This is a genomic window from Halomonas salipaludis, assembly GCF_002286975.1.
In the GTDB taxonomy this organism is placed as follows: Bacteria; Pseudomonadota; Gammaproteobacteria; order Pseudomonadales; family Halomonadaceae; genus Franzmannia; species Franzmannia salipaludis.
The window spans coordinates 111,100-167,358 of the sequence record NZ_NSKB01000003.1 but is presented as its reverse complement, the minus strand read 5'-3'; the positions used below and the strand labels follow the sequence as shown (position 1 = coordinate 167,358).

The following is a 56,259-nucleotide window of genomic DNA, read 5'->3' as shown; positions in this document are numbered from 1 at the left end:
CTCGAAGCCCAGGCCGTACATGATGGCCTTGGGTATCTTGCGGCAGTAGAGGCCGACCCCGGAGAAGCCGTCCTGTTCGGCGTCGAGGAAGTAGCCCTCGTAGCCTTCGGGGTAGAGAATACTGTCGTCGAGTTCGAAGCTCTTGGCCTTGAGGTTCTGTACGCAGACGACATCGGCATCCTGGTTGGCCAGCCAGTCGAGAAAGCCTCGACCGACCGCTTCGCGGATGCCATTGACATTGATGCTGGCGATTTTCATTACGTGGTCCCTTTTCCGTCGCGCGTGTATGATACCCGACGTTTCGACGTTTAGGTAAATGGCCTTAGTTGATAAACATGATAGGGGGTCCTGTGGCGCAGCAAGGCAATGCTGGCGAAATGCAGCCGTACCAGCGCGAATTCATCGAATTCGCCATCGATCAGGGCGTGCTGCGCTTCGGTGAGTTCACCCTCAAGTCGGGGCGCGTCAGTCCCTACTTCTTCAATGCCGGGCTGTTCAAGAGCGGCGCCGCTCTGGCGCGGCTGGGCCGCTGCTACGCCCAGGCCATCGAGGCCAGCGGCATCGACGCCGACGTGTTGTTCGGGCCCGCCTACAAGGGCATTCCGCTGGCCGCGACCACCGCCGTGGCGCTGGCCGAGCATCACGGACGCGACCTGCCGTTCGCCTTCAACCGCAAGGAAGCCAAGGACCACGGCGAGGGCGGCAATATCGTCGGCGCCGAGCTTGCCGGGCGTATCCTGATCATCGACGACGTGATCACCGCCGGCACCGCGATTCGCGAAGTGATGGCGCTGATCGATGCTGCCGGTGCCGAGGCGGCGGGCGTGGTGATCGCCCTCGACCGCCAGGAGCGCGGTGCCGGCGAGCTGAGTGCCATCCAGGAAGTCGAGCAGCGCTATGCCATGCCGGTGGTCAGCATCGTCACCCTGGATATGGTGCTCGAGTACCTCGAGCAGCATGCCGGCGAGTCGATGCGGCCTCACGCCGAGGCGATTCGCGCCTATCGCGCCCGCTACGGCGTGGGTCATTGACCCGCGTTTTTCCATCAGTCCTGTACGTGAGAGACATGCCATGCAACGTACCTTCCTCGTCCTGGCCGGCAGCACGCTGCTGCTGGCTGCCAGCGCCGCCTCTGCGGCCAGCAGCCTCGACCTCAACCTGAGCGGCGATGCCGTGCAGTTCGACGCCGCCGGCGAAATCGCGCCGGGCATCGCCCTGGGGGGCGGCATCCTGCACAGCGACTACCGCGACGATGCCACCCAGGGGCATATCCAGCTGCTCGGCGTGGATCGCAACAGCGACCTGGACATCGGCATCGGCGCGCGCTGGAGTCAGTATGACACCGACTACGGTAACGGCGGCGGGCTCGGCCTGGGCGGCTACGGCTACGCCTATCTGCCCCAGGCACCGGCGGTGTCGCTGGGCGGCTATGCCTTCTACACCCCCAGCGTGGTGACCACCAGCGACCTCGACGACAGCCTCGAAGTCGGCGTGCGGGCGCGCTACGCCTTCACCCGCAACGTCGACGGCTATGTCGGCTATCGCCGCCTGCGCGCCGATTTCGACACCTCGCCGGGCAACCAGACACTGGACAGCGGCGCCCATGCCGGGGTGCGACTGACCTTCTGATCCACCGCCCGCGTGCTATATCGGGCCCCTCGGCCTTGCCGAGCCGGGCCCGAGTGCGTTGGGGCCCGACACGCGGATAGCGCATGCTCGACGTGGTGCTGTACCAACCCGAGATCCCGCCCAATACCGGCAACCTGATCCGGCTGTGCGCCAATACCGGTTTTCGGCTGCATCTCATCGAGCCGCTCGGCTTCGTGCTCGACGACAAGCGCCTGCGGCGTGCCGGGCTCGACTACCACGAGTGGGCGGCCGTCCGTGTGCACCGCAACTGGCCAGCCTTTGTCGAGGCGGTGGCACCCGAGCGGGTATTCGCCGTATCGACCCGCGGCCGCAGCGGCTACCATGAGCCGAGCTATCGCCGCGGCGATGCGCTGGTGTTCGGCCCCGAGACCCGCGGCCTGCCCCAGGCGCTGCTCGATGCCCTGCCACCCGAGCAGCGCCTGCGTATTCCCATGCTAGCCGATAGCCGCAGCCTGAACCTCTCCAATGCCTGCGCCATCATCGTCTACGAGGCCTGGCGGCAGCTGGGGTTCGCCGGTGCCAGCGAGCCCACCAAGGAGTAAGCGATGTCGATCCAGCAGCGCCTGGCCAAGCTCAATCCCCGCCAGCAGGACGCCGTGCGCTATATCGACGGGCCTTGCCTGGTATTGGCCGGGGCCGGCTCGGGCAAGACCAGCGTGATCACCACCAAAATCGCCTACCTGGTGCAGGAGTGCGGCATGAGCGCCCGGCGCATCGCCGCGGTGACCTTCACCAACAAGGCCGCCCGCGAGATGAAGGAGCGCGTCGGGCAGATGCTCAAGGGCAAGGAGGGCCACGGCCTGACCGTCTCGACCTTCCACACCCTGGGGCTCAACATCATCCGCGGCGAGCTCAAGGCGCTGGGCTACAAGCCGGGCTTCTCACTGTTCGACCCCGAAGACGCCAAGGCGCTGCTGCGCGACCTGATGAACAAGGACGCCCAGGTCGACGCCGAGCAGATCAACGCCGTGCAGGGGCAGATCTCACAGTGGAAGAACGACCTGGTGCTGCCCGGCGAGGCGCTGTCCCACGCCGCCGACGACGACCAGCACTTCGCGGCACGGGTCTACGAGGCCTACGGCCGCCACCTAAAGGCTTACAACGCGGTGGACTTCGACGACCTGATCTTGCTGCCGGTGGTGCTGCTGCGCGACGACCCCGAGGCGCTGGCGCGCTGGCGGCGCAAGATCCACTACATGCTGGTCGACGAGTACCAGGACACCAACGTCTCGCAGTACCTGCTGGTCAAGCTGCTGATGGACGAGCGTAAAACCTTCACCGTGGTTGGCGACGACGACCAGTCGATCTACGCCTGGCGCGGCGCGCGGCCGGAGAATCTGGTGACCCTGGGCGAGGACTTTCCGCGCCTCAAGGTGATCAAGCTGGAGCAGAACTACCGCTCCACCGGCACCATCCTGCGCGCCGCCAATACCCTGATCGCCAACAACCCCCACGTCTATGACAAGACGCTGTGGTCGGACATGGGCGACGGCGAGGCAATCCGCGTGGTGGTCAACCGCCACGAGGAGGCCGAGGCCGAGCGGGTGGCCAGCGAGATCCTCACCCGGCGCATCAAGGAGCGTGCCGAGTGGCGCGACTTCGCGGTGCTCTACCGCGGCAACTTCCAGGCCCGCCTGCTGGAGCTCAAGCTGCAGCACTACCAGATTCCCTACAAGCTCTCCGGCGGCACCTCGTTCTTCTCGCGCAACGAGATCAAGGACGCCATGGCCTACCTGCGGCTGCTGATCAATCCCGCCGACGACAACGCCTTCCTGCGCATCGTCAACGTGCCACGCCGCGAGATCGGCCCCGGGACCCTGGAGAAGCTCGCCAACTACGCCACCGAGCGCGGCAGCTCGCTGTTCGCCGCCTGCCACGAACTGGGCCTCGAGCAGCTATTGCCGACCCGCGCCGTGGAGCGCCTGGGGCGCTTCACCCACTTCATCGACGGCGTGCGACGGCGCATGGACGGCGGCGACGCGATCCATGCCATCCGTGACATGCTGCGCGAGATGGACTACGAAGCCTGGCTCTACCAGAACGCCAGCGCGCCGACCATCGCCGAGCGGCGCATGGCCAACGTGTGGATCCTGATCGACCAGCTCGAGAAGTCGATGCAGCGTGCGCCTGATGAGACGGGAGACGAGAGCATCGCCAGCGAAGACACCGAAACCGACAGCGTCGAGGCCGCCATCTCGCGGCTGGTGCTGCGCGACATCCTCGAGCAGCAGGCCGAGGAGGACGACTCCGACCGCGTCCAGCTGTTGACCATGCACGCCTCCAAGGGCCTCGAGTTTCCCCACGTCTACCTGATGGGCTGGGAGGAGGAACTGCTGCCGCACCGCAACGCCATCGAGGCGGGCACGGTGGAGGAGGAGCGCCGCCTGGCCTACGTCGGCATTACCCGCGCGCGACGCACCCTGACCCTGACCCTGGCCCGCCAGCGCAAGAGCTACGGTGAGCTGATGGACTGCACCCAGAGCCGTTTCCTCGACGAACTGCCCGAGGCGGACCTGGCCTGGGAGGGGCGCGCCGACAAGGAAGACCCGGATAAGAAGCAGGCGCGGGGCAAGGATGCGCTAGCGGGTATCCGCTCGCTACTCAACTAGCAAAGTCTTCACCCGCCGGCAGGAACCGCCCAGACACAGGAAGGGCGCCGAATGGCGCCCTTCCAAGCAATGACCGTCAACCACTCAGGCCTCTTATTCGGACTCGGCGACCATAAAGTCGACGATGGCTCCGACCTCTTCATCGGAGAGGCTGGTGTTGCCACCCTTGGGCGGCATCGCGCCGATGCCGTTGATGGCGTGGTCGTAGAGGGTCTCCATGTCCTGGTCGAGACGCTCGCCCCAGTCCTCACCCAGGATCGGCGCGCCGGCGGCACCGCTGGCGTGGCAGGCCGCACAGCCGCCGCTGGCGTAGAGCGCCTCGCCGTCCAGGCCATTCTCTTCTTCGGTAGCGGCCACGTCTTCTTCGACGACGGCCTCTTCCTCGCCATTGGCAGCGTCGGCCATTTCGGCCTCGTCATCGCCGCCAATCTCAGGCAGGTCGCCGTCGTAGACGGATTCGACCAGGTAGTTGGTAGACGCCATCACCTCTTCATCGGAGAGGTTGGGGTTACCGCCCTTGGGTGGCATGGCACCGATGCCGTTGATGGCGTGGTCGTAGAGGGTCTCGATGCCCTGGTCGATGCGATCGGCCCAGGCGTCGGCGTCGCCCATCATCGGCGCGCCGGCAGCACCGCTGTCGTGGCAGGCGGCGCAAACACGACCGTAGATGGTTTCACCGTCGATCCCGTTACCGCTCTCCGCGGCAGCGTCGCCGCTTTCTGCGGCTGCAGCAGTGCCGCAGTCCTGGCCCTGCAGGCACACCTGGCCCACCGGCCGGAGGCGCTCGGCAATGGCATCACGATCGGCCTCGGCGTGTGCTTGGGAGGCGGCCGCCACGGCCAGGCCCAGGGTGGTCAGGCACCCGATGATCAACTTGCTGGAATTCACTCTCACCACCTCTTCCGGTCCGGTATCGAGAACTGCTCGATGCATTATTGTGTGGGGCGCCGCCATGCCACCAAGTAGCCGCGCCAGGCACGAAGAATGGCCACAGTATACCGGCAAGAGGTTTGCCAGGAAAATGCCCCATTGCAGGCCATTTGGCGAAGGCCCTCGCGCTGTGGCCTCGGTGACGCTGGACACTCGCCAGGCAGGCGGTTAGCATTGTGCCCGCTTCAACGCACTGCAGCCCGCTGCAGCCGCGCGCCCATAGCTCAGCTGGATAGAGTACTGCCCTCCGAAGGCAGGGGTCGAAGGTTCGAATCCTTCTGGGCGCGCCAATAACATCAGCAAAAACGGCCACTTAGCGAATCATCGCGGTGGCCGTTTTTCGTTTCTCGGTTCCAAAATAGCGCACCTGGGACTCGGCAGCCCCGGTCTGACCAAGCCTCATACGCTGCCCGCGCTATGACGCGGGCGGCTTGGCTGTATAACTCATGGTGCGCTTGATATTTCGAGTGTTGTCAGGATATTGCGGCTGACCTTGAGGCCAGTAGCTACAGACAATATGTGATCTATTATAGTAGATCAAAATTTCTCCATGATATATCATAGCAGATCAATGGTTCTTGAGCTTCACGCATAAGGTGATCTGGTTTAATAGATCAAAGCTGCCATGTGATATAGAAAAGCAGATCAAATGAGCTATGGAACGGAACAAATGGCCGCACGACTCAAGGCCGCACGACAAGCCAAAGGGCTCAGCCAGCGGGAACTGAGCGCGCTTGCTGGTGTGCCGCAGTCGCACATCTCGAAGATAGAAAATGATGCCGTTGACTTGCGCGTCTCAAGCCTTTCTAGCATCGCCCACGCGCTGGACCTGGAGTTGATGCTCGTTCCCCGCAAGGCGCTTCCGGCTGTCCAGTCAATCACCCGCAGCGTCGCCAGCGCGCCGGTCGTCAACGCGGCAACACAGCGGGAACTCGACCGCATTCGCGAGACGGTCGATGCACTCGCATCCCATGCCTCTGGCGCGAGCTTCGACAACCTCCAGCGCCGCATCCGCGAGATCACCCAAATCCAGAGCCAGATTGACCCCGACATTCTGCAAAAGGTCAGGCGTACCCTCGAGTCTATCGAGTCGTCGGGCAGCAATGAGGCCATCAATCGGGCTGTCGAAAACATCCGTTCCTTGCGCAACCAGCTTGCTTATCGCGCCGCGTCCCAAGAGACGCCGCGTGCCCCAAGGCCAGCCTATCGGCTGGAGGAGGATCAAGATGGCTGATGTCTCTGTCCTTGATGTCCTGTTCTATGGAGAGTCTATCGGCACTCTTACCAATGTCGGCGGGGACCGGACGATTTTCGCCTTCAACGAAGCCTATATCGACAACCCTAACAGGCCGACCCTGGGGCTGGCCTTCAAGGACGAATTCGGCACGCTGCTTACGGACTTCCACGCCTACCAGAAGCGCGTGATGCCGTTTTTCTCGAATCTTCTGCCTGAAGGACATCTGCGCAAATACCTTGCGGAGAATGCGGGCGTAAATCCCGAGCGCGAATTTCATCTACTTTGGGCGCTTGGTCACGACCTGCCCGGCGCGGTTACGATCAAACCCGCCGATGGCGAGGCATGGCCGCCGATTGGCGGTCAGGGCTCCGATGCCGGTTACACTGAAGATGATCGTCGCGAGAACGCCTTGCGGTTTTCGCTCGCCGGGGTGCAACTCAAATTCTCGGCGGTTCTCGCACCGACTGGGGGCCTGACGATTCCCGCATCCGGCGTTGGCGGCTCATGGATCGTGAAACTCCCATCGCGCGAGTTCGAAGGCGTTCCCGAAAACGAGTTTTCGATGATGACGCTCGCGCGCCTCATCGGAATAGATGTCCCGCCGATTGATCTTGTCGATGTCGGCAGCATCAAGAGTCTGCCCGAAGGAATCGACAAGATCGGCCAACGCGCCTTCATTATCGAACGATTCGACAGGCTGTCTGATGGCAGCGCCGTCCATATCGAGGATTTCGCGCAGATCTTCGATGTCTATGCCGAGCATAAATACAAAACGGCAACCTTGCGCAATATCGCGCAGGTACTTGCCGCCGAGACCAATGATACTGATATTGCCGAGTTCATCCGGCGGCTGGTGTTCTGCATTCTGACCGGAAACGGCGATATGCACATGAAGAACTGGTCGCTCATTTATCCCGATCGGCGAAACGCCGCGCTCGCTCCGGCCTACGATCTTGTTTCGACCATCCCCTATATCCCCAACGATGATATGGGGCTCAAGATCAGCCGGACTCGCGTCTTCGCCGAACTGACCAACGACGAGCTTGAGCATTTGGCAGCCAAAGCCGCCATTCCCGAAAAGCTAGTGCTGGATACGGCTCACGAGGCTGTTGCACGCTTCCACCAGCACTGGCAGGCCGAGAAGTACAATCTCCCGATGACAAAGCAAGTCCGCGAGGCTATCGAGGCGCATATCAAGCGCCTCCCGATAGCGCAATAAGAGGTTACCACGATCAAGCGCAAAGCCCCTTCTTCGAGGCGCGCCACTATTCCGAGGGTCTACGGTTCCGCCGTAGGCCCTTTTTCATGGGTTTCTCACCAAGAAAGGGCTTGTTGCAGAGCTGCTGCGTGGTTCTGTGTGTGACTAGGGACTGAAGGCATTAAGGCGCTCGGCGCTTTGCTTGACATGTACGACGACAGGGCCGTCATGGGTTAATGCTGCTTCTATGACGTGATCGGCATCTGCATCTTCTGAAATCGAGTAGCCTTTTACTCCGAACGATTCTGCCCAGGCCACAAAGTCTGGGTTGGTTAGTGAGGTGGCAACAGGACGACCGGGAAATAGTTTCTCCTGAAAACCTTTTATCGTCCCATAGACGGCATTGTCGGCAATAATCAGTTTGATGTTGGCGCCATGATGAACGGCGGTGGCGATTTCGTTGCCATTCATGAGCGCACCGCCATCTCCCATAAAGGCGATAACCGTATGCTCGGGATGCCGCATTGCTGCAGAAACGGCAAATGGCACCCCACTGCCCATTGCGCCTGATGCGCTGCCCAGTAGGTGTTGCCCCTTGTGGACGGTCAGGTAACGATGTACCCAGGTGGCAAAATTACCCGAATCAAGACAGAATAAGGTATTCGGTGGTGCATATTCATCGACCGCGATAACGACACAACCCAAATCGACACCTAGGTCGCTAGGTTTTGGCGAAAAGCGCGTTAGTTCGCGGTGGCGCTGTGTCAGCTTGCCGACCCATGCGCTACGTGAAAATTCTGTCGGCGGCACTGGATGACGAGCGAATTCGCTAAGAAAGCTACCACTATCAGCAACAATTCCCATCCATGGTGCTATATTTCTGCCAAGCTTTTCAGCGTCTGGATAGACGTGGATAACGTCCTGCTCAGGCAGGGGAGAGGCCGGGAAGGTAAAGCCTTGCGTGGTAATGTCGCCGAGTCTGGTGCCGACCGCTAGTATCAAGTCGGTCTCTTTTAGCGCATCGGCCATGACCGGGTTCATCACAAAACCCACCTGGCCTATCCAATGTGGGTGATCATTGGCCATTACGTCTTGCTGCTTGAATGCACCGAGTACAGGCAAGCCCCACTGCTCTGCGATTTGGCATAGCGCAGCTTTAGCATCGGCGCTACCGATCTGGCTACCGGCGATTAGGAGAGGGCGCTGTGCCTTGCTTAGCCGCTGGGCCACTGCTTCAAGATCGGCTGTCGTTGGCCCTGAACATAAGGCTCTGGGTGGGCCCGCAGAGGCGCTAGCGTCGATATGGTCTTCTAGCATATCCTCGGGCAGGACAATGACGACCGGTCCAGGGGTACCACTGATCGCGAATTGCCAAGCTTGGGCGATAAGGTCGTACATCCTTGATCCATCGTGTATTTCGATCACTTTCTTGGCAATATCACCGAAAGTCGTGCCGTAGTCCACCTCTTGGAACGCGCCTCGCCCCAACTCCTTGCGGGTCACGTGACCAATAAAAGCCAAGAGCGGAATGCCATCTTGTTGAGCCGCATGGAGTGAAATAGCAGCGTTCATGGCGCCCGGACCGCGGCTAGTAAAGAGCACCCCAGGACGGTTGGTTAGCTTTGCGTCTGCAAGGGCCATGAAACCAGCGCCACCCTCGTGTCGGCATGCAACGACCTCAATATACTTATGATCATACAGTGCATCCAATGCAGCCAAATAGCTTTCACCGGGTACGCAGAAAATACGATCGACCTCATACGATGCCAGCTGATTTACGAGTGCCTCTGCAGCAGATAGTCTCATGGGTAAAGCCTGTAAAAATATTATTAATGTAGAAACTCAGGCCGAGAGGTCCTCGGCCTGAGTGAAGGCTAGGCATTAGAACTCGATATTTTCAGCCGCTTGGGTAAGTGTGGCTTCATTCTCGGTCAGAAAATCGCGGTATGCCTGTCCTTCCAGGAACAGAGGGACTGAGCCGAGATCATTGATTAAGCGCTGCTGAAGCTCTTCGTTTTCTAATGCATTTTCAAATGCGCTAGCAAGAATGTCTATATGCTCCTGCGGCGTACCTTTGGGAGCAAAAATACCGCGGCTGGTAGCCGACTCCATCTCAATACCTAGTTCATGGAAAGTTGGAATTTCCCCAAGGCTATCAAGCCTTTCACTATGGGCTATACCCAGTGCCCGCATTGTTCCGTCTTCATAAAATGCGGAGCAGCAAGCTGGATTAGTGATAGTGAAATCGATCTCTTTCGCTGCCAAGGCAGCCATCTGCTCTGAGGTATCGGCATAGCCAATCATGCGGACATCGTTCATGTCGATATCCATGGCCTCAAACATCTGCACCCAGAAAAAATGATCGGTTGACGTTGGTATCATGCTGAACCGAACTTCTCCCGGATTGTCCGCGATATATTGTGCTATCTCACTCGCATCTTGGACAGGGTGATCGGGATAGGTGGTGGGCATATTGAAGGTCTGGGTAAGACGCGCTACTGGGTCGAAGGCATCGTAAGAGTAATCGACCATGCCCGCTATCTTGGATAAAGCAATATTGTCGTGTCCCCCCAAGATGGTATACCCGTCGGGTGTCGCCTGCATTACATGCCTGGACCCTATCGTAGCACCGGCTCCTGTCATATTAACTGGAACGACAGATACACCGAGCTCCTTCTCCGCCTCACGGGCAATCTGACGGAATATGATGTCTGTAGGTCCACCTGCACCATAGGGGATGACCATTCGGATATCCTTACTTGGATAGTCGCTTGCTGAGGCAGCTGATGTCATCGTGGCAGCTACGATAGAACAAATAAATACAGCTTTTTTCATGTTGTTAGATTGCATTTTTCACCCGTCTTATAGAATCGTATGCGTTATGGTTATCGATTAATTAATAGGCTATTTCGAGCACGCTTCTATAGAGGCTGATGCTTCTCACTGAGGGTATTGATATTGCAGAGCTGGATCATGAAGATCCATCTCGCTGCTTTGGATAGCCCCTCGTGGTCCAACAAAGCCCTAAGATATTGATATTTCGCCTCTGTATCGCTACTTTATAAAAATATCGATATTGCTCGCTTTTCTAATGTAGCGGGGGTGCTAGACGCCGTCAAGCGCTGAACTCTGCTCTGCACCATCGCCGCCACGCCGAGGCTGTGCCAGGCTGCGGGAGGGGGGACGGTGGGCGCGGGTAGGCACGTCGGTGGCCGAGGAGTAGGCCAGCGCTTTCTCCATGTTTTGTCGAAAGATGTATATATTAGGGAGATGCGCTGATATAAACGAAGCGAGCCGGCTATCAACTAGCCGGCTCGCTTCGTAGTAGACCGGTGTCAGCGGCTATTGAAAGTGATGCGCTAAACGCCTAAATCGTTGACGACACTAGGTAATCTCACAACCGCTGAATATCGATCACGTAGCCGACGATGGGATAGCCGGCCTTGCGGGCGGCCTTCTCGGCGTCCATCTGCGCTTCCAGCTTGGAGATGCTGGTGGAGTGGTATTCGAAGGCGGTATCCATCTCGAGCTGCTTGGTGCGTACCGCCAGCTTGACGATATGCCCGGTCTTCATCGACTTGGCGTCTTGCCTGTCGAGCTTGACGGGACGCGCGGCGGGCTTGCTCGGGGTGGTCGTCGGTTTGGTGTCAGGCTTGAGGAAGTCCTCGATCTCCTGCTGCATGCGCTGTTCGAAATCGGTCAACTCTGAGCTCATGGGCAACCTGTGGGTGACTATTGGGTGCCTGCATGATAGCTGAGTAAGGCAAAGCCCGGCTATTGCCGGGCGGTAGGAATTACCTATTCAGCAGACCCCCTGTTCGATCATGGCGTCGGCGACCCTGCGGAAGCCTGCGATGTTGGCGCCCAGCACCAGGTTGCTGGGCTCGCCGAACTCCTCGGCGGTGTCGGCGCACTGGCGGTGGACGCTGGCCATAATCGCCTTGAGCTTGGCGTCGACCTTCTCCAGCGGCCACTGCTGCATGCTGCTGTTCTGGGCCATCTCCAGTTGGCTGGTGGCCACGCCGCCGGCGTTGGCCGCCTTGCCGGGGCCGTAGGCGACCCCGGCGCCCAGGAACAGATCGACGGCATCCGCCGTGGCGGGCATGTTGGCGCCCTCGCTGATGCAGTCGACGCCATGGCCGAGCAGCGTCTCGGCATCGGCCTTGGTCAGCTCGTTCTGGGTGGCGCAGGGGAAGGCGGCATTGGCCGGGATGCGCCACACCGCATGGCCGTCGGCCGGGTAGTCTGCCACCGGCACGTAGTGGGCCTCGGGGTGCGTGGCCAGGTAGGCCTCCAGCGAGACGCGTTTGACCTCCTTGAGCTCCTTGAGCAGCGCCAGGTCGATGCCGCGCGGGTCGTGGAGCATGCCGCGGGAGTCGGAGCAGGTGATTGGCGTGGCGCCCAGTTCGTAGAGCTTCTCGATGGTGTAGATGGCCACGTTGCCGGCCCCGGAGACCAGGCAGGTCTTGCCCTCGATGCCCTCGCCGCGGGCCTCGAGCATGCTCTGGGCGAAGTAGACCGCGCCGTAGCCGGTGGCTTCCTTGCGGCCGAGCGAGCCGCCCCAGCTCAGGCCCTTGCCGGTCAGCACGCCCTCGTAGCAGCCGGTCAGGCGTTTGTACTGGCCGAACAGATAGCCGATCTCGCGGGCGCCCACGCCGATATCGCCGGCCGGCACGTCGGTAGCCGGGCCGATATGGCGATAGAGCTCGCTCATGAACGACTGACAGAAGCGCATGATCTCGGTGTCGGACTTGCCCTTGGGATCGAAGTCCGAGCCGCCTTTGCCGCCGCCGATCGGCAACCCGGTCAGGGCATTTTTGAAGATCTGCTCGAAGCCCAGGAACTTGATGGTGCCCGCGGTGACGCTGGGGTGGAAACGTAGGCCGCCCTTGTAAGGGCCCAGCGCCGAGTTGAACTGCACCCGGTAGCCTTTGTTGACCTGCACCTTGCCGGCGTCATCGGTCCAGCAGACGCGGAACATGATCTGGCGCTCGGGTTCGACGATGCGCTCGATGATGCTGTGGTCGTGGTAGTAGGGGCTGCGCTCGAAGAGTGGGCGCAGGCACTCGAGGACCTCTTCGGCGGCCTGGTAGAACTCGGTCTGGGCCGGACTGCTGTGGCGCAGGCGTGAAATGGTGTCGTGGACATAGGGCATTGGACGTTTCCCCAACAGTAACGATGGTTGACGGTACGGCGACGCAATGCACCATTATGCAGCGTCTGCATGACCCATGTCGGAAATGGTCTTCATCGCGGGGCGAAATTCAGCAAAAAAGCCCCATCTTGAGCACCAAGGTGGTGCATGGTGAATGTAAGACAAATGCTGGTTAAACGTACCGGCGGGCGTATTGGCCCGCCAGTGAATGCCGATAGGGGCCGCGCCGGGGTCAGGGTGCGACGCTGGCGCCCTGGATGCCGTGACGCGCTAGGGCCTGCTCAACGAAGCCGCTGGCCTTCATCTCCTCGACGAACGCACGCAGGCAGTCGGCGGCGGCCTCACCGCGACCCTTGGGCAGGCCCATGGCCTGCTGGATCACCATGAAACGCCCCGGCAGCAGGCGCAGCCCGTCGTGCTGCTGGCTATCCTGCTCCAGCTGCTGCTTGACCCCGGCGGCAACCTCGAGCCGCTGCTCGACGAACTGCGCCACCACCGCGGTGGAGGTCGGCGCGCGGACGATCTCGGCCTGCTCGAGTTGGCGGCTCAGGTAGAGGTCGTAGGCGCTGCCCTTGCCCACCACCACCCGATTGCCGGCGTGATCGACCTGCTCGTTATCGGTCAGCGGCGAGTCGTCGTGTACCAGGTAGCAGCCCTCGATCAGCACATAGGGGGCGGTGAAGTGGATGCCTTCGCCGCGCAGCGGGTCAATGGCGAAGAAACCGATATCGGCGCGCTCGGCGGTAACCGTCTCGACCGACTGGCCGGCGGAGTCGAAGGCCAGCAGCTCGATCTCGACGCCCAGCCGCTCGGCGAAGGCCCGCGCGAGGTCGACGGAGACGCCGCAGGGCGCGCCGCTGTCGGGCTCGCGGCCGGCCAGGATGGGATTGCCGAGATTGATGGAGGCGCGCAGCACGCCAGTGGGGGCCAGGGTGTCGCGCAGGGCGGAAGAGATCTGCATGGAAGCCTCGTGGGTCGCTCGTGGTCGATGCGTCCCACGGTAAGCAATCCGCGTCGCCGGGGGAAGCCAGACATTGTGTGCGTCCCAGCGCGGCGCGTTTTTGCTCTACACTAGCCAGCTTTGGCTGAGAGCAGGCAGGTGCCGGACAGTGCCTGATAAGGAGTGAGACCTTGGATCTCGTTTGGTGGTTGGCCTATATGGCGCTGGGCGGTTTCGTCGGCCTGATGGCCGGGCTGCTGGGAATCGGCGGCGGCGGCATCATGGTGCCGGTGCTGACCTCGCTGTTCGTGCTGCAGGGCGTGCCCCACGAGCACCTCGCCCACCTGGCGCTGGGCACCTCGATGGCCGCCATCGTGCCGTCGTCGCTGTCGAGCCTGCGCTCGCACCACCGCCACGGCGCGGTGCGCTGGCAGGTGGTGCGCTATATCACCCCAGGCATCCTGGCCGGGACCTTCCTGGCGACCTTCGTCGCGGCGCTGATCCCCACCCGCGGGCTGGCGATCTTCTTCGCCTGCTTCATGCTGCTGATGGCGGCGCAGATGCTGGTCAACCTCAAGCCCAAGCCGACGCGGGGCCTGCCGGGCCCGCTCGGGGTCAGCGCGGCGGGTGCCGGCATCGGCGCTATCTCGGCGCTGGTGGCGATCGGCGGCGGGGCGCTGACCGTACCGTTTCTCACCTGGTGCAACATCAAGGTCCAGCACGCCATTGGCACCTCGGCGGCGGTGGGGCTACCCATCGCCCTGGCCGGGGCGATGGGCTACCTGATCAACGGCTGGGGGGTGGCGGGCCTGCCTAGCGCGGCGCTGGGCTACGTCTACCTGCCGGCGCTGCTGCTGATGGCGCCGCTGAGCATCCTCACCGCCCCCATGGGGGCACGGCTTGCCCACCGCCTGCCGGTGGCGACCCTCAAGCGGGTGTTCGCGGTGATGTTGGTGATCCTCGCCGCGCAGATGGTCTACACGGTCTCCACGGCGTGAGTGCAGCCCTTTTGTAGGCACCCTCCTAACGCAGGGGGTCGAGCAGTTCACTTAGTCCGTTATGGTCGATCTCGTGCATCAGCTGCAGTAGCCGACCGAGTTCGCCGGCGGGGAATCCCTCGCGGGCAAACCAGGCCAGGTAGGGGCCAGGCAAATCGGCGATTAGGCGCCCGGCGTACTTGCCGTAGGGCATTTTCATCCTGACCAGGGTCTGCAGGTCCTCGGGGTGCATCGGCGGCGGTCCTCGATGGTTGAATCGCCGCCACTCTACGATGCCTCACGCCACAAGGCCATCGCCGCCTAGACCGAGACACCGAGATAGCGCCCCAGCGTCGCCTCGTCGGACATCGACTCGCCGCCGGCGGTCTCATGCACGATCTGGCCCTCCGACATGAAGTAGGCGCGATCGGCCGCCATCACCGCGGCCTTGACGTTCTGCTCGATCAGCAGCACCGCCACCCCCTCGCGGCTCAGCTCCTTCAAGCTCAGCGCCACGTCCTCGACCACGGCCGGTGCCAGGCCCTCGGTCGGCTCGTCGAGGATCAGGCAGCCCGGGTTGGTGACCAGGGCCCGGCCGATGGCCAGCATCGAGCGCTCACCGCCGGAGATCTGGTCGCCATAGGCGCGGCGCCGTCGGCCCAGCGAGGGAAACAGCTCGAACACCCGGCTAGCTGACCACTGCTGCCCGGCGGGGCCCTTGCGGGCGTTCAGCTGTAGGTGCTCGTCGACGCTGAGCGAAGGAAACAGACGCCGCCCCTGGGGCACGTAGCCGACCCCCAGATGGGCGATACGCTGCGGCGGCCAGCCGAGCACCTGCTGGCCGAGCAGTTCCACCGAGCCGCGTGCCTGGGGCGGATCGAGCCCCATCAGCGCCCTCGCCAGGGTGGTCTTGCCCACCCCGTTGCGGCCCATGATCGCCACGCACTCCTTGCCGACGCGGAAGTTGAGGTCCTGCAGTGCCAGGCCCAGGCCGTAGTGGGCCTCGAGTCGTTCGACACTTATCACTGTTTCAGCCATCGGCACGCCCCAGGTAGATGTCGCGCACACCCTGGTGGGCGGCAATCTCGTCAGGCGTGCCCTCGGCGAACATTTCGCCCTGGTGCAGCACCGAAATGCGGTCGCTCAAGGCCAGCACCATCTCCATATCGTGTTCGATCATCAGCAGCGTCACCTCCTGGGGCAGGTTGCGCAGGATGCCCTGCAGCACCTGGCGCTCGGCATGGGAGAGCCCGGCGGCGGGCTCGTCGAGCAGCAGCAGTCGCGGCTGCTGGGCCATCACCATGGCCAGCTCCAGCTGGCGCAGGGTGCCGTAGGAGAGGTTGGCCACCGCCTCGTCGAGTACCGGCGTCAGCCCCAGCTGCTCGGCGGTGGCCATCAGGTCGTCGTCGAGGCGCGACTGCCAGGGCTGCCACAGCGACGGCAGCCAGCCATTGCCGCGGGCCAGCGCGAGGTTCTCTCGCACCGTGACCGATGGCACCAGGGTCGACACCTGATAGGTGCGGCCCAGCCCCTTGAGGGTGCGCTGGATGACCGTATCGCGGGTGATGTCGTCGCCGAAGAAACCGATCGAACCGTGGTCGGGCTTGAGCTCGCCGGCAATCATATTGAACAGCGTGGTCTTGCCGGCGCCGTTGACGCCGATCAGCCCGCGCCGCTCGCCGGCGTCCACCCGCAGGTGGACGTCGCTGGCCACCATCAGCGAGCCGAACGACTTGGCCAGGCCGGCGACCTCCAGCGCCGGCACAGGGCTCATCTCAGGTTGTGGATCAGTCATAGTAAGGGTCCGAGCAGTTGCCGGGCGGGAAGTCGCGGCTGTCGGGCTCGCCGGCGAGGTACTCCTCGGCCTCGAAGGGGCCGAACTGGCTGACGTTCTCGTAGGTCTCGATCGGCACATTGACCAGGCGGCCGTCGACTTCCTGCACCTCATTGATGTAGATGTTCTGCACCGGGTTGCCGTAGTCGTCGAGATGGAAGGGGCCGCGCGGCGCATCCGGCATCTCGGTCTCGCGCAGTGCGGCAATCACGGCGTCGCGGTCGCCGCCGTTGGCGCTCTCGAAGGCATTCACCGCCATCTTGAAGGCCACATAGCCGTGCTCGGCCGGTGCCAGCGGCATGACCTCGTCGCCGTGCATCGCCCAGAAGGCGTCGCGGAACGCCTGGAAGTTGTCGCTCTCCAGACCTTCGGCATACTGCAGCGCCGAGAGGCCGCCGATGGCCTGCTCGCCCATCTCCGGCAGGTCGCCCACGGCGAAGAAATTGGAGCCGCCGAGTAGCGGCATGCGCGCGTCGATGCCGAAGTCGTAGTACTGCTGGAAGAACGCCAGGCCGTCGCTGCCGGCGCCGTTGTAGAGCAGCGCATCGCCGTCCGGCAGGGTCGCCAGGATCGAGCTGTAGTCCGAGGTGCCGGTGGGGTGCCAGATGCGCTCCACCGACTCCCCGCCCGCGGCGCAGAAGCCCTTGAGGAAGCCGCCCAGCTGGTTGTAGGGGAAGGAGTAGTCCTGCCCGACCATGACGATACGCTGGTGGCTCAGCTCCTCGGCAACGTACTCGCCGAAGGCGAACATCGGCTGGGCACCGGTCCAGCCGGCGCGCACCACGTTCTCGGCGCGGTCGCGCATGGTGATGTCTTCGGGGGCCGAGTAGGAGATCACCGTCGGCATGCCGGAGCCCTTGGCCCACTCCAGTCCGGCCAGGCCGGTACCGCCGAGCACCGGCCCGATCACCAGGTCGACGTCGTCGCGGGACTGCATGGCCCGCAGCCGGTCGACGGTGGTCTCGGCGTCGCCCTGGGAGTCGTAGAACTCGACCTCGATATTGAGCGCCTCCAGTCGCTCGGCGAGCTCCTCCTGGGCCAGCTCAACGCCCATGCGCTGCTGCTCGCCGAAGAAGGAGAACACCCCGGTCGTGGGTCCGATCACGCCGATGCGTAGGGTGTCGTCGGCCTGCAGGTGGGCGGTGGCGCCTACCGCCAGGGCGGATATGCTGCTTACGATGAGCGTCTTGGCGTACTTCATGGCTCTTCTCCTCGGGTTGTTGTTGTCACACAAGCCTGGGGCTTCGACTTGCGCGTGAAACGCTGCTCGAATACCTCTGCCAGCCCACGCGGCATCAGCAGAATCGAGAGCAGCAGCACCACACCGATCACCATCATGTGGCGGTCGGTGTACTGAGCGACCAGGGTTTCCAGGGTAATCAGCACGGCCACCCCAAGCGCCGGGCCCAGCAGGCTGCGATAGCCGCCTAGCACCGCGGCGGTGAGCACCCATACGGCGTGCCCGAGCCCCAGCGGTGACGGCGACATGATGCCCATGTCATAGACCAGGAAGACCCCCGCCACGCCGGCAATGGCGCCCGCCAGCACGAAAGCGCTGAAGCGGGCCAGGGCGACGGGATGGCCGAGCGCGCGCATGCGCTGTTCGTTCTCCTGTATGCCCAGCAGCAGCAGTCCGAAGGGCGAGCGGTAGAGGCGCCACATGGCGAGGAAGATCGCCACCGTGACCGTGGTGACCAGCACATAGAAGACCCGGGTATCGTTGAGGTCGATACCGCCATAGACCGGCAGGCGCACCCCGGCGATGCCGTTGTAGCCACCGGTGACGTCGACCCACTGGAACGACAGCGCCCAGACCATCTGCCCCAGCGCCAGGGTCAGCATCAGGAAGCTGACCTTGCGTGAGCGCACCGTCAGCAGGCCGAAGATCACCGCGCTGAAGGTGGTCAACAGCAGCGCCAGCAGCACCACCAGCGGAAAGGGCAGGCCATAGCGCACGCCGAGAATGGCGACGCTATAGCCGCTGATGCCGGCAAAGGTGGTCTGACACAGCGAGAACCAGCCCAGCCGGCCGGCCAGCAGTGAGAAGCTCAGCGCCGCCAGGGCGTAGATCATCGCCCGGTTGGCCTGGGACACCGCGTAGTTGCCCATCAACAGCGGCCAGGCCACCAGTGCGGCGATAATCACCAGGATAAGCAGGTATTCGCGTTTCATGCAGCCCTCCCGAACAGGCCCTGGGGGCGAAAGACCAGGATCAGCGTCATCGGCAGGAACAGGAAGAACAGCGCGAACTGCGGCAGGTAGCCGGTGGCGAAGCTCGACACCATGCCGGTGATCAGCGCGCCGACCGCGGCCCCCTTGAGCGAGCCCATGCCGCCGATGATGATCACTACCAGCGAGAGCATCAGCACCCGCACGTCGAGCCCCTGGGTCAGCGACATATAGGAGGTGCCCACCACGCCGGCCACCCCGGCCAGGAAGCTGGCCACGGCAAACACGCCGCCGAACAGCAGCGGCACGTTGATGCCCTGTGACATGGCGGTTTCGCGATCATCGACGCCGGCGCGGATGGCGGCGCCGAGGCGGGTATAGGTCATCACCAGCCACAGTACGATGCCCAGCAGCACGGCAAAGATCATGATCAGCACCCGGAAGTAGGGGTACATCATCACGCCCAGGTCCACCGGTGCGCGCAGTTCGCGGGGCAACGGCAGGCTGACCGGCTGCCCGCCGTAGATCACCAGTAGGGCGTCGGCGATGATCAGCCCCACGGCGATGGTCAGCAGCGCCTCGGAGAGGTCCAGGCCGCGTACCCGCTGGAGCAGGAAACGCTCCATCAGCAGGCCGACCAGTAGGGCGATGGCACCGCCGGCCAGCAGACCCAGCGTCAGGCTACCGGTGTCGCGAATCACCTGGACACCGACATAGCCACCCAGCAGATAGAAGGCGCCGTGGGCCAGGTTGACCACGCGCATCAGCCCGAAGGCCAGGGTCAGGCCGCTGGCCATGATGAACAGCAGCGCCGCCATGGTCAGGCCGTTAAGGGTCAGGAAGTAGAAGGTGTTCACTGCCACACCTCCCAATGGTTGTTGAAGCACATGGAAAATCAGCCCCGGCGAACGTTCTTGAAGGCTCGTGTCTGCTCGGTCAGGGCACGCTCGGTGGGCAGGCGCTCCATGCTCGAGGCGCCGTAGAAGCCGTGACACCCGGGGCAGCGCGCGAGGACGTATTCGGCGTCCTCGGGGTCGGCAATCGGGCCGCCGTGGCAGAGCACGATAATGTCGTCACGCACGGCCCTGGCCGCCGCCGCCCAGTCGTTGATGGCGTCGACGCAGTCGTCCAGGCTCATGGCGGTCTCGGCGCCGATGCTGCCGCCGGTGGTCAGCCCCATATGGCAAACGATGATGTCGGCGCCGGCCTCGGTCATGGCATGGGCGTCCTCGGCGCTGAACACGTAGGGCGTGGTGAGTAGCCCGGCCTCGCGGGCCTGGCGAATCATCTCCACTTCCAGGGCGTAGCTCATGCCGGTCTCTTCCAGGTTGGCGCGGAAGGTGCCGTCGATCAGGCCCACGGTGGGGAAGTTCTGCACGCCGGCGAAGCCCATCGCCTTGAGCTCGGCCAGAAAGGGTTCCATGAACACGAAGGGGTCGGTGCCGCAGACGCCGGCCAGGACGGGGGTCTTCTGGGTCACCGGCAGCACCTCGCGGGCCATCTCCTTGACGATCTCGTTGGCATTGCCATAGGGCATGATCCCGGCCAGCGAGCCGCGCCCGGCCATGCGGTAGCGGCCGGAGTTATAGATCACGATCAAATCGATGCCACCGGCTTCCTCGCACTTGGCCGACAGGCCGGTGCCGGCGCCGCCGCTGACGATGGGCTCGCCGCGTGCCACCATGGCCTGGAAGTGCGTCATCAGCGCTTCTCGATTCCACTTCTTCAATGTGTGCTCCTTGAACGTGTTGCCATGACCTCGCGGAACTGCTCGACCAGCTGTGCAGCGAAGGCCGGGTCATTGATGTGATGGGGCGAGCGAATCAGCTGTCGCTCGGGGGTCTGCTCGACGGTCTGCTCCAGCGCCTCGAACAACGCGGCGTCGGCCGCTGGGTCGTGGAAGGGCTGGCCTGGAGCGTCCAGCGCCGAGACGCCGCCCTCGGGCAGCAGGAAGCGCACGGGTCCGCGGCTGCGGTTGAGCTTGTCGCCGATCCAGCGCCCCATGCGCGCGTTCTCCTCGGCGGTGGTGCGCATCAGCGTGATTTGCGGGTTGTGCTCGTAGAGCAGGCGCTGGCGATAGCGCTCGGGGACGGACTCGAGGCCGGCGAAGTTGACCATGTCCAGCGCGCCCACCGAGCCGACGTAAGGCAGCGCGGTTCGCGCGACGACATCGAGTCGCGAATCGCCGGCACTGAACACGCCACCCATGAACAGATCGCAGATCTCGGTGGTGGTGACATCCAGCAGGCCTTCGATCATGCCGCTATTGGCGAGTTTCTCCAGCGAGCGCCCGCCGGTGCCGGTGGCGTGGAACACCAGGCAGTCGTAGTCGGCCTCGAGGCTCTCGCAGAGCCGGTTCACGCAGTCGGTGGTGACGCCGAACATGCTCAGGCCGATGGCCGGCTTGTCGTCGGCAATCGCCGGAATGCGTTCGCGCAGCATGCCGGCCAGGGCGTGGGCAGCGTTGCCCAGCACCCGCCGCGAGATGCGGTTGAGGCCGGCCACGTCGGTGACCGAGTAGAGCATGGCGATGTCGCTGGGGCCGACGTAGGGCGCGACGTTGCCGGAGGCGATGGTCGAGACCAGCAGCTTGGGCACGCCGATATCCAGCTCGCGCAGCGCCTCGGCCATGGCCGCCACCGCGCGGCCGCGGTCGTTGACGAACACCGCGGCGGCCCCCTCGGGGTGGCAGGCGGCGACCTCGGCGGCGCTGATGTCGGCAACGCCCTGGTCGTCACCCTGGGTGCCGACGTCGACGATGCAGCTGTCCACGCCGGCGGCCTGCAACCGCTCGCGCAGGTAGCGCAGTTCGGTGGCCTTGGTGTCGCAGGTGCCGATCAGATAGGCGATGGGTTGCATAAGCGCCTCCTAGCGGCCGACTTCCGCCGCGCCTTCGAAGGCCAGCCGGAAGGTGTCGGTAACGCGCTGCACCACGTCATCATGGTCAGCGTCGTCGACCTCGAACTCCGCCCACCATTCGCCGAAGCAGTGGCCGCTGGTGGTGATCGGCTTGAGGCGCATCTCCGAGACATAGCCGCGCACCGGCAGCGCCGGGGCGTCGAGGATACGGTAGCAGCACAGGTGCTCGCGGTCGGAGAGCGACAGCAGCTCCTCGCGGATGGCATTGCCGTCGTGGTCGTGGAAGTGGCGCACGCAACCGAGCTGGTCGGCGGGCTTGCCGTCCTCGATATAGCTCTTGGCGAAGAACGGGTGGTAGTCGGGCAGCCCGTTGAAGTCGCGCAGCACGCGCCAGGCTTGCTCCAGGCTGATCGGCATGACGGCACTGACATAGACGCGGGTCATGGTGTGCTCCTTATTTTATGTTTATGGCGATATCTTCAGGGCGACTGCATGGTTGCACCGCTCGTGACTGATCTGCCGGCAGGCCGGACACTTCCTTTTCGACCTGCCGCCAGCGTCCCTCGCTAACAGCAGTGGCCTTAGCTTACTTATGCAATGGCCTTGAACTGACGGATCTGCTCGGTGAGCGCGATCTCGGTGGGCAGTCGTTCCATGCTCGAGGCGCCGTAGAAACCGTGGCACTGCTGGCTCTCGCGCATCACATAGGCGGCGTCCTCGGGGGTGGCGATGGGCCCGCCGTGGCACAGCACCAGCACGTCGTCGCGCACCGCGCGTGCCGCCGCTGCCCACTCATCGATCAGCCGTACCGACTCGTCGAGGGTCTTGGCCGAGGCGGCGCCGATGGTGCCGCCCACCGTGACCCCCATGTGCGCGACGATAATGTCGGCGCCGGCCTCGGTCATCGCCACCGCCTCCTCGGCGGAGAACACATAAGGCGTGGTCAGCATGTCCATCTCATGGGCCTGGCGGATCATCTCCACCTCGTCGGCGTAGGTAATCCCGGTCTCCTCCAGGCTGACGCGGAAGGTGCCGTCGATCAGGCCCACGGTGGGGAAGTTCTGCACCCCCGAGAAACCCAGATCCTTCAGCTCGCGCAGCAGCTTGGGCATGATCACGAAGGGATCGGTGCCGTTGACGCCGGCCAGCACCGGGGTGTGCTTGACCACCGGCAACACCTCCAGCGCCATCTCCTGGACGATCTGGTTGGCATTGCCGTAGGCCAGCAGGCCGGCAGATGACGCGCGGCCGGCCATGCGGTAGCGCCCGGAGTTGTAGATCACGATCAGGTCGATGCCGCCGGCCTCTTCGCACTTGGCCGAGATGCCGGTGCCGGCGCCGCCGCCGATGATTGGCTGGCCGCGGGCGGCCATGTCGCGAAAGCGCGCCATCAGGGTGGTTCTATCGAGTTGGGCCATGCTGGCCTCCTTGGTTGTGTGGTTCGAGTAAGGTTCAGTGATGGCTATCGGCACGGGCGCTGGCGTGAGGCGTCGTGTCAGGCGGCGCTGTGGGCGGTCGACGTGACGCCAGCAGCTTGCCTAGCTCGCCCACCACGCCCTGGCGGAACATCAGTACGCAGGTCATGAACACCACGCCGATGATCACCGTGACCCAGGCGCCGAACGGGTCCAGGTAGTGGTTGAGGGTGGAGACGATGGCCGCGCCCACGGCCGGGCCGAACACGGTGTTCATGCCGCCCAGCAGGGTCATCAGGATGACGTCGCCGGAGGTATGCCAGTGCACGTCATAGAGTGCTGCCAGCTGGAAGATGATCGCCTTGAGCGAGCCGGCGATGCCGGAGAGGCCCGCGGAGAGGGCGAACACCAGCACCTTGTAGCGCGCCACCGGATAGCCCAGCGAGATGGCCCGCGGCTCGTGCTCGCGGATTGCCCGCATTACCTGGCCGAAGGGTGAATTGACGGTGCGCCACACGACCCACAAGCCGGCGCCAACGATGCCCAGCACCACGTAGTAGAGGGCGGTATCGTTGTTGAGGTCGATCACGCCGAGGAAGGTGCCGCGGGGAATCCGCTGCAGCCCATCCTCGGCGCCGGTGAAAGGCGCCTGCAGAAAGAAGAAGAACACCAGCTGTGATATCGCCAGGGTGATCATCGCCAGATAGATGCCGCTGCGGCGAATCGCCAGGGCGCCGATCACTGCCCCTAGCAGCGCCGCGACCAGGCCGCCGGCAAGAATTCCCAGTTCGGTGGGCACGCCGTAGGCCTTGACCAACTGGCCGGTGACATAGGCGCCGCTACCGAAGAAGGCGGCATGGCCGAAGGAGAGGATGCCGGTGTGCCCCAGCAGCAGGTTGAAGGCGCAGGCGAACAGCACGAAGCACAGCGTCTTCATGATGAACACCGAGTACACCAGCTGCGGGAAGAAGGGCACCGCCAGCAGCGCCAACAGGCCGATGATCAGCAGTGGCCAGGTCAGAGAGCGCAGTTGCATGGTCAGCCCTCCTCTCGGCCGAACAGGCCGGCCGGTCGCAGCAGCAGCACCAGCACCATGACCAGAAATACGATGGTCGAGGAGAACTCCGAGTAGAACACCCGGGTGAAGCCTTCCACCACGCCCAGCCCCAGGCCGGTGACGATGGCGCCCATGATCGACCCCAACCCGCCGATGACCACTACCGCGAAGATGATGATCACCAGGCTTGAGCCCATCGACGGATTGACGTGAAAGATCGGTGCGGCGAGCACCCCGGCAAACGCCGCCAGGCCGACGCCGACGCCGTAGGTCAGAGTCACCAGCCGCGGCACGTTGATGCCGAAGGCCTGGGTCAGCTCGGCGCGCTCGGTGGCGGCGCGCAGGTTGGCGCCCAGCGAGGTGCGTTCGATCACGAACCAGGTCACCAGGCACACCAGCAGCGCCGCGACGATCACGAAGCCGCGATACATGGGCAGGATCATGAAGCCCAGGTTGAGGGTGCCGCGCAGCGCCTCGGGGGTGGCGAAGGGCTGGCCGGAGGAGCCGAAGGCGACCCGGAAACCACCCTCAAGCACCAGCACCAGGCTGAAGGTCAGCAGCAGGCCGTAGATCGGGTCGAGGCCATACAGCCGGCGCAGGAACAGCCACTCGAACAGCATGCCGAACAGCGCGACGGCCAGCGGTGCCACCAGCAGAGTGGTCCAGTAGTTGGCGCCGAGGTGCTGGGCCAGCAGGAAGGCGGTGAAGGCGCCCAGCATGAAGAAGGCGCCGTGGGCAAAATTGACGATCTTTAGCACGCCGAAGATGATCGCCAGGCCGAGGCTCAGGACGGCATAGAAGGAGCCGTTGACGATACCCAGCATGAGCTGACCCATCAGGGCCTGAATGGGCACACCGAAGATATCCATGATTGACTGCTCGCAGAGAGAACGAAGGGACGACGGTCGGCATCACACCGCTGCCCGGGGAGTCCCCCGGGCAGCGGCCGCGCTCACTGGTTGTGTTCGAGCAGGTGGCAGCTGCTGTTCTCCAGCGGCTGGAAGGCCTCTTCACCGGGGATGGTGGTCAACAGGCGCATGAAGTCGTAGTCATACTCCGACTCGTCGGGTGCCTTGACCTCCCACAGGTACTGGTCGTGGACCATACGGCCATTGGGGCGGATATAGCCGCCTTTGGCGAAGAAGTCGTTGATCTCCAGCTCGCGCATCTGCTCGGAGACGGCGTCCGGGTCATCGCTGCCGGCGGCCTCCACGGCGTTGAGGTAGTGGATAGTGGAGGAGTAGTTGCCGGCCTGGGCCATGTTGGGCATGCGGCCGGTGCGCTCGTAGAAGCGCTCTGAGAACTCGCGGGTCTCGTCGTTGGCATCCCAGTAGAAGGCGTTGGTCAGCATCAGGCCCTGGGCGGTCTCGAGTCCGAGGCTGGCGATGTCGTCGTACCACAGCAGCAGGGCCGCCGGGCGCTGGCCGGGCGTGACACCAAACTCGGCCAGGGCGTTGATAGCGTTGATGGCATCGGCGCCGGTGGAGGCGATGCCGATGATCTCGGCGCCGGAGGCCTGGGCCTGCAGGGCGTAGGAGGAGAAGTCGGTGGTATCCAGCGGGTGGCGGGCCGCCCCCACCACTTGACCGCCGGCCTCGCGCACCACCTCGGAGACCTGCTCCTCGAGGCCGATGCCAAAGGCGAAGTCGACGGTGAGGAAGAACCAGGTATCACCGCCGTCCTCGACGATCGACTTGCCGGTACCGTGGGCCAGCGAGTGGGCGTCATAAGTGTAGTGAGTCACATAGGGCGAGCAGTAGTCGTTGGTCAGCCCGATATTGGAAGAGGAGTTGACGATGGCGTGGCGCTGGCGTTCCTCGGCCACGGCGGCCACGGCCAGCGCGACCCCGGAGTTGGAGAGGTCGTTGATCATGTCCACGCCGTCGTTGTCGTACCACTCCCGGGCGCGGCTGGCGCCGGTATCGGCGCGGTTGCGGTGGTCACCGTAGATGACCTCGACCGGTACGCCGCCGACTTCGCCGCCGAAGTCTTCCACCGCCATGCGCACTGCTTCCACCGCGGCCTCGCCGGAGAGGTCGGTATAGATGCCGGACATGTCGGTCAGCACGCCGATACGCACTACGTCGTCGGAAAAGCCGTTGCTGGCCATGGCGCTGGAAGCGGCGCCCATGGCGAGCACCATTGACGACAGGGCGAAGGTTCTCAAAGGGATCTTGGCTGGCATGATGTTCTCCTGTGCTCTGAGAGCTATTGTTGTGTGGCGTTGTTGTTATGGTTAGCGCTAATCAGCCGACTGCGTGTTAGCTGCTGTTATCAGTAAGGTCCAAAAAGAGCGATCTCGCCATGGCGTCAGAGCACGACTACCTATCCGAAACCCACATCGTGGGCGATGATACTCGGCAGTGGATCGTACGCGTGGACGACTGCCAGGCGCTGCGCGAGCGGCATATCTCCCACGTTGGCGTCGGCGACGCCGCGGTGCCCTACCAGATCGTGCGCACGCGACTCAGCGGCGCCTATATCCACGGTTCGCTGGGCGGTGAGGGACGCATGCTGCTCGACGGCGGCTGGTGCACCATGCGCCGCAACATGATGTCGTTCGCCCCGGCCCACGGTCTGCACGCCTTCCACGCCGTGCCCGACAGCCGCTGGCAGTACTGCTGGGTGCGCTACCTGCCCAGCGCGCCGCGCTCGGTGGTCGGTACCATCGCGCCGATCATGCAGCACTTCGACCCCGAGCCGATGAAGCACGCCATCCTGGGCCTCTACAGCGAGGTCTTCCACGGCCAGGGCGATGCCGCCAGCTGCGCGATGTGGGGGGATACCATCGAGCGCTATATCTCGCGCTTTGCCGACCCCTGGCGTCGTGATCCGCGCATCGTGGCGGTGTTCGATGCGGTGATCCCGACCCTCGAGAAGCACTGGACCATCGAGGAGATGGCCGAGATCGCCCACGTCAGCAGCGAGCACCTGCGCCGCATCAGCCGCAAGGTGTTCGGGCGCAGCCCGATGCAGCAGCTGACTCAGCTGCGCATGCAGCACGCCGCCCACCTGCTGGCCACCAGTAGCCTACCGGTGGAAGAGATCGCGGTGCGGGTCGGCTACCAGAGCCCGTTCGCCTTCTCCAAGACCTTCAAGCGCATGAAAGGTGTGTCGCCGTCGCACTTTCGTCATCACAGCCAGGAGTGATGGCGGTCACACGCCAAGCCGGGCCAATAGCGCATCGGCATTCTGCTCGATGCTCTGGCGGTCGTAGCTGGCCACCACCTGGCCGTGGTCGACCAGGTAGTGGTGGTCGGCCACTGACATCGCGAAGCGCAGGTTCTGCTCTACCAGCAGGATGGTGTAGCCCTGTTCCTTGAGGTGGCGGATGGTGTTGCCGATCTGCTCGACGATGGCCGGCGCTAGGCCTTCGGTGGGCTCATCGAGGAGTAGAAAACGTGCCCCGGTGCGTAGGATGCGGCCAATCGCCAGCATCTGCTGCTCGCCCCCCGAGAGCTTGGAGCCGGGGCTGTGCAGGCGCTCACGCAGGTTGGGAAACAGGTCCAGTATCTGCTCGGTGGTGAGACCGTTGGCATTGATGCGGCGCGGCAGCTCGATATTTTCGCGTACGTCGAGGGTGGCGTAGATGCCGCGGTCCTCGGGGCAGAAGGCGATCCCCTGCCGGGCGATCTGAAAGGGCGGCTGGGTGATGGTCTCGGCGTCTTGCAGACGGATATTGCCCTCACGTCTGGGCACCAGGCCCATGATCGACTTGAGGGTGGTGGACTTGCCAGCGCCGTTGCGCCCCAGCAGGGTTACCACCTGGCCTTCGGGCACCTCGAGATCGATGCCGTGGAGCACGTGGCTCTCGCCGTACCAGGCGTTCAGGTTGCTAATACTGAGCATCGTGGCGGGTTGCTGGTCGTGGGCTGGCTCAACCATGGGCGGCACCTCCGATATAGGATTCGATGACGCGCGGGTCCTTGGACACCGTGGCGTAGTCACCCTCTACCAGTATCTCGCCGCGGGCCAGCACGGTGATGCGGTCGCACAGCTCGGCCACCACCCCAAGATTGTGCTCTACCATCAACACGGTACGGCCCTCGGCCACCCGGCGGATCAGGGCGGCAATACGGCCTACGTCTTCGGTGCCCATGCCGGCCAGTGGCTCGTCGAGCAGCATCACCTGCGGGTCCAGTGCCAGGGTGGTGGCAAGCTCCAGGGCGCGCTTGCGGCCGTAGGGCAGCTCGGCGGCAGGGGTGTCCACGACATCGCTTAGACCAACATCGTCGAGCAGCGCTTCAGCGCGCTGACGCTGGTGGTCGAGTCGGCGGTGCGAGCCCCAGAAGTCGTAGGACTCGCCGCGCTGGCGCTGCAGTGCCAGCTTGACGTTCTCCAACACGGTCAGGCGGCCGAACACCGCTGAGATCTGGAACGAGCGAACCAGGCCCAGGCGGGCGATCTGATCGGGCTTGAGGGCGGTGATATCGCGGCCCTTGAACAGGATCTGGCCGCTGGTGGGGCGCAGGAACTTGGTGAGCAGGTTGAAACAGGTGGTCTTGCCGGCGCCGTTGGCGCCGATCATGGCGTGGATGGTGCCCGGCAGCACCTGGAATGAAATATCGTTGACCGCCCTGAAGCCCTTGAAGCTCTTGGTCAGGCCGGTGGTCTCGATGATTGCCTCTGGCATCTCAGGCTCCGCCGCTGTTGTCGTTATAGGCGCATGGGTCGGGCGCATGCCCCGACCCTACAGTTATGGTTCATCCGCAGGCGGGATGCCATGACCGTGGCGCACGACAGGCTATCTGAAACACACATCATGGTGCTGGAGCGGGATGCTGGAAATTCTTTACTGCATTGAAAAATATGGCGTTTGTTAGGGCTTCCAGGCAGCCAGCTGGCGTAAATGCGCTTCCCGCGCCTGGTCGGGGCCTTGCGCCACGAGGCGTACCTCGGTGCCCGGCAGGCACTGGGCCAGACTGGCGCAGGCGCTGGGGGTGAGGGCGCCGAGGCGTGGATAGCCGCCGATGGTCTGGCGGTCGTTGAGCAGCACGATGGGCTGGCCGTCGGCGGGCACCTGTACCGCCCCCAGCGGAATGCCCTCCGACACCATGCCGCGCAGCGCGCAGCGCAGCACCGGCCCGCTGAGCCGCACGCCCATGCGGTCGGCGCGGTTGTCGACCCGCCATGCCATGTTGAAGGTGCGATACAGGCTGGCGCCGCTGAAGTGGGCAATCTGCGCGCCGGGTACCAGCGCCAGACGGCAGCCCGCGCTGGGCATGCGCGGCGCGGCGCCCTCGGGCAGCCGGCGCTCGGCGGGCGCGTCGCCGGGCCAGCTGAGGCGGTCGCCGACGGCCAGCGGTTGGCCATCGCCGTTCAGGCCGCCCAGGCGCTCGCGCACGGTGCAGGCGCGGCTGCCCAGCACCTCGGGGGCTGTGAGGCCGCCGGGGAACGCCAGGTAGGCGCGCAGCCCGGCGCGCGGCTGGTGGAATACCAGCCGTTGGCCGGGGCGCACCGCGAAGCTGGTGCCGGGCGTGAGCGGTGCATCGTCGAGGGTGGCGGCGAGATCGGCGCCGGCCAGCGCCAAACGCGTGGCGCGCTCGACCTCGAGGGCCAGGCCGCCGCCCATGACGATCTCCAGCGCGGCGCTGTCGAGGGGGTTGCCGAGCAGCCAGTTGGCCCAGCGAAACGAGATCCAGTCGGCCGCACCGCCTTGGGTCACCCCCAGGTGGCGCACGCCGAATCGGCCACCATCCTCCACCAGCGCCAGCGGACCAGCCTGCTTGACCACCATGCCGTCGCTCATGGGCGCTCCTCCAGTGGCGTGGTATCGCCGCCGTCGGCTTCGAACTCGGCGCGGGAGATGGCGCGGAAGCGGACCTTGTCGCCGGGGCGCAGCAGCGGCTCGCCGCGCCGCGCATGCTCGAACAGCGGCACCGCGGTGCGGCCGAGAATATTCCAGCCGCCGGGGGAGAGCAGCGGGTAAATGGCCGTCTGGCGATCGGCGATGCCGACGCTGCCGGCGGCAACCTTGCGCCGCGGCGTCTCGAGGCGCGGCGTGGCCAGCGCCTCGTCGACCAGTCCCATGAAGCCATAGCCGGGCGCGAAGCCCAGCGCGAATACGCAGTAGTCGTGGTCGCAGTGGCGCGCGATCAGCGCCTCGACGTCGAGGCCGGCGCGCTTGGCGACCCGCGGCAGTTCCGGGCCCACGCTCTCGTCGTACCACACCGGGATCTCGTGGAGCTGCCCAGCCTGGGTGTCGGCGGGGGCCAGGCCCTCCAGGGCTTCCAGGCTGCGCGCACGCGCCTCGAGGTGGCCCAGCCGCTGGCAGTCGTAATGTACCAGCAAGGTGGTATAAGAGGGCACTAGGTCGATCAGCGCCTCGCCGAAGGCATCGCGCAGGGCGCGGTCGGCGGCCATGACCCAGGCCATGTTGGACTCATCGATGGTGTCGAACAGGCGCACCATCAGGGCATCCATGGCGGTGGTATCGATGCGCGGCGTCACGCCTGCTCCAGCGCCTGGAAGGCCTCGCGGATGGCGCGCACCGCGGCCACCGACTCGGGGTTGTCGCCGTGCACGCAGAGAGTGTCGCTGGGCAGTTGCAGGGCGGTGCCGTCCATGGCGGTCAGCGGCTCGCCCTTGGCCAGTGCCACGGCCTGGGCGACGATGGTCGCCTGGTCGTGATGCACGGCCTTCGGCAGGCGCCGCGAGGCGAGGTGGCCGTTGGCGTCGTAGGCGCGGTCGGCGAAGGTCTCGAACCAGATCGTCACGCCCATGCGCGCCGCCAGCTCGCGGCTCGGCGCAGGATCGGCGGTGGACATCAGCATCAGCGGCAGGCTGGCGTCGTAGGCGCGTACCGCGCGCATGATGCCCTCGAGCAGCGCCGGGTCGCGGGCCATGTCGTTATACAGCGCACCGTGGGGCTTGATGTAGTGCAGCCGGGTGCCCTCGGCCTGGCAGATGCCGGCCAGCGCACCGACCTGGTAGAGCACCAGGTCTTCGGCCTCTTCGGGGGTGCAGGCCATGGAGCGGCGGCCGAAGCCCATCAGGTCGGGGTAGCCGGGATGGGCGCCGATGCGTACCCCGTGCTCGGCGGCCAGCGCCACGGTGCGGCGCATCACATGAGGGTCGGAGGCGTGGAAGCCGCAGGCGATGTTGGCGCAGTCGACGAACGGCATGACATCGGCATCCATGCCCAGCGACCAGTTGCCGAAGCTTTCGCCCATGTCGCAGTTGAGCAGGGGGATGGCCATGAGGACTCCTGTTATTGTTGAAGAGGGAAGTTTCTTGCGGCGCGAGTTCCAATATATTAACTCACCCTGTTGAGTGCCAATCGTTTTTGGCGATATTGAATATCGGCACCTCCTATCATGTTGTTATTAAGTGGAAAAATGGTTGACGTTGCGGTGCAATAGGCTTATCAATTCACTGGCGTGAGTGTTCACAAGACCAACAACAAGCGCGAGCGATGAGGTGCCAGTAAAGTATCCTCTTGTTTAGCGCTAGCCGTGGAGTAACTGATGAAGTCAATAGGCTCTCCCTCTTCATATTCGCACCCGACGGCCTGAGGCGAGCCTACGAATATGCTCGACTTCAAGGAACTCGAGGCCTTCGTCTGGGCGGTCAAGCTAGGCTCCTTTCGCAAGGCGGCCTCGCGGCTTCACCTCACCCAGCCCTCCGTCTCGGAGCGGATCTCGCGGCTCGAGGCGACGGTGGGAGAACAGCTGCTGGAGCGCTCGATGCGCCCCGTCCAGCCGACCATGCGCGGCCGTGAGTTCTTTCTGCATGCCGAGCGCATGCTCGAGCAGCGCGACGAGGCAATGAAGCTGTTCGATAGCGAGGAGGCGTTCTCCGCGCCGCTGCGATTGGGCACCATCGAGACCATCGCCCACAGCTGGTTTCCCGATTTCATGCGTCGGCTCACCGAGCGCTATCCACGGCTGACCATCGAATTGACGGTGGATTATTCACCGGCGGTCAATCAGCGTTTGATCAACAATGAGCTGGATATTCTGCTGGCGATGAACGGCTATCTGGCGGCCGATCAGGTCGACCAGATGCCGCTCAATCCCTATGAAATGGGCATGTTCGTATCGCCGCAGCATGCCGAACGACTGGGCAGCAACCCCGAGGATTGGATGACTCACCTGCCGTTCATTTCGTTCGGCAAGCAGGCCAGGCCCTACGAGGAACTGGTCGATTATCTCGCCGACCGCGGCCTGGCTCAGCCACGCATTCACAGCGTCAATACGCTGATGACCATCGCCCGGATGACCATGGAAGGGCTGGGCATCGGCGCCCTGCCGGTGTCCACGGTGCTCGACGAATGGCGGCGCGGCGCGCTGTATCGCCTGGCGCTGCCGGTCCCGCTGCCGGCCATGCACTACGATGTGATCTGGCGCACGGCCAATCATCCGCGCTTCTGTCGCGGCGTCGGGCAGCTGGCTCAGCAGTGCGCTGAGGCCTACGCCGAGGGTCGTCGCAAGGACATGGCGGACCCCGCCTTCGCGGTACGCTGGGTGCATCCCGCCCCGGCGGCCACTACACACCCAGTACGACCACCAACATGAACAAGAGGTCTCATACCATGCGCAAGACAATCGCTACCCCACTACTGCTGGTTACCGCCTGCAGCCTGGCCGCTGCGGCCACCGCACAGGCCGCCGAGTGGACCATGGCCACGCCCTACGGCGATGCCAGCTTCCATACCCAGAACACCAAGCAGTTTGCCGAGGACGTGGCCGAGGCCACCGACGGCGAGTTGACCATCAACGTGCACAGCGGCGGCTCGCTGGTCGCCCACGGCGAGATCAAGCCGTCGGTGCGGCGCGGCACCATCGAGGCCGGTGAGGTGTTCATGTCGGTGCTCTCCAACGACGACCCGATCTTCGAGATCGACACCCTGCCCGGGGTGGCCGGCAGCTACGAGGAGGCCTTCGCCCTGTGGCAGGCCACCAAGCCGTTGATCACCGAGCTGTTCGCAGAAGAAGGCATCATGCCGCTCTACGCCGTGTCGTGGCCTGCCCAGGGCATCTACACCGCCGACGAGCTGACCGACCCTGAGCAGTTCGAGGGGTTGCGAGTGCGGGCGCCCAACATCAACACCCAGCGCTTCGTGCAGAACCTCGGCGGCAGCCCCACCGAGACCGAGGAGTCGGACATCCCCACCGCCTTCAGCACCGGGCGCGTGGACGCCATGATCACCTCGGTCTCCACCGGCAACTCGATGACCGCCTGGGACTACGTCGACCACTACACCGACGCCAACCTGTGGCTGCCCAAGAACATCATCTTCATCAACCAGCGTGCCTTCGAGCGTCTCGACGAGGCGACCCAGGAAGCCGTGCTCGAGGCCGCGGCACGTGCCGAAGAGCGTGGCTGGCAGATGAGCCGTGAGGACGGCGATAACAGCGCCGCGGTGCTCGAGGAGAACGGCATTACCATCTCCGAGCCCAACGAGGCGGTTGCCGCAGCGCTGCAGGAGGCCGGCGATCAGCTGTTCGAGGATTGGCTGGAGCGTGCCAGCGACGAGGCCCAGCAGGTGCTCGAGGAGTATCGTGCCGGGCTCGACAACTAAGCCTTAGCCAGTCTGCCGGGGCGGCGGCTCGGCCGTCGCCCCGCTCGCCAATGACGTCTGCGAGACCGCAATCATGACCTTCAAATTCGACAAGCTCTACCGCCTCGGAGCCTGGGGCGCGGCGGCGTGCATGGTGACGATCTGCACCCTGGTCGCGCTGCAGGTCGCCTTTCGCGTGGTCGACGCGCTGCTGGTGCTGGTCGGCCTGCGCCGCCTGGGGCTGAGTATCACCGGGGTCTCCGAGATCGCCGCCTACCTACTGGTCGGTGCCACCTTCCTCGGCTTGGCCTACACCTTCGTCCACCACGCGCACATTCGCGTGACCCTGCTGATCTCGCGGCTGCCCTCGACCATACGCGTGTGGTTCGAGGTGTTCGGGTTGATCGTGGCCCTGGCGATCAGCCTGCTGCTCGGCTATGGCCTGATCGAGCTGGCCCGCGAGAGCTTGGAGTTCAACGACGTCTCCTCGGGCTTCTTGTCGATCCCGCTGTGGATTCCACAGACGGTGCTGGCAACCAGCGTGGGGCTGCTGGCATTGGCCCTCGCCGAGGCTCTGATCATGGCGCTGCGTATCGCCGCCCGCGACCCCTCGAGCTTCCGCGAAGCCACCGCGATTGATGACAGCGACAAGCGCTGAGCACACGCCTTCTACCCTGGAGACACTCTCGTGTTGATACTGAGTCTGGCTACCATTTTCACCCTGGCGGTGCTGCTCGGCAGCGGGGTGTGGATCGCCTTCGCGCTGATCGGTACCGCCTGGGTCGCGCTGGAATTCTTCAGCCCCTTCTCGCCGGGGCCGATCCTCGCATCGGATTTCTGGGGTGCCAGCTACGGCTGGGATCTCACCGCCCTGCCGATGTTCATCTGGATGGGCGAGATCCTGTTCCGCTCGGGGCTCGCCGACAACATGTTCCGCGGCCTGTCGCCGTGGCTCAACCGCGTCCCCGGCCGGCTGCTGCATACCAACATCATCGGTAGCGGCATGTTCGCCGCGGTATGCGGTTCGTCGGCGGCGACCTGCGCCACGGTAGGCAAGATGACCCTGCCGGAACTGGAGCGTCGTGGCTACGACAGCAACATGGCCATCGGCACCCTGGCCAGCGCCTCGACCCTGGGGCTGCTGATTCCGCCGTCGATCGTGCTGATCGTCTACGGCGTGGTCACCGAGCAGTCGATTTCGCGGCTGTTCATGGCCGGCATCGGCCCGGGGCTGATGATCCTGGCGCTGTTCATGTCCTATCTGGTGCTGTGGGCGCTGCTCAAGGGCAAACGTGCGGGGCTCACCGGCCACGACGAGTCATCGATGAGCTTCGCCGAAAAGTTGCGCAACACCTGGGCGCTGGTGCCGATCCTGCTGCTGATCGGCGGCATTATCGTGTCGATCTACGGCGGGCTGGCCTCGCCTACCGAGGCGGCGGCTGTCGGCGTGGTGCTGTCCATTGTCATCGCCCGCTGGACCGGCAGCTTCGACATGGCCACCCTCAAGGACTCGCTGTTCGCGGCGGTGCGCACCGCCTGCATGATCGCCTTTATCATCGCCGGCGCCTCCTTTCTGACCTCGGCGATGGGCTTCACCCAGGTGCCGATGCAGCTGGCCCGGACGATCGGCGAGATGGGGCTGTCGCCGACCATGCTGCTGGTCATGCTGACCTTGCTGCTGCTGGTGATGGGCTGCTTCCTCGACGGCATCTCGCTGATTCTGCTGGTAACGGCCATTCTGATGCCGTTGGTCAGCGCCGCCGGCTTCGACCTGATCTGGTTCGGTATCTATCTGGTGGTGGTGGTGGAGATGTCGCAGATCACCCCACCGGTGGGCTTCAATCTGTTCGTGATCCAGGGGCTGACCGGCAAGGACATCCTCACCATCACCAAGGCGACGCTGCCGTTCTTCCTGTTGATGATGCTATCCATCGCGCTGATGCATCTGTTTCCGGAGATTGCGCTCTATCTGCCCCAGGCGATGAATCGCTAGTCAAAAAAATCTTCTGGCTGCTGGCTGGTGCGACGGCACTGGTCGGCGGCCAGCGGTAGTGCCTGGTCGGCGCCGTAGAGGCTGAACTCCATGTACCAGTAGTTCTCCTCCTCCCCCTCGAAACGCAGCCGCATCACCTCGCCGCGGCGCATCTCGCGCAGCAGCTCGGCCTGATCCTCGACGTAGAAGCGCGCATAGAAGCCATCATCACCGGCGCGGGTGGCGAACTCGGCGGCGGCATTATGCGTCTGCAGGCGGTCGATGCGGATCTCGGTGGGCGCCAGATTGACCACCTCATCCTGCTGCTGTGTCTCCTCCAGGGTCACGCGCATCTGCAGGTCCGGCAGGTCGCAGACCCCTGCCCGGTAGTTCACCGCCAGATAGGCGTCGCTGTAGTCGCTGGCGTTGAGGGCGCGATACACGCGCTGATCGCCATCGCCGAGGGTGGCCACGGCCCAGGCATCGATCACCTGCAGGCGCTCATCGACGAGGTCGGCGCTGGCAGCGCCACCGAGTGGCAGCAGGGTAAGCAGGAGGGCGGCCGATAAGCAGGCGGTAGAGCGGGGCATGGCGGGTTCCTGGGGTGGTGAGCTGCAGTCGGCAGAAGAGTACCAGAATCGCCAATCGGCAGCCCAGCGCAGGTTGGGAAGTGTAACGGGCGTAAAAATTTGTACAGCCTGCAAGTAAAGTTGTACAGGAATTCTTTGTTCGTATAGCTTTGTGCAGGTGTTCGCGCCTCGTGCGCCACACGACCGACGCCAGACCCCAATAACATTGTACAAGGAATGCCGCCATGCAGGGCCGCCTCTCTCTCCTCAAAGGTCGCAGCATCAAGACGCGTCTACTCGCCTGTTTCGCTGTCATCATCGTGCTGATGATTGCCCTGACCGCGGTTGGCGTAGGGCAGGTCAACAGCATCGACGCCAGCCTGACCCTGATCAACGACGTCAACGGCGAGAAGCAGCGCCACGCCATCGACTTCCGCGGCAGTGTGCACGACCGCGCCATCGCCCTGCGTGACGTCACCCTGGTCGACAGCAGCGCCGCGCTGGAAACTGCGCTGGGCGAGATCGCCAGCCTCGAGGCGGACTATCAGCAGGCCGCGGCCAGCATGGCCAGCATGTTTGCCAGCCGCGATGACATCACCGCCGAAGAGCGCGCCGCACTGGCTGACATTGAGTCGGTAGAAGCACGCACCATGCCGCTGGTCGAGGCGGTAATCGAGCGTCGTCTCGATGGCGATGTTGCCGGTGCCCGCGAGCTGCTACTCGAGCAGGCCAGCCCGGCCTTCAGCGCCTGGCTCGCCAGCATCAATAGTTTCATCGACCTGCAGGAGAGCATGAATGCCGCCGAGGCGAGCGAGGCCCGCGCGCTGGCCGGCGGCTTCCAGATCCTAATGCTGGTGCTATGCGGGGGGGCGGTGATCGTTGCACTGCTGCTGGCCGCTCGCCTGACGCGTCAGCTGCTACGTGAGCTCGGCGCCGAGCCCCACGAGGTACGCGCCTTCGCCGAGGCGGTGGGGCGTGGTGAGCTGGTCAGTACGCGTCAGCTGCGAAAGCACGACACGCGCAGCATCATGGCCAGTCTGGTGGCGATGTCCCAACAGCTGCAGAGCACCGTCTTCAATGTGCGGCAGGCGGCGGAAGAGGTGGCCAGCAACAGCGAACAGATCGCCGAAGGTAACAATGAGCTGGCCTCGCGCACCGAGCAGCAGGCCAGCGCGCTGACCGAAACGGCCACCGCCATGGAGCAGCTCAGCAGCAGCGTCAAGCTCAATGCCGATAACGCCCGCCAGGCCGACCAGCTGGCCGCTAGCGCTACCCGCGTCGCCGGCGAAGGCGGCGAGTCGGTGCAGCAGCTGGTTGCCACTATGCAGGAGATTCGCGAAAGCTCGCGAGAGGTCTCGGAGATCATCAGCATGATCGACGGCATTGCCTTCCAGACCAATATCCTGGCCCTCAACGCTTCGGTGGAAGCGGCGCGGGCCGGCGAGCACGGTCGCGGCTTTGCGGTGGTCGCCAGCGAAGTGCGCAATCTGGCCCAGCGCAGCGCCGAATCCGCCAAGCAGATCGAAGCGCTGATCTCGGCCAATGTCGAGCGCATCGAACAGGGCGCCGAGCTGGCCGGTGACACCGGTCGCAGCACCCAGGAGATCATCGCCGCCATCGACAAGGTGACCCAGTACGTCAGCGAGATCAGCCACGCCACCGCCGAGCAGAGCGTCGGCGTGACCCAGGCCGGCCAAGCGGTCTCCGAGATGGATCACGTCACCCAGCAGAATGCCGGCCTGGTATCGGAGAGCGCCAGCGCCGCCGGCAACCTTCGCCAGCAGGCGCGGCGCCTGGTCGACGCGGTGGCGGTGTTCACCCTCGACGCGGCGAGCGAACGACAGCCTGGTGGCCACGCCGCCGCCGAGGCCCCGGCGTCACCGCTGGCCGCGGCGCCGCGCAGCAGCGTGCTGGGGCGGCCGCTGTTGGCCTCGCGCATGCGCTGAGAGAACCCACGGTCCAAACGCGGGAGCCATTTGCGGCTCCCGCTGTCGTTATTAGGGTGTACCCCCGAGAGGAGAGCCGTATGCGATCCACTACCTCGAGCAGGCCTTCGACGATGCCCCTGAGCGGGCTGATTATCGTGGCGCTGCTACTGTTGGCGGGCTGCGCCGCCTCGGCACCCCACGAGCAGCACGCCATTACCCTGCAGGACGGTGACGAGGTCGAGATCGTCTCGGCCGGCGCGCGCTACTTCACCTTCACCCTGGATAGCCCCGCCAACGTCGTGCTCGAAAGCCACACCCACGCCGGCCAGCAGACCCAGGTGATTCCCAATGCCCGGCTGCTGGATGCCGAGGGCAACCAGGTCGCCCGCGACTGGGACGGTGGTCGCGGACACAACTTTCGCCTCGAGCAGCAGCTCGAGCCGGGTGTGTGGTTCCTGCACGTGATGAACCCCTTCGCCTGTAACGGCGAGCAGCGCTGCAGCGATCTCGACTATCGCTATCGCGTCAGCCTCGATGTCTCTCCCGACTGAATGATCGCCATCTGCGGATGGCGGTAGCTTGATAAGTGTTATGATATAACATATTTTGTGTGGCACTTTCCATGACGCTAGAGGAGATGCGCCATGCCAATGCCTACATCGTCCCATCGCCTGCCGGTGACGGTCCTGTCGGGGTTTCTTGGCGCCGGCAAGACCACGGTGCTCAACCATATCCTCAACAATCGCGATCAGCGCCGCGTGGCAGTGATCGTCAATGACATGAGCGAGGTCAATATCGACGCGGCGGCAGTGCGCGGTGCCGCTGCCGACAACGCGCTGGGCGAGATCGCCCTCAATCGCGTCGACGAATCGCTGGTCGAGATGAGCAACGGCTGCATCTGCTGCACGCTGCGCGAGGACTTGCTGATCGAGGTGGCGCGCCTGGCACGCGAGGGGTGCTTCGATGCGCTGGTGATCGAATCCACCGGCATCTCCGAGCCGCTGCCAGTAGCCGAGACCTTCACCTTCGAAGACGAACAGGGCCAGAGCCTGTCGCAGCTGGCGCGGCTCGATACCCTGGTCACGGTGGTCGATGGCGCCAACTTCCTGCGCCAGTACCACGACGCCCAGTCGCTGGCCGAGGCCGGCGAGAGCCTGGGCGAGGAGGACGAGCGCAACGTGGCCGACCTGCTGGTCGACCAGATCGAGTTCTGCGACGTGCTGCTGATCAGCAAGACCGACCTGATCGACGCCGCGCAGCTGGAAGAGCTGAAGGCCGTGCTGCGTTCGCTCAATCCCCAGGCCGAGCTGATCCCCATCCGCCAGGGCCAAGTGCCTCTCGAGCAGGTGCTCGAGACCGGCCGCTTCAGCTTCGAGCGTGCCCAGCAGTCCCCCGGCTGGCTCAAGGAGATGCGTGGCGAGCACGTGCCCGAAACCGAGGAGTACGGCATCTCCAGCTTCGCCTATCACGCCCGCCGGCCGTTCCATCCGCAGAAGTTCCACGACCTGCTGCACGGCGACTGGTTTGGCGGCAAGCTGCTGCGCTCCAAGGGGTACTTCTGGCTGGCGACGCGGCCGCAGTACGCCGGCCAGTGGAGTCAGGCCGGGGGCATTGCCCACCATGGCTACGCTGGGATGTTCTGGAAGGCGGTCCCCGAGGCGCGCTGGCCGGATGACCCCGAGTACCTTGGCTATATCATGGAGAAGTGGCAGGAGCCGTTCGGCGACATGCGCCAGGAGCTGGTGTTCATCGGCCAGCACCTGGACAAGGCCAGGCTGTGCGAGGCGCTGGACGCCTGCTTGCTGAGCGATGCCGAGATGGCCGCGGGGGTAGAGGTGTGGCGGCGCTTACCCGACCCCTTTCCGGCCTGGGACGAGCAGCCCGCGGTGGCGTAAGTCCCGAGGCTGTGCGAGCAATTAAAGGCGAAAGTGCCATCAGTTTCGGCAATCGAACGGGATAAAACACTGCTTCAATGATTGACTAGGGGTTGTCTGAAAAGTCGGCGAGCGAAGACCAGACAAGGCAAAAATCGGTGAAAAGGCGGAGTTTACGGGGTGTAAATGAGTACTTTGAGTCGATTTTTAACGCCGTATGGTCGAGCGCAGCCAGTTTTCGGACAGAACCTAGCATGCCTGCCTTGTCTGCCAGGCGACTCGCGAGGCCCTTGTCTAGGGGACCTACGGCCCAACGGGGCGGGCAATGCCAGCAGGTAAATACCGACGATGCTACTGGACAGATGGCGGAGATAGGGCATAAATTCCTGTATGGAGCCGCCTGGCACAGGTAGCAGGGACAGTCAGCGACACGCGAAGGGCTCGATGTGAACATATCTCTCGTGACCATAACCACAACAATCGGTCGCCATCGCCTCTGGGGGCTCGTTGCCCTGACGCTGGGCGTCTGGCTAATGGCGTCCTCGGCCCAGGCCAATCCGCGCTATGCGGCGATCGTGGTCGATAGCCAGAACGGTGAGGTACTGCACTCGGCGAACGCCGACGCCACTCGTTACCCGGCCTCACTCACCAAGATGATGACCCTCTACCTCGCCTTCGAAGCGGTCGAGGAGGGGCGCATGAGTCTCGACCAGCCGCTGCCAGTCTCCTCCTATGCGGCGTCGATGCAGCCCTCCAAGCTCGGCGTGAAAGCCGGCGATACCATCACCCTGCGTGAAGCGATCCCGGCACTGATCATCCGCTCGGCCAACGACGTGGCCGTGGTGGTGGCCGAAGCGCTGGGTGGCAGCGTTGACCACTTCGGCGAGATGATGACCGCCAAGGCGCGCAGCCTGGGCATGCCCAACACCTACTTCCGTAACCCCTCGGGCCTGCCCGACCCGCTGCAGACCTCCACCGCCCGCGACCTGGCCACGCTCTCGGTGCGGCTGATGAACGACTTTCCCGACTATTATCACTACTTTGCCAACTCCAGCTTCACCTACCGCGGCGAGACCATCAACGGCCACAACCGCCTGCTGCGCAACTACCCCGGCGCCGACGGCCTCAAGACCGGTTTCATTCGCGCCTCGGGGTTCAATGTCGCCACCTCCGCGGTGCGCGACGGGCGGCGTATCGTCGCCGTGGTGATGGGCGGCTTTACCGCCCAGTCCCGCGATGATCACATGATCACCCTGCTGGACCGCGGCTTCATGCGCGCCGCCCTCAACGATCAGAACGGTTGGGTGGCGGAAACCAGTATCGCTCAGCCCATGGAGACCCTGGTGGCGTCGGTGCAGGGCCAGTCGAGCGATATTCCGAGCCGGGCGCCGACCACCGCGATGGCTGACCTGCAGACCCAGCCGGGTGCGACCAGCGAGCCGCTGCGGCTGATTGCGGCGCTGGATGCCCGGCCGCGCAGCAACCAGCCGGCCGATAGCGTCGACTCCCGTGCTGACACGACACCGGCCTACCGCGCCGATGAAGACCCGATCCTGGCCGTGCTCAGTGCTTCCGGTGTCGCCTCCGAAGGCAGCATCGAACAGGGCGACTGGGCGATCCAGGTCGGCGCCTACCAGGACTTCGACAAGGCCCGCGACTCGGCGTCGCGGGCGGCCAGCTACCTGCCCTCGGAGCAGGCGCTGTCGCGGGTGGCGGTCACCGAAGTGGAGTCCAGCGATCGCAAGTTCTTCCGCGCCCGGCTGGTCGACCTGCAGGAGAACCAGGCCCGCGAGACCTGCTACCGCCTGGCCCAGAGCGGCATGGACTGCCAGGTTGTGACGCCCTGAGCTAGCGTCGTCCCATCTAAGCTGATGCATATTCCAACGGCCTCGCACTCGCTGCGGGGCCGTTGACGTTGGCGGCTTCGCCCAGTGCGAGCCGACTTGAGCCTCGCGCTTTTCCGTCCTCTTGCCTCGCTGCAATCACTATTCTTAGATCTTAGAGAGGGTTGGCTAAATCGCTGGAAAAATTTTCCCGCAGCGTCTCCAGGTGTGCGATTCGGCGTTTTACATCACTCTCAAAGTGGAGCGATAGCTGGGCAACCAGAAAATCAATCACTGCAACACAGGTAAGATAAGAGTCGAAGGGTGAAGATGTATCAATATGACAGCACCATGTATGTTTCGCCATGCTGGAAATTGGTGACATCCACTGATCAGTGAAGAGAAGGATGGTCGCACCATTAGAATGTGCTACCCGGGATATTCTCAGCATATCATTTTGATAACGACGCATGTCAAAGCAAATGAAAGCATCACCTTTTTTCAAATCGATGAGAAACTCCGGCCAGCATGCTGACTGGCCTTCCAACAAAATGACTTTATCACGAATTTCTCGCAAGTGGACATGAAGATATACAGCTATCGCATGAGAAAATCGCCCGCCTACTATAAAAATTCGTTGTTTTTTTTCAGCCAGCAGCTCAATGGCGGATTTTATATCGCTCTCGTTAAGGTAGCCCATAGTACGCTGAAGGTTATCGCTAAATTTCTCAGTAAAGGAGTTGATGGTTTCGTTGGGGTGGAGCTCATCTCTCGCTTGATCTATAAGAGTAAGAGGAGACTGCAGTTTGTCATGCACTTCATTGCGTAGTTTTCTCTGAAATTCAGCATACCCTTGCAGTCCCAGCTTACTGACCATTCTTAAAATTGTGGGTGGACTTACATCGGCGGTGGCTGCATAAATTCTGAGGTTTTCTAAGCCGATAAAAGGATAGTCTTGCATGAGAGCTTTCGCCGCTTTCTTTTCAGATGCGGTAAATTTATCGAGATTAAAATGAATACATTCAGCAATAGTCATAATTAGTACCCAGCGCTACCGGTCCGATTGAGCAGCGATATCGAGAGAAGTTATCCGCAGTCTCGACTATGGTAGTCCTGCCGTCAGATATGTCGATGAACTGCAGGAGTTTAGACTCTATCAGCATAATGTCCTTGTCGCCTATTTTCCAAGAAATGTAGGATATTGCCCTTGCTACTTTACGCTGCCTTGGCGAGTAATTTGAGGCGGAACTGGTCCATTACTACAGCAAAGATTAGCAATGCTCCGATTACAACGGTCTGCATATATGAGTCGACGCCAGACAAGTTCATGCCATTTTTGAAGACACCGATTAGAAGGGCGCCAAGAACGACATTTTCTACACGGCCGATACCGCCGCGTAAGCTGACGCCGGCAATGACACAAGCAGCAATCGACTCGAGCGGGAACTGCACGCCGATATTGGCATCACCAGTATCTAGGCGCGCTGTCATCAGTAAGCCAGCTAGCGCGGCCATCACACCACACAGCACATAAGCTCTGAATAGGCCACGCTGTGTATTGATACCAGAGAGCTGGGCTGCTTTTATATTCCCACCTACCGCATAGAGATGGCGCCCAAGGCGGGTCTTATGAACTAAGACGAAAAGAATAATACTCAGCAAAATCGCTATCCATACTGGTGTCGAAACTCCCAAAAGTCGACCATAGCCAAAAATATCACTGAACTGCATAGGAATGCCATATACGGGAACACCCCCAGTCATGTATAAGGCCAAGCCGAATCCTACTGACGCCATGCCCATGGTCATGATGAATGGTGAAACATTGAAGACAGCCACCCCGATGCCATTTAGTGTGCCGATCAAAATGCCGCTGAGAACCCCGCTGACGATGCCTAATAGAATTGATAGTACTATCGCATCGGGGAAATTAACTATCGACCAGGTCATGGTCAGCGCACCGACCACCGATGAGAATGCCATGATAGTTCCGACAGAAAGGTCAAACCCGCCTGTTAATAAAGTCAGCATTTGCCCGACTGCAACAATTACCAAGTAGGAAGACTGCCTTAAAATATTGGCAATATTGTTGGCAGTAAGAAAGTTGTCGGCGACTATGGTGAATGTTATTAGCGCAACAAGCATGATGAAAGGTAGAGCGCCAAGTCTAAGGAACAGCATCAAGGAGATATGCTTTACTTTATGGGCTGCTTGGTTTTTGGACAACTGCGTAGCAGAGTGGTTGTTCATCGTTCTTCCTCTCTCTCAATAAAATAACTTACTACGTTTTGTTCCGTTATATCATTGCCTTCGAGTACTGCTTTTATCATTCCCTTGTGCATGACATAAGCGCGATGACAAAGCTGCGTAATTTCAGAAATATCTGATGAAATAATCACGACCGAAGCACCAGACTCACATAGTCTTTTGATAAAAAGGTAAATTGAGGCTCTAGCACCAACATCAACACCTACAGTTGGCTCATCAAAAATAAAGCACCGTGAGTGAGTCGTGGTAGATCGCCCCAACATGATTTTTTGCTGGTTACCGCCTGAGAGAGTGCCTGCGTTGCGAAATATATCGAGAGGTTGAACTTCCATGTCACTAGCAATGCAGTGCGCAGCATTACTTTCGGCATTCTTCCTGATTAGACAGCCCCAATTATTACTATAGTCCTCTAACGCTGGCAGCATGATGTTGTCTTTTATAGATTGCATCATAAGCAAGCCCTCTGCCTTGCGATCCGATGGAACATAAAAGATGCCGCTGTCTATCATTTTTCGTGTATTAGCGTTGGTTTTATCGACACCATCGACATGGATATGACCAGACTTAGCTTTCTCAATGCCGAAACATGCTCGAAGAAGCTCTGATTTCCCAGAGCCGATAACTCCTGCTACACCTACTACTTCGCCTGCTCGGCAGAAGAAGTTAGCATCTTTTACCGATCCGGATGATGTGGTTAATCCATCAATTTTTAGGACAGTGTCAGATGGATTGTATGAAATACTAGGAAATATTTGCTGTATATCTTTGCCGGTCATTAACTTTATAAGAATGGACTCATTGGCATCTGCAACATCAAGGGTGCGAATGAATTTTCCATCTCTTAGAACGGTGATTCTGTCGCCAAGATCATAGACCTCACTCATTCGGTGAGTAATATAAATTATTCCAGTTCCATGAGCTTTTAGCTCGTTAATAAGGGTGAAGAGCTTCTGGGCATCTTGATTAGTCAAGGATGCTGTGGGTTCATCAAGGATCAATACCTTGGGCCGAGATCTAAATGCCTTGGCTATCTCGACCATCTGCTGCTCAGCGCGTGATAGAGTACCTACGATGCGATTTGGGGGGATGTCAAAACCGAGGTGCTCTAATAGCCTTTTTGCTTCTTTGCGAATTTGTCTGTCATTAATTATTCCGGCAAATGCATGCTTGTTCTCTTCCCCGAGACAGATGTTCTCAGCTACTGTCATCTGGGTTATGAGAGAAAACTCCTGAAAAACAGCGGCAATTCCTTTCTTCTTGCCATGGTAGACGCTGTCAATAGAAACTTCCTCGCCTTCCAGTAGCATGATGCCCTCTGTCGCCTGAAGGGCGCCAGTGATAATATTAATTAAAGTTGATTTTCCAGCGCCATTCTCGCCAAATAGAACATGAGTCTCCCCGGGATAGAGAGTGAAATCAACGTTGTCGAGCGCCAGCGCGCCAGGAAAACGCTTGCTAATCTTACAAAGATTAAGAATAGGGAGCGCTCCCGAGGAAGCGCTCTCAATATTGCTGCTTGGGGTGTGCATAATGTGTCTCTTTACCAACTATTGCTGAACACTAAACACGGGCCGCCAGCCGTCCGGGGCTAGAGAGGTTTGCTGGTCAAAGCTGTTGACATTATCTTGGCTGATAATAAACAGCTCTGGTCCAACGTGCTGCATATAATCCTCCCCTTCGAGGACCCTTACCGCCTGATCAATGGCAATTCTCCCTTGAATGGCCGCCGAATCTGTAGGAGCCGCCAGGATTTCGCCGCGGGTAATTCCACGATGTACGCCAACAGAATAGTAATATGGCATGACACTGATTTGCCCCGTCATGCCGCGTGAGCGCAGCAGGTTTGCAGCACCTTCCGCTGTTGTAGTAGCGCCAATGATATAGTCAAGGTCTGGGTGAGCGGCCAGTACGTTCTCGACCAGCCCCATCTGAATTTCTTGGCTGGCATCGCCATACTGAGTGTCTACAATCTCAACTGCGGAACCCTCAATCGCATCATTGAAACCTCTATTGCCGTCCTCTGCCCAGCCTGCTCCGGCGGCTCCTGGAAACCAGCCCACTTTGACAGGGTCTTCGCCTTCGGGGTATGAATCAGCCAGGTAACTCCCTGCCATATGGCCAAGCTTGTAGAATGAAACAAGAGACTTGGCAGAAATGTTGGGAGATGACACACCATTGATGAGATCGATGACGGGGATGCCTTGGGAAGTGACATCTTCAATCAATCGGTTGAGGCCATCATACGAGATCGCCGCAAGTACTACGGCATCTGCGCCTCGTGAAATGCAGTTTTCAACCTGTGATATTTGCGTATCCAGGTTAGTGTAAGCCCCTGCTTCAAATAGCTGCATATTGACACCAAGGCGCTTGGCCTCGTCGGCAACCCCATAGTTTACTGCCAGCCAGTATGGATCTTTCATGTGAGGGAATGAGACGCATATATCCCAAGCTTTAGAAGCTTTTTCAAGTGGAGTGTAAGCTGCTTGATGGGTAGGACTTTCCATGTCAAAGGGCGGATCCCAGACATCGACGTTGATAGGATACCAGCTGTCATTGCCCGCAAAGCTGAGGGCTGAAAATCCACAGCCAAGGGTGAGAGTTGCCAAGTAGGTGATTTTTCTCATGTTATTCTCCTGGTTGGATGCGTTTATTCTTGCCTTGATGAAGATTTAGGATAAATCCTTTATTTCATCGATAAGTGCAACAGTGGTCATTCCCCTGGCATAGTGCCCGACCATTCGATTAATTGTGGACTGTTGTTGTGCTTCAGAATAAGTGGCGCAGGCATCGGTTACCATGGTGACTAAATAGCCTAAGTCGGCGGCGTCACGGATGGCTGACTCAACGCACTGCTCACTTACGACGCCTGCTACCACTAGCTGCTCAATATCCAAGTTTCTCAACACGTAATGTATATTTGTCGAATTAAAAACGCTGCAAGATGTCTTGGCGATAACAATTTCATTAGCCTGTGGGGTTAGTTCATCAATCACCTGGGCTTCCCACGAGCCCTTTGGTGCATGTAGTCCTGAGATCTTATAATCTAAACTGCGATCCCTACCATCAATGGTCAGGCTTTCGATGACGGTATAGATAACTTCAACGTGATTGTGGCGAGCGGTATCAATCAGCCATCGAATGTTGGGTATCACAGTTCTATTTAGGGTCGTAAAATAGTGCTTTTTTTTGCTTTCTGGCGAGCCTATGACCTCCGCATTTTGACGTAGATGCTTACCACACTCCATGTTTTGCATGTCAATAATTAAAATGGCTGACTTACTCTTTTTCAGCGACGCCTCACGTCTCTCAGGGGCGGGTGGCTCAATATTGTCGATGGGCTTCATCAGACTACCATGCTCCTCATGGTTGAGTGAATTGCATTGTAAAGCACTTCAATAATCCGCTCGCCTGATTCTGTATTCACTAATTGGTCTTGGCGGATCTCGATGAGTACGTTGGGAAGTCCATTCTTTTCTCCATGTATCGGGATGCTAGCATCAGTCTCACGGCTGACAGGATATGGCTGGTTGTCTCCGATGCATAGCTCTCCGGCGTGCCGAGAGAGATTCTCCAACAGTAGAGACGATACTCTCTTGTCTTTGTTATAAGTTATACCAATGTGCCATGGCCTTTCCGTACCCTGCATAACACTTGTGAAGGAGTGAATAGAAATCAAGATAACGCATTGATTTTCCTCCTGCATGGCCTCAATCTGTTGCTTGATAGCCCTGTGGTAGGGCCAGTATATGTATTCAATACGTTGCTGTCGCTGTGTGTCATCTAGGGCAATGTTGCCGGGAATGCATACGCCTTCAGTCTGTGAAGGAATGCTGTCAATAGCCTCTAAAGGTCTATTACAATCAATCACAAGCCTTGAGTATCCGGAGCCTATCAAAGGAGCAGAAAGTCTGTCAGATAATTCTTTGGCTACTTTCCAAGCGCCAATATCCCATGCTAATGACCTGCCCAACTGATAGTCTGCAAGTCCTAGGTGCTGCATCCCCTGGGGTATTCTATTGCTGGCGTGATCACAGATCAGCAATACGTTGCTTTTCTTATTAATATTATGTTCCAGGACCGTATCAGACAAGTAACTTAGGCAAGACGACTGGTCGACATGCCCTTGAACCATAAACGATTTTTCCATAGTGACACCTTGGCATTTAGATGGCCACGTTATAGGCGCCTATAATGGAGCTCTGATCCATCTTCCGGCACTGTTCATATTCATCATGTTTAACTGCAACCTGGCTTGCGAGAAGCTGTTCGGGCAGAGCTTCAGTTAGAAAGTGGCTAGAAGTTAGTGCCTCTAGGGCTTCCTCTACACTGGTCAGAAGCGGTGTGGCCACGGCCATAATGTTATCCGAAGGCTGCGAGATGGCAGCTTTTTCATCAAGTGCCTTCATTCCTGCATGAATTAAAGCACCAAGTAACACATAAGGATTTGCCGTAGCATCAGCAACTCTATACTCAATATTTGCCTGCTGCTGCCGGCGGATAGATGTCTTGGCCGTTCCGGGGCAGAGTCTGAGAGCCGCTTCACGATCCCGATAACCAAAGCCCGCACGCCCTGCAGCCCACTGGTTTGGCTGGAGTCGGTAGTAGGAAGGCACTGTCGCTGCGCCGAGTGCACAGAGTGAGCTTAGCTCTTTCAGTATGCCAGTGACGAAGCAGCCTGCTGTGTCTCCAACCGTGCTATCTTTATCCCCGGGCACCAAGGGGGTCTGATCTCGGTCAAAGAGGCTAAAGTGTATATGCACTCCATTCCCGGCGTCATATAGATTAGGTTTGGGGGCAAATGTGATAGGGCACTGCTGTGCCCGAGCGACTTCGCGAATAATATCTTTCAGTATGACAGCATTATCGGCAGCTTTGACAGGTGACTCTGGCTCTATGACGACTTCAAACTGACCCTTGCCATACTCAGGTATGATAAGTTCGAGCCCGATGTTGCAGGAATCAAGCGCCTCTGCCCAGCTTTCCATCACAGGCTTGTGCGCCATCATTGCTTGCAAGCTAAAGCCATGCACGATGTCTTGCCGTGGATTTATCAAAGAAAATTCATGCTCAAATGCAACTTTAAGTGTTATGCCATGCTTGTCTTGTAAACGTTTGACAGCATTTGTCAGGAAGCTTCTTGGGCAGCCGCTCCACGGTGTGCCATCTGCTTCGCATATGTTTGAAAGATAAAATCCCGCCGATGCTTCTTCATCTTGATATTGATAAGGGAGTGAAATAGCTGACGCTGTATCGGGAAACATTCTCAGCTCACCCGTAGCTCCCGCCGGGTTAGTCGAAGCGATATTGCCAAAGCTTGTCAGGCACATATTGCCTGGAATCCATGCAGTGCCTGATTCCAGAATTGCCTCTTCGCGGTGGCTAGGGAAGGATCTAACTCGAGTTACTCCAGCATGGTCACTGAAGCCGATGGCCTTCAGAGCTGTTTTTCTGCAAACCATGTCTAGTTTCTCACTGCCGGTTGTTAGTCTTTTATCGTTCCAACAACGTAGGTTCGGGAGCAGCATGGTGTCAAACAAAATTTCCAGAAATACCACATTGTAACGATGTCTGTAACTTCTGTTCCAGGCTGTCTTGTCCTTGGCGGTGGATTTAACTTATTGAAAAATAAATGGTATCCCGCGACAAGATAGATGGGATGTGGGTTGGTGATGCTGTATTTTGGAATTTCACCAGTTGCTTCGTATCTTGCCGGAGCTTGCGGCTAGGCTACCTATGCACGTCAACTACTTCGACCGCTCGGCGATAATTGAAATGACTGGTTGGATGGGTAGTCTGGCGACGTGCTCTGGTCTCTTTGTCAATCACGTTGATAGGCGTGCTTCCGGGGGAAAGGTCAGTTGCGCTAGTCCATAAAAAGCGGCCTTCGAGGCCGCCAAGAGGACCGCTTGTCTTCCATTGGAAGCCTTACGCCAACGAAACCGGTTCCGCTTTCGCGCTGGGGCGAGACGCCGCTTCGGCATTCTCTTCCAGTGCCAGCTGCCGGTCGCACAGCCGTGCGATCAGCGCCGGGTCGTGGCTGACCAGCATCACCCCGCAGCGTCGCTCCCGGGCCAGTTCCACCAGCAGGCTCAGCGTCTGCTGCTGGGTGATGGGGTCGAGGCGCGAGGTGGGTTCGTCGGCGAACAGCAGGCGTGGCTCGAGCAGCAGCACGCGCAGGATGGCGAAGCGCTGCAGCTCGCCGCCGGAGATCTCGCCGGGGCGCCGCGCCAGCAGCCGCTCGTCGAGCCCCAGGCGCTCCATCAGCGGGACAATGGCCGCACGCTCGAGGCGATGGCGCTGCACCAGGTCGTCGAGCAGCCGCGACAGCCGCCAGTGCGATGAGAACGCCGCCGGTGGGTCCTGGTAGAGCTTCTGCAGGCCCAGGCGGTGCCCAGGGGCATGCTGGATCTCGCCTGCATCGTGGCTCGCCAGGCCCAGCAGCATATCGCCCAGGGTGCTCTTGCCGCAGCCGGAGGGGCCGACCACGCCAACGATTTCACCGGGCAGTACGCTGACGTCGAGACCGCTGAACAGCTGGCGCCCGCCGCGCGACTTGGCCAGGCCGCGGGCCGCCACCACCGGCGTTGCATCCGGCGCGCTGGCGAGCCGTGGGGGTGCCGGCCAGCGCGAGGGCTCGGCGTCGAGCAGGTGACGGCCATACTCGGTCTGCGGCGCCTCGAGGATCCGTTCGGCGGGCCCGCGTTCGACCACCTGGCCGTGGCGCAGGATCACCACTTCGCCGCCCAGACGCCGGGCGACATCGATATCGTGGGTGATGGTCAGCAGCGCGCCGCCGGCCTGGGGCGTCCTGGCCAGCAGCTCGACCACGGCGTCGCGGCGCGGCGCGTCGAGCCCCTTGGTGGGCTCATCGGCGATCACGATGGGGGCGCCGCCGGCGCTGGCGGCGGCGAAGGCGACGCGCTGGGCCATGCCGCCGGAGAGCTCGCCGGGCAGCTTGCCGCCGGCGTCCTCCAGGCCCAGCTCGGCGAGGTCATGCTGGGTGGCCTGGCGGGCCTTGCCAGGCGCTAGCCCGGCCACATGGCGATGGCTCTCGGTTATCTGGGCGGCGGCGCGCATGGTGGGGTCGAGAGCGTGCCAGGGCTCCTGGGGCAGCAGCGCCAGGCGCCGCCCCCACAGGGTGCGGCGGGCGGCGACATCGGCAGCCGCATAGGACGTGCCGTCGATGCCAAGCTCGCCTGCCGGGGTGAGGCCCTGCGGCAGCGTGCCCATGATCGCCTGGGCAATCAGGCTCTTGCCCGAGCCGGTTTCACCGAGCAGGGTCAGGCGCTGGCCTGAGGCCAGGCTGAGGGAGAAGGGCGCGATGGTCACGCCGTCGCCGTGGATGGTCAAGTCGCTGACCTGGAGGAGGGGGTGGCTCATCGTGGGTCCTTCCCGGCTAGCAGGTTGAGGCTGAAGACCAGCACGAACAGCGCCAGGATCGGCTGGGCCATGGCCCAGGGCGCCTCGTGGTAGTAAGGCAGCAGCTCGATCATCATCAGGCCCAGTTCGGCGGTGGGCGGGCGCAGGCCAACGCTGACGAAGCCCAGCGCGGCCATGGCGAGTATCGCGCTGGCGGCGCCGAAGGCGGCCAGGGTCAGCACCTGGGGTGCCAGCTCCGGCCACAGGTGGCGGCGGAACAGATAGAGCGGCCCAAAGCCGAGCAGGCGACTCGCCTCCAACTGCGGCGAGGCCACCAGCACCCGGGTGCGGGCGCGCACCACCCGGAAGTACTCGATCCACAGCACCAGCGAGATACCCACGTAGAGCGCCCAGAAGTTGCCCGGGGCGATGGCCACCAGCAGCAGCACCAGCAGCAGGCCCGGCAGCGCCAGGCAGGCATCGGCGACGCTGCCCAGGATGCGGTCCAGCCAGCCGCCGCGCCAGCCGGCGATCACCCCGAACAGGATGCCCGGCACGGCGGCCGTGACCACGCTGAGCAGCGCCATGCCCAGCGACAGGCGTAGGGCGGCGGCGGTGCGCGCCAGCATATCGCGGCCCAGGTGATCGGTACCCAGCGGCGCGGCAAGCGTTGGCAGTTCGAGGATGCGCACCAGCTGCTGGCGGGCCGGGTCGGCGTCGTGCCACAGCGGCACCAGCCAGGCGAAGGCCAGCAGCAGTGCCAGCAGCAGCGCACCGGCCCGCTGGCGGGTGCTCAGCGCGGGCCAGGCGAGTCGTCGCAGCGGGGCGATCAGCGTCGCTTGCATCATGTCTCGCGTCTCCTCGGGTCGAGCCAGTGGCAGATGAGATCCACCGCGGTGTTGAGGGCCACGAACATCAGGCCCATCACCAGCGCGGTGCCCTGGATCATCGGCACGTCGCGGGCGACGATGGCGTGGACCAGGGCGTGGCCGATGCCGGGCCAGGCGAACAGCGTCTCGACCACCACCACGCCTTCGATCAGGTAGACGAACTGCACGCCCAGGTAGGCCACCACCGGCAGGGCGGCATTGCGCAGTCCGTGACGCAGGAAGCTGAGCCGCGAGCCGAGGCCCTTGGTGTGCGAAAAGGCGTAGTAGGCCGACTGCGATACCTCGGCCATGGCATTGCGCGCCACCCGGCTGGAGACCGCGGCCAGCGCCAGCGCCAGGGTCAGTGACGGCAGTACGCTATGCGCGAAGCGGCCGTGGCCGGCGGCGGGCAGCCAGCCCAGCGCCACCGAGAACAGCAGGATCAGCAGCAGGCCAACGGCGAACGGCGGCAGCGCCCGCAGCACGCTGGCGGCGACTTCGCTGACGCGGTCGAGTGTGCCGGCGGGCTTGCGGCCGGCCAGCAGCCCCAGCGGGGGGCCGAGCAGCAGCGACAGCAGTACCGCCATCACCGCCAGGCCCAGGGAGTGGCCTAGCTGGTGCCACAGCTCGTGGATCACCGGCTCGCCGCTGACCAGCGAGCGCCCCAGGTCGAGCTGCAGCAGGTCCCACAGCCAGCCGAAGTAGGCGCCCAGCGCCGGCTGGTCGAGGGCCAGTTCGGCGCGCACCGATTCGGCGGCGGCGCTGTCGACCATATCGTGGCCGTAGCGGCCGGCGGCGATGCGGTAGGCCATGTCGCCGGGCAGGGTGCGGGTCAGCACGAAGGTCAGGGTGCCGACCATCCACGCCACCAGGCCGGCCTGGAACAGCCGCTGCAGCAGCAGGCCGCGCAGCCCGCTGCGCCAGCGCGACGGGGAGGAGCGGCTCAACGTCAGGCTGGTCATTCGGCCCACCTCAGCTCATCCAGGCGGTAGCTGCGCTCCAGCGGGTCGATGGAGAAGCCTTGCAGATGAGTGCCGACGGCCGCCGTCTGCTGGTACCAGGCCACCGGTATCACCGGCATGGCCTGGTTGAGGCGTGTCGCGACGCGGCCGGCCAGCTCGCTGCGCACCTCGGGGTCGGTGTCGTGGCGCAGGGTGGCGAGCCAGCCGGCGAGTTCGGCGTCCGACCAGCCCATGGCACCCCAGTCGCCGCCCATGTCGTCGGGGTCGCTACCAAAATCATCCAGCAGGGTGCCCAGCGGGTTGGGCACCAGGCCGTAGTTGCGCGCCGCCAGGCCCAGCTCCAGGCTGCCGTCCTGGTGGCCGGAGGGGATCTCGCTGGCGTTGCCTACCGCGACGTTCAGGTCGACGCCCAGCTCGCGCCACTGGTCCTGCAGCGCGGTGGCCACCAGCGGCAGCTCCGGGCGGTCGGAGAAGGTGCGCAGGGTCAACTGGAAGGGCTCGCCATCGCGGCGCAGCACGCCATCGTCGCCGGCCTCCCAGCCCTGCTCGGCGAGCAGCTCACGGGCGCGCTCGAGATCCTGAGACTCGCCGGCATCCAGGCCCAGGTGCCAGGGGCCCAGGGCCTCGGGAAACAGCTCGGCGGCGGCGGCCTCGGGGTGGCGCAGTAGGCCGGTGGCGATGCCGCTGCGGTCGATGGCCAGGCTCAGCGCCTGACGTGCGCGCTGGTCGTCGAGGAAGGGATGACCGGCGTTGACCTTGAGCACGATGGTGCGCGGCAGCGGCTCGGCGTGGATGCTCAGCTGCGCGTTACGCATCAGCCTGGCGCGGCTCGCCGGGTCCAGGGTGAAGACGATATCGGCATCGCGGCTTTCGGCCATCAGCGCGCGGGTCTCGCCGCGGCCCACTGCCAGGTAGCTGGTCTGGGTGATGGCCGGCGCCTCGCCCCAATAGTCGTCGAAGCGCTCGGCGGTGAGGCGCTGCGGCGGGGCCAGCGACGCCAGCCGGTAGGGGCCGGTGGCGATCAGCTCGCGCACCGTACCGCTCTCGTCGTAGGCGTCGGGGGCCAGAATCAGCGTGGTGGAGTGGGCGAGCAGCGCCGGCAGCGGAGCGAAGGCTTCGTGAAGGTGGAACACCACCTCGCCATCCTCGGCCTCGATGGCCTCGATCGGCGCCGAGTCGAGCATGCCCGGCTTGCGCCAGGCGTGTTCCAGGCTCTTGGCTGCGGCCTCGGCGGAAAGCGGGCTGCCGTCATGGAAGAGCACGTCGTCTCGCAGCGTAAAGCGCCAGCTCAGGTCGTCGTCGGCGACCTGCCAGTCGCTGGCCAGGCCGGCGCTGGGTTGGCCCTCGGCGTCGGTATCGACCAGGGTCTCGCCGATGCCCATGCGAGCGAACACATAGCCGGAGGTGGAAGGGTCGAGGCCGGTGATCTCCCAGGGGGCGACGACGTCCAGGGAGCGGTCGTCGGCCGCGGCGGTGAGGGGCAGCAGGCCGAGGAGCAGGGCCAGGCCGAGGCGGCGCGGTGCAAGCATCGTAACGTCCTTTGACATGATCATGGGTTCAAGAAGATGACAGACGGCGCCAGCGCGACAGCAGGCTGTCGTGGCGCCCGCCCTCAGCCGGGGTCCAGGGCCAGCAGCAGGCGCCGCTCGCCGGGCGCGGGCTGTGGACTGCGGTGCACCAGCCCACGCCCCTCGTTGCCGATCCAGCCGTCGCCCTTGAGCAGCGCCAGATCGCCAACGCCGAGCTGCTGGATCGCCGCGGGGTCGCGCAGCGCCTCGGGCTTGCCGGGGTGTGGCGCGCCCAGGCCTGCACGCTCCACCGCCGACTCGGGCAGCCACTCGCTGGCCGGGCCGGCGTAGGTGGTGACCAGTCGCACGGCGAGATTGTCGACGTGGAAGCGCGGGCACATCGCCCCCTCCAGGGTGCGCAGACGCACGCCGATGGTGTCGGTGTCGAACAGGTAGGCCATGGCCTCGGCAACGATGCGAATATCGTCGATCAGCGCCGCGCCCTCGGCCGGGGCCGGCAGATGGGCGGCCAGGTCGTCGGCCAGTGCCTGACCCACGCCGCCGCGCCAGTGCCAGGAGATGCCACGCTCACTGCCAAGCTGGGCGGCGATATTGGCCTGGAGCGCGGCGTCCAGGCGCCGGGTCATCACCGCCAGAGTGATCTCCGCATCGAAGATCCTTGGCAAGACGCCGATATCATCGCCGAAGGCCCAGTGGGGCTCCCCGGCGGCGGGCGTAGTGGCGCTGGCCTCGAGAAACGGGTCGTCGAGCAGGGGCGCGGTAGCGACAGGCATGCAGTGTCCTCCGGTCCAGATTGAGTAGTTACTATATAACATAACAATAAAGGCGAGAACACGTTGGCTTGCGCTTTTGGCGCTTATCCATCGCCCCGACCCGGCGACTCGGCTATGTTAGAAGGCTTGGCTGTTGCACCGGGTTGGTGCGCTCAACGGTGTCGAAAGGAGGGCAAATGTCACCATCGCTGCAGGGGATACTATGGATGTGCGCCGGGGTGTTCTGCCTGTCGGTGGGCGATGCGATTTCCAAATGGCTGGGCGAGGTGCACTCGCCGATTCAGATCATCTTCTTCCGCACCCTGATCTCGCTGCCGCTGATCGCGCTGATCGCGCACTTCAACGGCGGCCTGCGCAAGCTCACCACCCGGCGCCCCGGCGTGCACCTGGTACGCGGCCTTTTGGCCACCGGCACCATGCTGTGCTTCGTGTTCGGGCTGGTGCTGCTGCCGCTGGCCGAGACCACGGCGATCGCCTTCGCCGCGCCGCTGTTCGTCACCCTGCTGTCGGTGCCGCTGCTCGGCGAGCGCGTCGAGCGGCTGCCGCTGGTAGCGGCGATCATCGGCTTTCTCGGCGTGCTGGTGGTGGTGCGCCCGGGCGGTGCCGGCTTCCAGTTGGGAGCCCTAGTGGTGGTGGCGGCGGCGATGTTCTATGCCCTGGTGATGATCACCGCCAGGCGCTACGGCGTGCGTGAGTACCTGTGGGCGATGGTGTTCTACGTCACCCTGGTGCCGCTGCTGGTGACCGGGGCGATGCTGCCCTGGGTGTGGCAGACGCCCTGGCCGCTGCACTGGTGGGGGT

55 protein-coding genes and 1 tRNA gene (2 of these 56 cut by a window edge) are annotated in these 56,259 nt (G+C 62.5%); 18 read left to right on the top strand and 38 right to left on the bottom strand.

Features of this window, described 5'->3' with window-relative positions; translation table 11 throughout:
- Positions 1-258 carry the start of an exodeoxyribonuclease III gene (locus CK498_RS08375; protein ID WP_095620421.1) on the bottom strand. 510 nt of this gene lie to the left of the window's left edge, so only the first 258 of its 768 coding nucleotides appear in the window; it begins with the start codon at positions 256-258; its stop codon lies beyond the left edge, outside the window.
- Positions 259-377: 119 nt separating this feature from the next.
- On the opposite strand from CK498_RS08375, the gene pyrE reads away from it, so the two are divergent.
- The 4 genes from pyrE to rep all read left to right on the top strand — a co-directional run bounded on the left by pyrE (position 378) and on the right by rep (position 4,259).
- Positions 378-1,031 (top strand): orotate phosphoribosyltransferase, encoded by a 654-nt coding sequence (pyrE, locus tag CK498_RS08370; RefSeq protein ID WP_095620805.1) that lies wholly within the window; start codon positions 378-380, stop codon positions 1,029-1,031.
- 40 nt (positions 1,032-1,071) lie between these two features.
- The gene (locus CK498_RS08365; RefSeq protein ID WP_095620420.1) at positions 1,072-1,629 is read left to right on the top strand and encodes a YfaZ family outer membrane protein; all 558 of its coding nucleotides are present in this window, start codon (positions 1,072-1,074) and stop codon (positions 1,627-1,629) included.
- 83 nt (positions 1,630-1,712) lie between these two features.
- The gene (gene trmL / locus CK498_RS08360; protein WP_095620419.1) at positions 1,713-2,192 is read left to right on the top strand and encodes a tRNA (uridine(34)/cytosine(34)/5-carboxymethylaminomethyluridine(34)-2'-O)-methyltransferase TrmL; all 480 of its coding nucleotides are present in this window, start codon (positions 1,713-1,715) and stop codon (positions 2,190-2,192) included.
- A 3-nt stretch (positions 2,193-2,195) separates the two neighbouring features.
- Positions 2,196-4,259 (top strand): DNA helicase Rep, encoded by a 2,064-nt coding sequence (gene rep / locus CK498_RS08355; protein WP_095620418.1) that lies wholly within the window; start codon positions 2,196-2,198, stop codon positions 4,257-4,259.
- A gap of 93 nt (positions 4,260-4,352) precedes the next feature.
- Here rep and CK498_RS08350 read toward each other — a convergent pair whose 3' ends face one another.
- The gene (locus CK498_RS08350) at positions 4,353-5,147 is read right to left on the bottom strand and encodes a c-type cytochrome (protein WP_229359012.1); all 795 of its coding nucleotides are present in this window, start codon (positions 5,145-5,147) and stop codon (positions 4,353-4,355) included.
- A gap of 255 nt (positions 5,148-5,402) precedes the next feature.
- Here CK498_RS08350 and CK498_RS08345 point away from each other — a divergent pair.
- The 3 genes from CK498_RS08345 to CK498_RS08335 all read left to right on the top strand — a co-directional run bounded on the left by CK498_RS08345 (position 5,403) and on the right by CK498_RS08335 (position 7,645).
- Positions 5,403-5,479: transfer RNA gene (locus tag CK498_RS08345), tRNA-Arg, on the top strand.
- Positions 5,480-5,838: 359 nt separating this feature from the next.
- Entirely contained in the window at positions 5,839-6,423 is a 585-nt protein-coding gene (locus tag CK498_RS08340) for a helix-turn-helix domain-containing protein (RefSeq protein ID WP_095620416.1), read from the top strand.
- On the top strand, positions 6,416-7,645 hold the full coding sequence (locus CK498_RS08335) for a type II toxin-antitoxin system HipA family toxin (protein WP_095620415.1): 1,230 nt from the start codon (positions 6,416-6,418) through the stop codon (positions 7,643-7,645). Before CK498_RS08340 ends, CK498_RS08335 begins: the two co-directional genes overlap by 8 nt.
- 144 nt (positions 7,646-7,789) lie before the next feature.
- On the opposite strand, the gene CK498_RS08330 is transcribed toward CK498_RS08335, so the two are convergent.
- From CK498_RS08330 to CK498_RS08310, 5 genes are all read right to left on the bottom strand, one after another.
- Entirely contained in the window at positions 7,790-9,430 is a 1,641-nt protein-coding gene (locus tag CK498_RS08330) for a thiamine pyrophosphate-dependent enzyme (protein ID WP_095620414.1), read from the bottom strand.
- Positions 9,431-9,505: 75 nt separating this feature from the next.
- Positions 9,506-10,474, bottom strand: a complete 969-nt coding sequence (locus tag CK498_RS08325) for a tripartite tricarboxylate transporter substrate binding protein (RefSeq protein ID WP_229359011.1) — start codon at positions 10,472-10,474, stop codon at positions 9,506-9,508.
- Positions 10,475-11,018: 544 nt separating this feature from the next.
- Positions 11,019-11,327, bottom strand: coding sequence for a hypothetical protein (locus tag CK498_RS08320; RefSeq protein ID WP_095620413.1), 309 nt, complete (start codon positions 11,325-11,327; stop codon positions 11,019-11,021).
- 99 nt (positions 11,328-11,426) lie between these two features.
- Complete coding sequence (gene gdhA, locus CK498_RS08315) at positions 11,427-12,779, bottom strand: NADP-specific glutamate dehydrogenase (RefSeq protein WP_095620412.1); 1,353 nt, start codon at positions 12,777-12,779, stop codon at positions 11,427-11,429.
- A gap of 232 nt (positions 12,780-13,011) precedes the next feature.
- Positions 13,012-13,740 carry an ABC transporter substrate-binding protein gene (locus CK498_RS08310; protein WP_095620411.1) on the bottom strand — a complete coding sequence of 243 codons (729 nt, stop codon included), beginning with the start codon at positions 13,738-13,740 and terminating at the stop codon, positions 13,012-13,014.
- 170 nt (positions 13,741-13,910) lie between these two features.
- Here CK498_RS08310 and CK498_RS08305 point away from each other — a divergent pair, with 170 nt between their 5' ends.
- The gene (locus CK498_RS08305) at positions 13,911-14,717 is read left to right on the top strand and encodes a sulfite exporter TauE/SafE family protein (RefSeq protein WP_095620410.1); all 807 of its coding nucleotides are present in this window, start codon (positions 13,911-13,913) and stop codon (positions 14,715-14,717) included.
- A gap of 25 nt (positions 14,718-14,742) precedes the next feature.
- Here the strand turns inward: CK498_RS08305 and CK498_RS08300 are convergent, their stop codons facing one another.
- From CK498_RS08300 to CK498_RS08240, 13 genes are all read right to left on the bottom strand, one after another.
- A complete protein-coding gene (locus CK498_RS08300; protein WP_095620409.1) occupies positions 14,743-14,949 on the bottom strand; it encodes a DUF3820 family protein in 207 nt (68 codons plus the stop codon).
- Positions 14,950-15,017: 68 nt separating this feature from the next.
- Positions 15,018-15,734 carry an ABC transporter ATP-binding protein gene (locus CK498_RS08295; RefSeq protein WP_095620408.1) on the bottom strand — a complete coding sequence of 239 codons (717 nt, stop codon included), beginning with the start codon at positions 15,732-15,734 and terminating at the stop codon, positions 15,018-15,020.
- Entirely contained in the window at positions 15,727-16,491 is a 765-nt protein-coding gene (locus tag CK498_RS08290) for an ABC transporter ATP-binding protein (protein ID WP_217987734.1), read from the bottom strand. Before CK498_RS08290 ends, CK498_RS08295 begins: the two co-directional genes overlap by 8 nt.
- On the bottom strand, positions 16,484-17,731 hold the full coding sequence (locus tag CK498_RS08285; RefSeq protein ID WP_095620407.1) for an ABC transporter substrate-binding protein: 1,248 nt from the start codon (positions 17,729-17,731) through the stop codon (positions 16,484-16,486). The genes CK498_RS08290 and CK498_RS08285 overlap by 8 nt, the downstream gene beginning before the upstream one ends.
- Positions 17,728-18,702 (bottom strand): branched-chain amino acid ABC transporter permease, encoded by a 975-nt coding sequence (locus CK498_RS08280; protein WP_095620406.1) that lies wholly within the window; start codon positions 18,700-18,702, stop codon positions 17,728-17,730. Before CK498_RS08280 ends, CK498_RS08285 begins: the two co-directional genes overlap by 4 nt.
- Positions 18,699-19,556: a branched-chain amino acid ABC transporter permease gene (locus tag CK498_RS08275; RefSeq protein WP_095620405.1), complete on the bottom strand. Its 858-nt coding sequence runs from the start codon at positions 19,554-19,556 to the stop codon at positions 18,699-18,701. Before CK498_RS08275 ends, CK498_RS08280 begins: the two co-directional genes overlap by 4 nt.
- A 38-nt stretch (positions 19,557-19,594) precedes the next feature.
- Entirely contained in the window at positions 19,595-20,428 is an 834-nt protein-coding gene (locus CK498_RS08270) for a phosphoenolpyruvate hydrolase family protein (RefSeq protein WP_217987733.1), read from the bottom strand.
- Complete coding sequence (locus CK498_RS08265; protein WP_095620404.1) at positions 20,425-21,558, bottom strand: Tm-1-like ATP-binding domain-containing protein; 1,134 nt, start codon at positions 21,556-21,558, stop codon at positions 20,425-20,427. Before CK498_RS08265 ends, CK498_RS08270 begins: the two co-directional genes overlap by 4 nt.
- Positions 21,559-21,567: 9 nt before the next feature.
- Positions 21,568-22,002: an SRPBCC family protein gene (locus tag CK498_RS08260; RefSeq protein ID WP_095620403.1), complete on the bottom strand. Its 435-nt coding sequence runs from the start codon at positions 22,000-22,002 to the stop codon at positions 21,568-21,570.
- A 146-nt stretch (positions 22,003-22,148) separates the two neighbouring features.
- Positions 22,149-22,976 carry a phosphoenolpyruvate hydrolase family protein gene (locus CK498_RS08255; protein WP_095620402.1) on the bottom strand — a complete coding sequence of 276 codons (828 nt, stop codon included), beginning with the start codon at positions 22,974-22,976 and terminating at the stop codon, positions 22,149-22,151.
- A gap of 34 nt (positions 22,977-23,010) precedes the next feature.
- Positions 23,011-24,009 (bottom strand): branched-chain amino acid ABC transporter permease, encoded by a 999-nt coding sequence (locus CK498_RS08250; protein ID WP_095620401.1) that lies wholly within the window; start codon positions 24,007-24,009, stop codon positions 23,011-23,013.
- Between the two features lie 2 nt (positions 24,010-24,011).
- On the bottom strand, positions 24,012-24,899 hold the full coding sequence (locus CK498_RS08245; protein WP_089657895.1) for a branched-chain amino acid ABC transporter permease: 888 nt from the start codon (positions 24,897-24,899) through the stop codon (positions 24,012-24,014).
- An 83-nt stretch (positions 24,900-24,982) separates the two neighbouring features.
- A complete protein-coding gene (locus CK498_RS08240) occupies positions 24,983-26,215 on the bottom strand; it encodes an ABC transporter substrate-binding protein (RefSeq protein WP_095620400.1) in 1,233 nt (410 codons plus the stop codon).
- A 119-nt stretch (positions 26,216-26,334) separates the two neighbouring features.
- On the opposite strand from CK498_RS08240, the gene CK498_RS08235 reads away from it, so the two are divergent.
- Entirely contained in the window at positions 26,335-27,180 is an 846-nt protein-coding gene (locus tag CK498_RS08235; protein WP_095620399.1) for a helix-turn-helix transcriptional regulator, read from the top strand.
- A 6-nt stretch (positions 27,181-27,186) separates the two neighbouring features.
- Here the strand turns inward: CK498_RS08235 and CK498_RS08230 are convergent, their stop codons facing one another.
- From CK498_RS08230 to CK498_RS08210, 5 genes are all read right to left on the bottom strand, one after another.
- On the bottom strand, positions 27,187-27,915 hold the full coding sequence (locus CK498_RS08230; RefSeq protein WP_095620398.1) for an ABC transporter ATP-binding protein: 729 nt from the start codon (positions 27,913-27,915) through the stop codon (positions 27,187-27,189).
- Positions 27,908-28,663, bottom strand: a complete 756-nt coding sequence (locus CK498_RS08225) for an ABC transporter ATP-binding protein (RefSeq protein ID WP_095620397.1) — start codon at positions 28,661-28,663, stop codon at positions 27,908-27,910. Before CK498_RS08225 ends, CK498_RS08230 begins: the two co-directional genes overlap by 8 nt.
- 186 nt (positions 28,664-28,849) lie before the next feature.
- Complete coding sequence (locus tag CK498_RS08220; RefSeq protein WP_095620396.1) at positions 28,850-29,779, bottom strand: 5-oxoprolinase subunit C family protein; 930 nt, start codon at positions 29,777-29,779, stop codon at positions 28,850-28,852.
- The gene (pxpB, locus tag CK498_RS08215) at positions 29,776-30,480 is read right to left on the bottom strand and encodes a 5-oxoprolinase subunit PxpB (protein WP_095620395.1); all 705 of its coding nucleotides are present in this window, start codon (positions 30,478-30,480) and stop codon (positions 29,776-29,778) included. The genes CK498_RS08220 and pxpB overlap by 4 nt, the downstream gene beginning before the upstream one ends.
- Positions 30,477-31,229, bottom strand: coding sequence for a 5-oxoprolinase subunit PxpA (locus CK498_RS08210; protein WP_095620394.1), 753 nt, complete (start codon positions 31,227-31,229; stop codon positions 30,477-30,479). The genes pxpB and CK498_RS08210 overlap by 4 nt, the downstream gene beginning before the upstream one ends.
- 330 nt (positions 31,230-31,559) lie before the next feature.
- Here CK498_RS08210 and CK498_RS08205 point away from each other — a divergent pair, with 330 nt between their 5' ends.
- The 4 genes from CK498_RS08205 (at position 31,560) to CK498_RS08190 (ending at position 35,525) form a co-directional block, all read left to right on the top strand.
- A complete protein-coding gene (locus tag CK498_RS08205; RefSeq protein WP_095620393.1) occupies positions 31,560-32,546 on the top strand; it encodes a LysR family transcriptional regulator in 987 nt (328 codons plus the stop codon).
- Positions 32,547-32,563: 17 nt separating this feature from the next.
- Positions 32,564-33,553, top strand: a complete 990-nt coding sequence (locus CK498_RS08200; RefSeq protein WP_095620392.1) for a TRAP transporter substrate-binding protein — start codon at positions 32,564-32,566, stop codon at positions 33,551-33,553.
- A 73-nt stretch (positions 33,554-33,626) separates the two neighbouring features.
- A complete protein-coding gene (locus CK498_RS08195; RefSeq protein ID WP_095620391.1) occupies positions 33,627-34,190 on the top strand; it encodes a TRAP transporter small permease in 564 nt (187 codons plus the stop codon).
- A gap of 30 nt (positions 34,191-34,220) precedes the next feature.
- A complete protein-coding gene (locus tag CK498_RS08190; protein WP_095620390.1) occupies positions 34,221-35,525 on the top strand; it encodes a TRAP transporter large permease in 1,305 nt (434 codons plus the stop codon).
- Here the strand turns inward: CK498_RS08190 and CK498_RS08185 are convergent.
- Positions 35,522-36,094, bottom strand: a complete 573-nt coding sequence (locus tag CK498_RS08185; protein ID WP_095620389.1) for a hypothetical protein — start codon at positions 36,092-36,094, stop codon at positions 35,522-35,524. The genes CK498_RS08190 and CK498_RS08185 overlap by 4 nt on opposite strands.
- 224 nt (positions 36,095-36,318) lie before the next feature.
- Between CK498_RS08185 and CK498_RS08180 the strand changes: the two genes are divergently transcribed.
- From CK498_RS08180 to CK498_RS08165, 4 genes are all read left to right on the top strand, one after another.
- Positions 36,319-38,019 carry a methyl-accepting chemotaxis protein gene (locus tag CK498_RS08180; protein WP_095620388.1) on the top strand — a complete coding sequence of 567 codons (1,701 nt, stop codon included), beginning with the start codon at positions 36,319-36,321 and terminating at the stop codon, positions 38,017-38,019.
- A gap of 80 nt (positions 38,020-38,099) precedes the next feature.
- A complete protein-coding gene (locus CK498_RS08175; RefSeq protein WP_141246930.1) occupies positions 38,100-38,552 on the top strand; it encodes a hypothetical protein in 453 nt (150 codons plus the stop codon).
- Positions 38,553-38,645: 93 nt separating this feature from the next.
- A complete protein-coding gene (gene zigA / locus CK498_RS08170) occupies positions 38,646-39,896 on the top strand; it encodes a zinc metallochaperone GTPase ZigA (protein WP_324615511.1) in 1,251 nt (416 codons plus the stop codon).
- Between the two features lie 440 nt (positions 39,897-40,336).
- Positions 40,337-41,722 (top strand): D-alanyl-D-alanine carboxypeptidase family protein, encoded by a 1,386-nt coding sequence (locus CK498_RS08165; RefSeq protein WP_229359010.1) that lies wholly within the window; start codon positions 40,337-40,339, stop codon positions 41,720-41,722.
- 151 nt (positions 41,723-41,873) lie between these two features.
- Here CK498_RS08165 and CK498_RS08160 read toward each other — a convergent pair whose 3' ends face one another.
- The 12 genes from CK498_RS08160 to CK498_RS08105 form a co-directional block, all read right to left on the bottom strand.
- A complete protein-coding gene (locus CK498_RS08160; RefSeq protein ID WP_095620385.1) occupies positions 41,874-42,734 on the bottom strand; it encodes a MurR/RpiR family transcriptional regulator in 861 nt (286 codons plus the stop codon).
- A gap of 179 nt (positions 42,735-42,913) precedes the next feature.
- On the bottom strand, positions 42,914-43,948 hold the full coding sequence (locus tag CK498_RS08155; protein WP_176475750.1) for an ABC transporter permease: 1,035 nt from the start codon (positions 43,946-43,948) through the stop codon (positions 42,914-42,916).
- The gene (locus CK498_RS08150; RefSeq protein WP_095620384.1) at positions 43,945-45,495 is read right to left on the bottom strand and encodes a sugar ABC transporter ATP-binding protein; all 1,551 of its coding nucleotides are present in this window, start codon (positions 45,493-45,495) and stop codon (positions 43,945-43,947) included. The genes CK498_RS08155 and CK498_RS08150 overlap by 4 nt, the downstream gene beginning before the upstream one ends.
- A gap of 18 nt (positions 45,496-45,513) precedes the next feature.
- A complete protein-coding gene (torT, locus tag CK498_RS08145) occupies positions 45,514-46,590 on the bottom strand; it encodes a TMAO reductase system periplasmic protein TorT (RefSeq protein ID WP_095620383.1) in 1,077 nt (358 codons plus the stop codon).
- 45 nt (positions 46,591-46,635) lie between these two features.
- Positions 46,636-47,310 carry a cysteine hydrolase family protein gene (locus tag CK498_RS08140; RefSeq protein WP_095620382.1) on the bottom strand — a complete coding sequence of 225 codons (675 nt, stop codon included), beginning with the start codon at positions 47,308-47,310 and terminating at the stop codon, positions 46,636-46,638.
- Positions 47,310-48,113: an N-formylglutamate amidohydrolase gene (locus CK498_RS08135; RefSeq protein WP_095620381.1), complete on the bottom strand. Its 804-nt coding sequence runs from the start codon at positions 48,111-48,113 to the stop codon at positions 47,310-47,312. Before CK498_RS08135 ends, CK498_RS08140 begins: the two co-directional genes overlap by 1 nt.
- 16 nt (positions 48,114-48,129) lie before the next feature.
- Entirely contained in the window at positions 48,130-49,491 is a 1,362-nt protein-coding gene (locus CK498_RS08130; protein WP_217987732.1) for a type I glutamate--ammonia ligase, read from the bottom strand.
- Positions 49,492-49,891: 400 nt separating this feature from the next.
- Complete coding sequence (locus tag CK498_RS08125) at positions 49,892-51,346, bottom strand: ABC transporter ATP-binding protein (RefSeq protein WP_095620379.1); 1,455 nt, start codon at positions 51,344-51,346, stop codon at positions 49,892-49,894.
- On the bottom strand, positions 51,343-52,173 hold the full coding sequence (locus CK498_RS08120) for an ABC transporter permease (RefSeq protein ID WP_095620378.1): 831 nt from the start codon (positions 52,171-52,173) through the stop codon (positions 51,343-51,345). The genes CK498_RS08125 and CK498_RS08120 overlap by 4 nt, the downstream gene beginning before the upstream one ends.
- Positions 52,170-53,156, bottom strand: a complete 987-nt coding sequence (locus CK498_RS08115; protein ID WP_217987731.1) for an ABC transporter permease — start codon at positions 53,154-53,156, stop codon at positions 52,170-52,172. The genes CK498_RS08120 and CK498_RS08115 overlap by 4 nt, the downstream gene beginning before the upstream one ends.
- Positions 53,153-54,685, bottom strand: a complete 1,533-nt coding sequence (locus tag CK498_RS08110) for an ABC transporter substrate-binding protein (RefSeq protein ID WP_095620377.1) — start codon at positions 54,683-54,685, stop codon at positions 53,153-53,155. The genes CK498_RS08115 and CK498_RS08110 overlap by 4 nt, the downstream gene beginning before the upstream one ends.
- A gap of 83 nt (positions 54,686-54,768) precedes the next feature.
- A complete protein-coding gene (locus CK498_RS08105) occupies positions 54,769-55,458 on the bottom strand; it encodes a DUF1826 domain-containing protein (protein WP_095620376.1) in 690 nt (229 codons plus the stop codon).
- A 176-nt stretch (positions 55,459-55,634) separates the two neighbouring features.
- On the opposite strand from CK498_RS08105, the gene CK498_RS08100 reads away from it, so the two are divergent.
- Positions 55,635-56,259, top strand: partial view of a DMT family transporter gene (locus CK498_RS08100; RefSeq protein WP_095620375.1) — the 5' portion only. 251 nt of this gene lie beyond the right edge of the window; the window shows 625 of its 876 coding nt (coding positions 1-625); the start codon lies at positions 55,635-55,637; the stop codon falls past the right edge of the window.

What these genes read in the sequence shown, in the direction of transcription:
- CK498_RS08240 (WP_095620400.1), bottom strand. Translation starts at nt 26,215, where the DNA reads ATGCCAGCCAAGATCCCTTTGAGAACCTTCGCCCTGTCGTCAATGGTG.
- CK498_RS08125 (WP_095620379.1), bottom strand. Translation starts at nt 51,346, where the DNA reads ATGAGCCACCCCCTCCTCCAGGTCAGCGACTTGACCATCCACGGCGAC.
- zigA (WP_324615511.1), top strand. Translation starts at nt 38,646, where the DNA reads ATGCCAATGCCTACATCGTCCCATCGCCTGCCGGTGACGGTCCTGTCG.
- CK498_RS08135 (WP_095620381.1), bottom strand. Translation starts at nt 48,113, where the DNA reads ATGGAAAAATCGTTTATGGTTCAAGGGCATGTCGACCAGTCGTCTTGC.
- CK498_RS08110 (WP_095620377.1), bottom strand. Translation starts at nt 54,685, where the DNA reads ATGCTTGCACCGCGCCGCCTCGGCCTGGCCCTGCTCCTCGGCCTGCTG.
- CK498_RS08205 (WP_095620393.1), top strand. Translation starts at nt 31,560, where the DNA reads ATGCTCGACTTCAAGGAACTCGAGGCCTTCGTCTGGGCGGTCAAGCTA.
- CK498_RS08140 (WP_095620382.1), bottom strand. Translation starts at nt 47,310, where the DNA reads ATGAAGCCCATCGACAATATTGAGCCACCCGCCCCTGAGAGACGTGAG.
- CK498_RS08265 (WP_095620404.1), bottom strand. Translation starts at nt 21,558, where the DNA reads ATGCAACCCATCGCCTATCTGATCGGCACCTGCGACACCAAGGCCACC.
- CK498_RS08115 (WP_217987731.1), bottom strand. Translation starts at nt 53,156, where the DNA reads ATGACCAGCCTGACGTTGAGCCGCTCCTCCCCGTCGCGCTGGCGCAGC.
- CK498_RS08200 (WP_095620392.1), top strand. Translation starts at nt 32,564, where the DNA reads ATGCGCAAGACAATCGCTACCCCACTACTGCTGGTTACCGCCTGCAGC.
- CK498_RS08330 (WP_095620414.1), bottom strand. Translation starts at nt 9,430, where the DNA reads ATGAGACTATCTGCTGCAGAGGCACTCGTAAATCAGCTGGCATCGTAT.
- CK498_RS08260 (WP_095620403.1), bottom strand. Translation starts at nt 22,002, where the DNA reads ATGACCCGCGTCTATGTCAGTGCCGTCATGCCGATCAGCCTGGAGCAA.
- CK498_RS08105 (WP_095620376.1), bottom strand. Translation starts at nt 55,458, where the DNA reads ATGCCTGTCGCTACCGCGCCCCTGCTCGACGACCCGTTTCTCGAGGCC.
- CK498_RS08180 (WP_095620388.1), top strand. Translation starts at nt 36,319, where the DNA reads ATGCAGGGCCGCCTCTCTCTCCTCAAAGGTCGCAGCATCAAGACGCGT.
- CK498_RS08340 (WP_095620416.1), top strand. Translation starts at nt 5,839, where the DNA reads ATGAGCTATGGAACGGAACAAATGGCCGCACGACTCAAGGCCGCACGA.
- CK498_RS08160 (WP_095620385.1), bottom strand. Translation starts at nt 42,734, where the DNA reads ATGACTATTGCTGAATGTATTCATTTTAATCTCGATAAATTTACCGCA.
- torT (WP_095620383.1), bottom strand. Translation starts at nt 46,590, where the DNA reads ATGAGAAAAATCACCTACTTGGCAACTCTCACCCTTGGCTGTGGATTT.
- CK498_RS08365 (WP_095620420.1), top strand. Translation starts at nt 1,072, where the DNA reads ATGCAACGTACCTTCCTCGTCCTGGCCGGCAGCACGCTGCTGCTGGCT.
- CK498_RS08130 (WP_217987732.1), bottom strand. Translation starts at nt 49,491, where the DNA reads ATGCTGCTCCCGAACCTACGTTGTTGGAACGATAAAAGACTAACAACC.
- CK498_RS08250 (WP_095620401.1), bottom strand. Translation starts at nt 24,009, where the DNA reads ATGCAACTGCGCTCTCTGACCTGGCCACTGCTGATCATCGGCCTGTTG.
- CK498_RS08290 (WP_217987734.1), bottom strand. Translation starts at nt 16,491, where the DNA reads ATGACTGATCCACAACCTGAGATGAGCCCTGTGCCGGCGCTGGAGGTC.
- CK498_RS08225 (WP_095620397.1), bottom strand. Translation starts at nt 28,663, where the DNA reads ATGCCAGAGGCAATCATCGAGACCACCGGCCTGACCAAGAGCTTCAAG.
- CK498_RS08300 (WP_095620409.1), bottom strand. Translation starts at nt 14,949, where the DNA reads ATGCACCCCGAGGACCTGCAGACCCTGGTCAGGATGAAAATGCCCTAC.
- CK498_RS08310 (WP_095620411.1), bottom strand. Translation starts at nt 13,740, where the DNA reads ATGCAGATCTCTTCCGCCCTGCGCGACACCCTGGCCCCCACTGGCGTG.
- rep (WP_095620418.1), top strand. Translation starts at nt 2,196, where the DNA reads ATGTCGATCCAGCAGCGCCTGGCCAAGCTCAATCCCCGCCAGCAGGAC.
- CK498_RS08245 (WP_089657895.1), bottom strand. Translation starts at nt 24,899, where the DNA reads ATGGATATCTTCGGTGTGCCCATTCAGGCCCTGATGGGTCAGCTCATG.
- CK498_RS08255 (WP_095620402.1), bottom strand. Translation starts at nt 22,976, where the DNA reads ATGGCCCAACTCGATAGAACCACCCTGATGGCGCGCTTTCGCGACATG.
- CK498_RS08335 (WP_095620415.1), top strand. Translation starts at nt 6,416, where the DNA reads ATGGCTGATGTCTCTGTCCTTGATGTCCTGTTCTATGGAGAGTCTATC.
- CK498_RS08295 (WP_095620408.1), bottom strand. Translation starts at nt 15,734, where the DNA reads ATGGCTGAAACAGTGATAAGTGTCGAACGACTCGAGGCCCACTACGGC.
- CK498_RS08230 (WP_095620398.1), bottom strand. Translation starts at nt 27,915, where the DNA reads ATGGTTGAGCCAGCCCACGACCAGCAACCCGCCACGATGCTCAGTATT.
- pyrE (WP_095620805.1), top strand. Translation starts at nt 378, where the DNA reads ATGCAGCCGTACCAGCGCGAATTCATCGAATTCGCCATCGATCAGGGC.
- CK498_RS08185 (WP_095620389.1), bottom strand. Translation starts at nt 36,094, where the DNA reads ATGCCCCGCTCTACCGCCTGCTTATCGGCCGCCCTCCTGCTTACCCTG.
- CK498_RS08150 (WP_095620384.1), bottom strand. Translation starts at nt 45,495, where the DNA reads ATGCACACCCCAAGCAGCAATATTGAGAGCGCTTCCTCGGGAGCGCTC.
- trmL (WP_095620419.1), top strand. Translation starts at nt 1,713, where the DNA reads ATGCTCGACGTGGTGCTGTACCAACCCGAGATCCCGCCCAATACCGGC.
- CK498_RS08220 (WP_095620396.1), bottom strand. Translation starts at nt 29,779, where the DNA reads ATGAGCGACGGCATGGTGGTCAAGCAGGCTGGTCCGCTGGCGCTGGTG.
- CK498_RS08175 (WP_141246930.1), top strand. Translation starts at nt 38,100, where the DNA reads ATGCGATCCACTACCTCGAGCAGGCCTTCGACGATGCCCCTGAGCGGG.
- CK498_RS08235 (WP_095620399.1), top strand. Translation starts at nt 26,335, where the DNA reads ATGGCGTCAGAGCACGACTACCTATCCGAAACCCACATCGTGGGCGAT.
- CK498_RS08155 (WP_176475750.1), bottom strand. Translation starts at nt 43,948, where the DNA reads ATGAACAACCACTCTGCTACGCAGTTGTCCAAAAACCAAGCAGCCCAT.
- CK498_RS08120 (WP_095620378.1), bottom strand. Translation starts at nt 52,173, where the DNA reads ATGATGCAAGCGACGCTGATCGCCCCGCTGCGACGACTCGCCTGGCCC.
- CK498_RS08325 (WP_229359011.1), bottom strand. Translation starts at nt 10,474, where the DNA reads ATGCAATCTAACAACATGAAAAAAGCTGTATTTATTTGTTCTATCGTA.
- CK498_RS08210 (WP_095620394.1), bottom strand. Translation starts at nt 31,229, where the DNA reads ATGGCCATCCCCCTGCTCAACTGCGACATGGGCGAAAGCTTCGGCAAC.
- CK498_RS08280 (WP_095620406.1), bottom strand. Translation starts at nt 18,702, where the DNA reads ATGAAACGCGAATACCTGCTTATCCTGGTGATTATCGCCGCACTGGTG.
- CK498_RS08285 (WP_095620407.1), bottom strand. Translation starts at nt 17,731, where the DNA reads ATGAAGTACGCCAAGACGCTCATCGTAAGCAGCATATCCGCCCTGGCG.
- CK498_RS08195 (WP_095620391.1), top strand. Translation starts at nt 33,627, where the DNA reads ATGACCTTCAAATTCGACAAGCTCTACCGCCTCGGAGCCTGGGGCGCG.
- gdhA (WP_095620412.1), bottom strand. Translation starts at nt 12,779, where the DNA reads ATGCCCTATGTCCACGACACCATTTCACGCCTGCGCCACAGCAGTCCG.